The organism is Sorangiineae bacterium MSr12523 (assembly GCA_037157775.1).
GTDB lineage: Bacteria > Myxococcota_A > Polyangia > Polyangiales > Polyangiaceae > Pendulispora > Pendulispora brunnea.
The window spans coordinates 11,634,894-11,692,564 of record CP089982.1; the positions used below are offsets into that span (position 1 = coordinate 11,634,894).

General features: G+C 66.0%; 38 protein-coding genes (2 of these 38 cut by a window edge). 18 read left to right on the forward strand and 20 right to left on the reverse strand.

Features of this window, described 5'->3' with window-relative positions; genetic code table 11:
• The 3 genes from LZC95_46085 to LZC95_46095 all read right to left on the reverse strand — a co-directional run.
• On the reverse strand, positions 1 to 614 hold the beginning of the coding sequence (locus LZC95_46085) for an ABC-F family ATP-binding cassette domain-containing protein (GenBank protein ID WXA93813.1). 1,237 nt of this gene lie to the left of the window's left edge; only the first 614 of its 1,851 coding nucleotides appear in the window; the start codon lies at positions 612 to 614; its stop codon lies off the left edge, out of view.
• A 10-nt stretch (positions 615 to 624) separates the two neighbouring features.
• On the reverse strand, positions 625 to 1,767 hold the full coding sequence (locus tag LZC95_46090; GenBank protein ID WXA93814.1) for an STAS domain-containing protein: 1,143 nt from the start codon (positions 1,765 to 1,767) through the stop codon (positions 625 to 627).
• A gap of 89 nt (positions 1,768 to 1,856) precedes the next feature.
• Complete coding sequence (locus LZC95_46095) at positions 1,857 to 2,897, reverse strand: phosphotransferase (GenBank protein ID WXA93815.1); 1,041 nt, start codon at positions 2,895 to 2,897, stop codon at positions 1,857 to 1,859.
• A gap of 118 nt (positions 2,898 to 3,015) precedes the next feature.
• On the opposite strand from LZC95_46095, the gene LZC95_46100 reads away from it, so the two are divergent.
• Both LZC95_46100 and LZC95_46105 read left to right on the forward strand, forming a co-directional pair.
• Positions 3,016 to 3,630, forward strand: a complete 615-nt coding sequence (locus tag LZC95_46100; GenBank protein ID WXA93816.1) for a class I SAM-dependent methyltransferase — start codon at positions 3,016 to 3,018, stop codon at positions 3,628 to 3,630.
• 948 nt (positions 3,631 to 4,578) lie between these two features.
• The gene (locus LZC95_46105) at positions 4,579 to 6,192 is read left to right on the forward strand and encodes an ATP-dependent Clp protease ATP-binding subunit (GenBank protein ID WXB00276.1); all 1,614 of its coding nucleotides are present in this window, start codon (positions 4,579 to 4,581) and stop codon (positions 6,190 to 6,192) included.
• Positions 6,193 to 6,201: 9 nt separating this feature from the next.
• On the opposite strand, the gene LZC95_46110 is transcribed toward LZC95_46105, so the two are convergent.
• The 5 genes from LZC95_46110 to LZC95_46130 all read right to left on the reverse strand — a co-directional run bounded on the left by LZC95_46110 (position 6,202) and on the right by LZC95_46130 (position 16,246).
• On the reverse strand, positions 6,202 to 7,743 hold the full coding sequence (locus LZC95_46110) for a protein kinase (GenBank protein ID WXA93817.1): 1,542 nt from the start codon (positions 7,741 to 7,743) through the stop codon (positions 6,202 to 6,204).
• Between the two features lie 4 nt (positions 7,744 to 7,747).
• On the reverse strand, positions 7,748 to 9,346 hold the full coding sequence (locus LZC95_46115) for a serine/threonine protein kinase (GenBank protein ID WXA93818.1): 1,599 nt from the start codon (positions 9,344 to 9,346) through the stop codon (positions 7,748 to 7,750).
• A gap of 9 nt (positions 9,347 to 9,355) precedes the next feature.
• Positions 9,356 to 11,803: a J domain-containing protein gene (locus LZC95_46120; protein WXA93819.1), complete on the reverse strand. Its 2,448-nt coding sequence runs from the start codon at positions 11,801 to 11,803 to the stop codon at positions 9,356 to 9,358.
• Positions 11,804 to 11,994: 191 nt separating this feature from the next.
• On the reverse strand, positions 11,995 to 14,289 hold the full coding sequence (gene ppk1 / locus LZC95_46125) for a polyphosphate kinase 1 (protein ID WXA93820.1): 2,295 nt from the start codon (positions 14,287 to 14,289) through the stop codon (positions 11,995 to 11,997).
• 169 nt (positions 14,290 to 14,458) lie between these two features.
• Positions 14,459 to 16,246: a hypothetical protein gene (locus LZC95_46130; GenBank protein WXA93821.1), complete on the reverse strand. Its 1,788-nt coding sequence runs from the start codon at positions 16,244 to 16,246 to the stop codon at positions 14,459 to 14,461.
• 118 nt (positions 16,247 to 16,364) lie between these two features.
• On the opposite strand from LZC95_46130, the gene LZC95_46135 reads away from it, so the two are divergent.
• From LZC95_46135 to LZC95_46150, 4 genes are all read left to right on the forward strand, one after another.
• Positions 16,365 to 17,513: a DHH family phosphoesterase gene (locus tag LZC95_46135; protein WXA93822.1), complete on the forward strand. Its 1,149-nt coding sequence runs from the start codon at positions 16,365 to 16,367 to the stop codon at positions 17,511 to 17,513.
• On the forward strand, positions 17,510 to 18,427 hold the full coding sequence (locus LZC95_46140) for a hypothetical protein (protein WXA93823.1): 918 nt from the start codon (positions 17,510 to 17,512) through the stop codon (positions 18,425 to 18,427). Before LZC95_46135 ends, LZC95_46140 begins: the two co-directional genes overlap by 4 nt.
• A 74-nt stretch (positions 18,428 to 18,501) precedes the next feature.
• Positions 18,502 to 19,548 (forward strand): PilZ domain-containing protein, encoded by a 1,047-nt coding sequence (locus LZC95_46145; protein ID WXA93824.1) that lies wholly within the window; start codon positions 18,502 to 18,504, stop codon positions 19,546 to 19,548.
• An 86-nt stretch (positions 19,549 to 19,634) separates the two neighbouring features.
• On the forward strand, positions 19,635 to 22,613 hold the full coding sequence (locus LZC95_46150) for a hypothetical protein (GenBank protein ID WXA93825.1): 2,979 nt from the start codon (positions 19,635 to 19,637) through the stop codon (positions 22,611 to 22,613).
• A gap of 110 nt (positions 22,614 to 22,723) precedes the next feature.
• Here LZC95_46150 and LZC95_46155 read toward each other — a convergent pair whose 3' ends face one another.
• On the reverse strand, positions 22,724 to 22,894 hold the full coding sequence (locus tag LZC95_46155; protein ID WXA93826.1) for a hypothetical protein: 171 nt from the start codon (positions 22,892 to 22,894) through the stop codon (positions 22,724 to 22,726).
• A 287-nt stretch (positions 22,895 to 23,181) separates the two neighbouring features.
• Between LZC95_46155 and LZC95_46160 the strand changes: the two genes are divergently transcribed.
• Positions 23,182 to 23,430 carry a hypothetical protein gene (locus tag LZC95_46160; protein ID WXA93827.1) on the forward strand — a complete coding sequence of 83 codons (249 nt, stop codon included), beginning with the start codon at positions 23,182 to 23,184 and terminating at the stop codon, positions 23,428 to 23,430.
• Here LZC95_46160 and LZC95_46165 read toward each other — a convergent pair.
• Entirely contained in the window at positions 23,376 to 24,863 is a 1,488-nt protein-coding gene (locus tag LZC95_46165; GenBank protein WXA93828.1) for a penicillin-binding protein, read from the reverse strand. The genes LZC95_46160 and LZC95_46165 overlap by 55 nt on opposite strands.
• Positions 24,864 to 24,926: 63 nt before the next feature.
• Here LZC95_46165 and LZC95_46170 point away from each other — a divergent pair, with 63 nt between their 5' ends.
• Positions 24,927 to 27,287, forward strand: coding sequence for a HEAT repeat domain-containing protein (locus LZC95_46170; GenBank protein ID WXA93829.1), 2,361 nt, complete (start codon positions 24,927 to 24,929; stop codon positions 27,285 to 27,287).
• On the opposite strand, the gene LZC95_46175 is transcribed toward LZC95_46170, so the two are convergent.
• The 4 genes from LZC95_46175 to LZC95_46190 form a co-directional block, all read right to left on the reverse strand.
• Positions 27,284 to 27,676 carry a hypothetical protein gene (locus LZC95_46175; GenBank protein WXA93830.1) on the reverse strand — a complete coding sequence of 131 codons (393 nt, stop codon included), beginning with the start codon at positions 27,674 to 27,676 and terminating at the stop codon, positions 27,284 to 27,286. The two genes, LZC95_46170 and LZC95_46175, sit on opposite strands and share 4 nt — an antisense overlap.
• A gap of 65 nt (positions 27,677 to 27,741) precedes the next feature.
• Positions 27,742 to 29,916, reverse strand: coding sequence for a bifunctional alpha,alpha-trehalose-phosphate synthase (UDP-forming)/trehalose-phosphatase (locus tag LZC95_46180; protein ID WXA93831.1), 2,175 nt, complete (start codon positions 29,914 to 29,916; stop codon positions 27,742 to 27,744).
• Complete coding sequence (locus LZC95_46185) at positions 29,916 to 30,620, reverse strand: TlpA family protein disulfide reductase (GenBank protein WXA93832.1); 705 nt, start codon at positions 30,618 to 30,620, stop codon at positions 29,916 to 29,918. Before LZC95_46185 ends, LZC95_46180 begins: the two co-directional genes overlap by 1 nt.
• Before the next feature lie 507 nt (positions 30,621 to 31,127).
• Positions 31,128 to 32,648, reverse strand: coding sequence for a B12-binding domain-containing radical SAM protein (locus tag LZC95_46190; GenBank protein ID WXA93833.1), 1,521 nt, complete (start codon positions 32,646 to 32,648; stop codon positions 31,128 to 31,130).
• A 107-nt stretch (positions 32,649 to 32,755) separates the two neighbouring features.
• Between LZC95_46190 and LZC95_46195 the strand changes: the two genes are divergently transcribed.
• The 5 genes from LZC95_46195 to LZC95_46215 all read left to right on the forward strand — a co-directional run bounded on the left by LZC95_46195 (position 32,756) and on the right by LZC95_46215 (position 39,839).
• Positions 32,756 to 33,556: a hypothetical protein gene (locus tag LZC95_46195; protein WXA93834.1), complete on the forward strand. Its 801-nt coding sequence runs from the start codon at positions 32,756 to 32,758 to the stop codon at positions 33,554 to 33,556.
• A gap of 72 nt (positions 33,557 to 33,628) precedes the next feature.
• Positions 33,629 to 36,253, forward strand: a complete 2,625-nt coding sequence (locus tag LZC95_46200) for an amidohydrolase family protein (GenBank protein WXA93835.1) — start codon at positions 33,629 to 33,631, stop codon at positions 36,251 to 36,253.
• A gap of 116 nt (positions 36,254 to 36,369) precedes the next feature.
• Entirely contained in the window at positions 36,370 to 37,392 is a 1,023-nt protein-coding gene (locus LZC95_46205) for a hypothetical protein (GenBank protein WXA93836.1), read from the forward strand.
• 146 nt (positions 37,393 to 37,538) lie between these two features.
• The gene (locus LZC95_46210; protein ID WXA93837.1) at positions 37,539 to 38,594 is read left to right on the forward strand and encodes a tellurite resistance/C4-dicarboxylate transporter family protein; all 1,056 of its coding nucleotides are present in this window, start codon (positions 37,539 to 37,541) and stop codon (positions 38,592 to 38,594) included.
• Positions 38,595 to 38,681: 87 nt separating this feature from the next.
• Positions 38,682 to 39,839: a hypothetical protein gene (locus LZC95_46215; GenBank protein WXA93838.1), complete on the forward strand. Its 1,158-nt coding sequence runs from the start codon at positions 38,682 to 38,684 to the stop codon at positions 39,837 to 39,839.
• Between the two features lie 10 nt (positions 39,840 to 39,849).
• Here the strand turns inward: LZC95_46215 and LZC95_46220 are convergent, their stop codons facing one another.
• Both LZC95_46220 and LZC95_46225 read right to left on the reverse strand, forming a co-directional pair.
• Entirely contained in the window at positions 39,850 to 40,719 is an 870-nt protein-coding gene (locus LZC95_46220) for a glycoside hydrolase family 43 protein (protein WXA93839.1), read from the reverse strand.
• Positions 40,716 to 43,592: a beta-galactosidase gene (locus LZC95_46225; GenBank protein WXA93840.1), complete on the reverse strand. Its 2,877-nt coding sequence runs from the start codon at positions 43,590 to 43,592 to the stop codon at positions 40,716 to 40,718. Before LZC95_46225 ends, LZC95_46220 begins: the two co-directional genes overlap by 4 nt.
• A 310-nt stretch (positions 43,593 to 43,902) precedes the next feature.
• Between LZC95_46225 and LZC95_46230 the strand changes: the two genes are divergently transcribed.
• Positions 43,903 to 46,914, forward strand: a complete 3,012-nt coding sequence (locus LZC95_46230) for a serine/threonine-protein kinase (protein ID WXA93841.1) — start codon at positions 43,903 to 43,905, stop codon at positions 46,912 to 46,914.
• On the opposite strand, the gene LZC95_46235 is transcribed toward LZC95_46230, so the two are convergent.
• From LZC95_46235 to LZC95_46250, 4 genes are all read right to left on the reverse strand, one after another.
• On the reverse strand, positions 46,909 to 47,487 hold the full coding sequence (locus tag LZC95_46235) for a hypothetical protein (GenBank protein ID WXA93842.1): 579 nt from the start codon (positions 47,485 to 47,487) through the stop codon (positions 46,909 to 46,911). The genes LZC95_46230 and LZC95_46235 overlap by 6 nt on opposite strands.
• 21 nt (positions 47,488 to 47,508) lie before the next feature.
• Complete coding sequence (locus LZC95_46240; GenBank protein WXA93843.1) at positions 47,509 to 48,606, reverse strand: PAS domain-containing sensor histidine kinase; 1,098 nt, start codon at positions 48,604 to 48,606, stop codon at positions 47,509 to 47,511.
• Positions 48,603 to 49,907, reverse strand: coding sequence for a 6-phosphofructokinase (locus tag LZC95_46245; GenBank protein ID WXA93844.1), 1,305 nt, complete (start codon positions 49,905 to 49,907; stop codon positions 48,603 to 48,605). Before LZC95_46245 ends, LZC95_46240 begins: the two co-directional genes overlap by 4 nt.
• Before the next feature lie 93 nt (positions 49,908 to 50,000).
• Positions 50,001 to 51,926, reverse strand: a complete 1,926-nt coding sequence (locus LZC95_46250) for a serine/threonine protein kinase (protein ID WXA93845.1) — start codon at positions 51,924 to 51,926, stop codon at positions 50,001 to 50,003.
• Between the two features lie 314 nt (positions 51,927 to 52,240).
• Here LZC95_46250 and LZC95_46255 point away from each other — a divergent pair, with 314 nt between their 5' ends.
• From LZC95_46255 to LZC95_46270, 4 genes are all read left to right on the forward strand, one after another.
• Entirely contained in the window at positions 52,241 to 52,546 is a 306-nt protein-coding gene (locus LZC95_46255) for a YggT family protein (protein ID WXA93846.1), read from the forward strand.
• 134 nt (positions 52,547 to 52,680) lie between these two features.
• Entirely contained in the window at positions 52,681 to 53,340 is a 660-nt protein-coding gene (locus tag LZC95_46260; GenBank protein WXA93847.1) for a hypothetical protein, read from the forward strand.
• 13 nt (positions 53,341 to 53,353) lie between these two features.
• Positions 53,354 to 53,734, forward strand: coding sequence for a cytochrome c (locus LZC95_46265; protein ID WXA93848.1), 381 nt, complete (start codon positions 53,354 to 53,356; stop codon positions 53,732 to 53,734).
• Between the two features lie 41 nt (positions 53,735 to 53,775).
• A protein-coding gene (locus LZC95_46270) for a protein kinase (protein WXA93849.1) crosses the window boundary here: on the forward strand, positions 53,776 to 57,671 show its 5' portion. The gene runs 625 nt beyond the window's last position; the window shows 3,896 of its 4,521 coding nt (coding positions 1–3,896); its start codon is at positions 53,776 to 53,778; its stop codon lies beyond the right edge, outside the window.

A 57,671-nucleotide genomic window follows, 5' to 3' on the forward strand; every position in this document is an offset into this window, starting at 1 on the left:
CCCAGGTGATCGTCGCGCTTCGTGTACTCGGTGAGCCGCCCCGCATCGAGCTCGAAGATGCGTGTCGCCACGGCATCGAGCACGTAACGATCGTGCGTCACCATGAGCACCGCGCCGGGAAACGAGTCGCGCAGGTACCCTTCGAGCCACGCGATGGTCTCCGCATCGAGATGGTTCGTCGGCTCGTCGAGCAGCGCCAGATCGGGCCGCGCCACGAAAAGACGCGCCAGCGCCACCCGGCGCTTCTCGCCACCGCTCAACGTGGCCACGGGCCGATCGCGATCGCGCACCCCGAGGCGGTCGAGAAACTCGTCCACCTCGTGCTCGCCGCTCCACTGCCCGAGCTTCTCCGCCACGATTTCCCGCGCGTTGCGCTCGCCATCGAGCACCGGCTCCTGCGGCAGGTACAGCATGGACGCCTCGCGCCGGCGGTCGACGGTGCCTGAATCCTCGGGCTCGAGCCCCGCGAGCACGCGCAGCAAGGTCGACTTCCCGGTGCCGTTCGGACCGAGCAAAGCTGCCTTTTCACCTCGTTTTAGCGTGAAGGTCGCGTCCGTGAGGAGCGGGCGCGCGCCGTAGGCTTTGTGGAGTCCACGGGCCGAAAGAATGGGCATGGCCCGGCTTCTATACTACGCCTGGCCTGCCCTTCCGCTCTTCGGTGCGCAAGGCATAGCGAAGCGCCGCTTCCAGCGTGCTGAACGAGGTGAGCTCCGCCAAATCGAGCTCCAGCCCCACGATGGTCTGCGCCATGTGCGGCGAAATGCCCGAGACGACACACCGCGTACCGAGCAGCGCCGCCGCCCGCACGACCTTGAGCAAGTGATCCGCGGCCGCCGTATCCATCTCGTCGACGCCCGTCAGATCCAAAATGGTGAACCGCGCCTGCGTCCGCACGATGGCCTCGAGCAGGCTTTCCAGCATTTGATTCGCCCGCCGGCTGTCCACCAAACCGATGACCGGCAAGGCCAAAATGCCCTCCCACAGCTGCAGGATGGGCGTGGACATCGCGCGGATGGAGTCTTCCTGCCGGCGGATGATCTCCAGTTTGTCGAGCAGCATCTGCTCGGCCTGGATGCGATCGTGGATCTCTTGTTTGAGGCGCTCCTCGGCCTGCGTGCGCTCGTGCACCTCTTGTTTCAGCCGCTCGAGGGCGGCATCGAGGTCGGCGCGCGTGGCCTTGTCCGAAGAGATGAGCTGATCGAGCTGCCCCGCGATGGTGCGCGTGGATGGGCGCACCACGAACTCGTCCGCCTCGTCGCCCTTGGCGAGAAACTGCGTCTGCTCCGCCCAACAGTTGGTGCCGAAAAGGATGCTCGCAAAGCCGGCGAAACGCCCCGCGAGCGAGCTGGTTCCCCAGCAGACGCCCAGCGCGCGCTGGTAGAGCGCCTCCCAACTGTTGCGCACGCGGAAGCGCGCTTCCTTCTTTTCGCGATCGAGAAACGTGAGCTCCCAGTGGCCGAGGCCCACGACGTTGGCGCCCGCACCGATGCGGCGCATGCCCTCTTCGAAGCTCGGCGCCGTCTTGAAGAAGAGGTTCCACTCGTTCTCGACGACTTCCTCGCCGGCGCCGTAGAGCGCGAGTTGAAAGCGCTCGGTGCCCACCATCTTGTGAATGCCCGCCATGAAGCTGGCCATGGTGGTCTCCACCCACATGGCCACGCAGGGAATGCCCTCACATAGGAAGAGGCCGCGCTCTTGGTCCCACTCGAACCGCAAAGTCCCTACGGTACATTTCGGATTTTCGGCTTCCGGCGTACTCGTCGCCATTTCCACCTCCGATAAGCTACCCGCCCGATAGCCTCCCGCGAGAGGTCGGGCGCATCAGTCGGCAGCTTGTCATGTTTGGTGGCAGATACCTAGGGCTTCATCACACGTTCGAGGATGTCTTCGAGGGTGCGCATGTCCTCGTCGTGTGGGGCAAGGCGGGCAAGTGAAGCCCGGATGCGGGCGAACGTCGACGGGAGAAACTTCAAGAACGTGGGGTTGTCGTTGACGTGATCGATGAACACGAATCGTCCCGCATTCTTCAATTTGCGTAAGACGGTGACGCGATCGAATTGCACGTCGAGCTCGGAGCGCTCCTCGGTGGAGAGGCGACAGGCTTGGGCATATTCGTCCAGGCGCGCCTCGATGAAGGCGCGGTCGAAATCCTGGTAGCTGTCGTTGAGAAGGGTCACCAAGTCGTAGACGCGGGGGCCGCGTAGGGCGTCCTGGAAATCGATCCACACGAGATCCGGTGTGCCCGCTCCGTTCGCGCCGGTGTCCGGGGCGCGCACCATCAAGTTGCGCGACTGGTAATCGCGGTGGGTGAAGCCGCGCGGATAGCCGGCAATGCGGCGCGCGAACCGCTCGGAAATGCCTTCGAAGGCTTCGCGGTCGGCGCGACCCAGATGGTAGCCGCGTGCCTCGAGGCCCCACTCGCGAAAATGTTCGAGCTCTCCGCGGATCAGGGCTTCGTCGAAGGCGCGCGACGCCACGATGGAGCCCGCGGGTGCGTCGGCGAGACGCTCCTGCGCCGCCGCCAGATCGCGGACGGCTTTCGTGTACAGTGCATCTTTCTTCTCGGGGTGGCGCAGCAGGTAGTTGGCCAACGTGTCGTCGCCCAGGTCCTCGAGCAGGAGCCACCCGTCGTCGGTGGCATCGCCGAGCACCTCGGGCACGCGCACCCCGTGGTCGCGAAGCAGGTCGCCCACCTCGAGAAAGGGCCAGCGGCGCGGGTTCAGCGGCTGCTGGATCTCGTCGGTCTGGATGCCTTGAGGGAAAAACATGCCGACGGCCGAGCGGCCCCCAGCGAGCTGGACGCGAACGTACTGGCGGGTCGAGGCACCTGCCGCCATGGGCTGGACGCCGATCTTCACGAGGCCGAGGCGGCCCAGGAGTGCGTCGAGAGCGGCCATGGCCGTAGGGTCGGGCGCAAGCATCCTACGCCGCGTGCTATCACAGCCGGCACGCATGGGCGAATCGCGCTCCGGAAGCGGCCTCCGCACGAGGGGAGAAGGCTGGGATCTCGCCAGCATGGCCTCCCATTTCGGGCTTTCCGTCACATCCGCCACGACGGCGGACACAGGCAAGGGATCTAGCGTCGACAAGGGGCTTCGCACGTGGCTCGACCTTCTCGTCACCTGGAACGCGAAACACGATCTGACAGCGGCGCGCTCGGAGGGTGAGCTGCTCGATTTGATGCTGGCCGATGCTTTCGCGTTGTCGAAACGTCTTCCGGAGCGGGCCCGGCTGGTCGATATCGGCTCGGGTGCCGGGGCCCCGGGGTTGGCGCTGGCGCTGATTCGGCCGGATCTCGAGGTCACGTTGGTGGAACCCCTGGCGAAGCGCGTCAGTTTCCTGCGGACGGTGATTGGCGCGATCGGCCGCCTCGATGTGAAGGTTCATCACGGAAAGGCGGCGGCGCTCGGCGGCGCGACCTGGGATATTGCGCTATCGCGGGCGACGTTCGCACCGCCGGAATGGCTCGCGGTTGGGCGAACCTTGGTCGAGCCAGGCGGCTCGGTGTGGGTGCTGCTCGCGCGCGAGGAGGCGCCCGCGCTCGAGGGCATGAGCGTCGCGGAGGACTTCGCGTACGAGTGGCCGAACCAGCAGCGCGCGCGGCGCGCCGTGCGGTACGTCGCGGGCTAGCTCGCCATTTTTTTGCCCCATAGCCCTTCCGTGTGCGAACGCTCGTTCGATTCCATGACGACGACCCGCGAACGCAGCGTGAAGGGGGCGCCTCGTGAGGGCGAGCTCGTGGCACTTCGCAAGCTGGCCGAGGAGCTAGCGCGCAAACGGAAAGAGCGCGTGACGACCGGCCATTTGCTGGCCGCCATCGCCGATCGACGCAGCGTGGCCGCGGATCTTCTCCAGGAGCGGCTGCTCGACGTCGATGTGCTCTTGAAGGCCGCGCGCGTGGTGACCGACGATGCGCCCGACGCCATCGGCCGCGCCGTGCAGCGCGCCCGCGAGTTCGCCGCCCGCTCCACGTCGCCCGAGCCGAGCGGCATCCACTTGCTCTACGCCTTGTGCCAGGACCGCACCTGCGCCGCGCACCGCGCCATCGCCCAGTGCGGAACCGATGTGGCCAAGGTGCGAACCTCCGCGCTGCAACTGGCCACGGGCATCGCCATGCCCCGACGTACGATGCGCTCGTCGATCCCGATCTCCGCGCGGCCTTTGCTCGCGCCCGCGCGTCCGCCGTCGATTCCTCCTCCGGCAACGCCATCGGCTCCGCCCGCGAAACCGGTGCAGGCCAAAGCGCCCGCACCCGTGCTCAACCCGGCGCCACGCCCGGCGGCCCCAACCCCGCGCAAGCGCCACCACCACCCGCGTCCGCACGCGGCTCCGGCAGCTCCGGTAACTCCGGTGGCGACGGCGAATGCGCAAAGCTTCGCGCTCGATCCCAAGGCATTTCCCCTGCTCACGCAGATGGGCACGAACCTCACGCTCGCCGCCGCCCAAGGGCAGCTCGATCCGGCCATCGGCCGCGAGGCGGAGATCGAGCGCACCCTCGACGTGCTGGCCAAGCGCCATGCGAACAGCGCGTGCCTGGTGGGCGAACCCGGCGTGGGCAAGACCAGCATCGTGCGCGGCATGGCCCGCCGCATCGCCGCCGGCGAGCACGTCACCTCCCTCGACGACCGCATCCTCGTGGCCATCGATCCGCCGGTCCTCCTCGCGGGCACCGGCATGCGCGGCCAGCTCGCCGAGCGCATGCAGCAGCTGCTCGCCGAGGTGAAGAAGAGTGAAGGCCGCATCGTGCTCGTCTTCGAGGAGATCCACGCGCTCTTCGGCGCCGACGGCGGCGACGAAGGGATCTCCGAGCTGAAGGCCGCCCTGGCCTCGGGCCAGGTGCGCTGCATCGGCACCAGCTCGCCGAAGGAATACCGCAGGGTCATCGAGTCCGACGGCGCCTTGGCCCGCCGCTTCAGCGTCGTCGAGGTCGAGGAGCCCGGCGACGACGAGGCGCTCGCCATCATGGAGAACGTAATCCCGTTGTTCGAGGGGCACCACCACGCGCGCTACGCCAAGGAGGCGCTTGCGGCGTCGCTCCGCTGGAGCGTGCGCTACCTGCCCGGACGCGCCCTGCCGGACAAGTCGATCAGCGTGCTCGATCTCGCGGGCGCGCGAAGCCGCCGGCGCAAGCTCGCCGAGGTGGGCCCGGAGCAGGTCGCGGAAGTCGTGGCGGAGTTGGCCGGCGTTCCCGTGGAGCGGCTGCTGGAAACCGATTCCGAGCGCATGCTGCGCTTCGAGGCCCTGCTCGCCCAGCGCATCGTCGGCCACACCGACGCGCTCGCGCGCATCGCGGCCGTGTTGCGCCGCAATGCTTCCGGCTTTCGCACGCGGCGGCCCATCGGGTCGTTTCTGCTGCTCGGCCCCACCGGCGTAGGCAAAACCGAGACGGCGAAGGCCATCGCCGAGCTGCTCTTCCACTCCGAAAATGCCATGACGCGGCTCGATCTTTCGGAGTACGCCGAACCCCACGCCGTCTCGCGCTTGGTCGGTGCCCCGCCAGGCTACGTCGGGCACGAGGCGGGCGGCTTCCTCACCGAGGCCGTGCGCCGCCGGCCGTACCAAGTGGTGCTCCTCGACGAAATCGAGAAGGCGCACCGTGACGTGTTGGAAGCGTTCCTCCAAGTCTTCGACGATGGGCGCCTCACCGATGGCCGCGGGCGCACGGTGGACTTCACCAACACGGTCATCCTGCTGACGTCGAACATCGGCGCCGACGTCGCACGCCCGCGCCCCTCGACCCGCCGCATCGGCTTTTCGCCTGCCGATGCCGCCGCCCGTGACGACGCCGACCGCCGCGAGGCCACGGCGTATTCCGACGCCATCGTGGCCGCCGCACGCTCCGCGCTCCCGCCGGAGCTCTACAACCGACTCGACGAGGTGATGGCCTTCGCGCCCCTCACCCGCACCGACGTCGCCGAGGTCGCACGCCGCATGCTCGCCGCCCTCGGCGCAGAACTGGAGCGCACGCGCGGCATCCGCCTCGACGCAAGCGAAGACGCCATCGCCGCCCTGCTCGATGCGGGCGGCTTCGATCCCGAAATGGGCGCCCGCCCCATGCGCCGCACCATCGCACGCTTGGTCGAAGCCCCCATCGCCGAGATGCTCCTCCGCCAAGAAGTCCGCCGCGGCGACATCGCCACCGTCGACGTCGAAGACGGCGCCATCATCGTGGACGCGGTCACGCCCTCCTGACGCCAACCGCTACCACGTCACATGGTAGACGCAGCGCTCGGCGCCGTCCTTGCGGCAGCTGCCGGGCGCGTGCTCGACGATGGCCAAACGCTCGAAGGTTCGCGCGAATCCGAGGATGATGCCCTTCTCCATGTCGCATGGATACGGACCGCTGCATTCGATGCCGATTCGGTTTTTCACCGAACCATCGTCGATGCGGCGAAAGTGACCGACGCCGTCGAGCAACTCGCCGGTCACGGGATCGCACATGCTCTGCCCGTTCGAACGGTGAACGCGATGGTACATGGCGTCCACCTCGTCGAACAAAGCGTGAATGTTCGTGACGGTCGGCGGAATCACGTTGTTCTGGGGAACCTTTTTCCCGAATTCCATCATCTTTGCCGGGCCCACCAGCTCGTTCACCTCGCGAAGAACCGCGACCCACGCCTCCTGGGGAACCCACGTGCGCACGTCCCGAATGAAGCGCCCGTCCGCGGTGAAATAGCCAAAGCCGTGCTTGGCCAAAAGGCGCTGCCCGATCTGCGGCGACCGGAAGGTGCTCAGGAAATTCCACTGCGCCGCGCGAAGTTCGATGCCCGCGCCGCGTTCACGGGTTCGCGTTTCGGCGACCGCGGTCTCTTCGATCACCGGCGACAACTCCACGCACACGCGGCCGCGAATCCGTGATGCCGTGGATTCCAGCTCGCCCTGAAAGGCCGCGCCGAGCGCTTCCCGCATCGCAGCGGCCGATGGCCATCGATCGGCGGGCGCGAAGGCCAGGGCCTTGTCCACGACGTGCGCGATCGAGGGCGATAGGTCCGGCACGAGCTCGGCGAGCGACCGAGCATGGCGCGTCGCCGCCAGAACGAGCTGCGCATTGGCGTTTTCCGCCTCGTGCACGCACTCGCTCGAAAGCCATGTGAAGAGGGTCGCCCCCACGGCCCAAATGTCGCTATGCGGCCCGATGGCATCGCGTTGGCCCATGGCCTGCTCGGGAGGCATGAAGGCCGGCGTTCCAATCAGGCGGCTGGTCAGGCTACCTGCGGGGCCGCCGTCCACGTAACGCGCGATTCCGAAGTCGAGCACGTGGACGTGCCCTTGCGAGGTGAGGAACAAATTGTCCGGCTTGATGTCGCGATGCACGATGCCATTCGCGTGGGCGCGCTCCAGCACGTCGAGTACGTCGGAGGCGAACAAGCACGCCTCGTCGACCGGAAGCCGCTTGCCCGCGCGCTCCCAGCGGGCGCGCAACGTTTCGCCCTCGAGCAGCGGCATGACCAGAAACGCGCACCCGTTTTCGTCCCTATCGTCGTCGAGCACCGGGACGGCGCCGGGATGGTCCACGCGGTTGGCCACGTACGCTTCGCGCTGGAACAGATGCGCCATGTCTTCGTCGTCCGCGTGGCGCTCGAGCAAGAACTTGAGCGCCACGCGGTGCCCGTTGCGATGTGTGGCCGCGTAGACCGCCGCCATGCCGCCCGTGCCGATCAACCGCACGATGCGGTACTTGCCGACCACCGTACCCACTCGCGCGAGCGCGCGCTGATTCAGCGAGGTGCGCGAGATGGACATGAACTCACCACGTTACATGGTAGACGCATTGCTCGGCGCCGTCCTTGCGGCAGCCGCCGGGGGCGTGCTCGACAATGGCCAACGGCTCGAAACGGCGGCACATCGCCATGCCGACACCGAGGTCGATCTCGCAGGGGTACGGGGTGCTGCATTCGATGGCGATGCAGTTCGGAGCGATCTCACCTCCGTATCGAAGATTGCCTACACCCTCGAGCATTTGGCCCGTGGCGACGTCGAACGCCAGTTTGCCGTGCACGCGAATGTCGAGATGGTAGGCCACGTCGACCATTTTCAACGCCGACCGGATGTCGAGAGGAAAGGCAGGCGCGGAACCGTCGGCCGCGAGCCGCGGCGGAGCGCAGTGAAGCTTCGCCTTGAGCTGACCGATTTCCACCATTTTCGCTGGCCCCACGGCCTCGCCGATCTCGCGCAGCGCCGCGACGAATGCTTCGCGGGGCCACCAGGCGCGGGCGTCTGGAATGAAGCGCCCCATCTGGGAAAACCGGCCGAGACCGTGCTTGGCCAAGATGCGGTGCGCGATCGCCGGGACGAGCCGGAAGGCACGGAAGAGCGGCGTCGCGCGAATTTCGATGCCCGAATCGACCTTCGGCGCGAGTCGCCGAATCGCCGCCTGCTTGGTCACGCGGGTCTCGCCGAGATCCGTCGCCAGCTCGGCGACGAGTTTGGCTCGGACGGACGCCGCCAGGCTCGGGACAGGCTCTCCTGCGGCCTGCTCGAGCGCCGCCATCAGCGCATCGCGCATCGCCTCGGCGGAAGGCCATCGCTCGGCGCGATCGAGCGAGAGCGCCTTGTCGATGCATCGCACGATGACCTCAGGCACGGCCGGCGCAACCTCGGCCAGCGATCGGGCAGGTCGCGTGGCGATGGCGACGAGCTGCGCCCCCAGGTTGTCGGCCGCGTGCACCAGCTCTCCCGAGAGCAGCGCGAACATGGTGGCCCCTACGGCCCAAATGTCGGTGCACGGACCGACGGCCTCGCGATCGCCGAGGGCCTGCTCCGGGGCCATGAACGCGGGGGTTCCCAAAAGAGGCCCCGTCAACGTCACAAAGCCGTCGGGGTCGACCCGCCGGGCGATTCCGAAGTCGAGAACGCGCGCATGGCCATCGGCCGTGACGAAAATGTTGTCGGGCTTGATGTCGCGGTGCACGACACCTTGCGCATGGGCGCTGGCAAGCACGTCGAGCACCTCGGACATGAGCAGCGCGACCTCGGCCACGGGAAGACGCTTTCCGGCGCGCTCCCATCGTGCGCGCAAGGTCTCGCCCTCGAGCAGCGGCATGACCAAGAAAGGGCACCCGCGCTCGTCCACATCGTCATCGAGAACGGGAACGGCGCCGGGGTGGTCGATGCGATTGGCCAGGTACGCCTCGCGCGCAAACAGCTTCAACACGGTGGAATCTTCCGCGAGGCCCTCGAGCAGGAACTTCAAGGCCACGCGGTTCCCATTCCGATGCGTCGCCGCGTACACCGCGGCCATGCCTCCAATGCCGAGAAGGCGCGCGATGCGGTATTTCCCGACGGTGCTGCCGACACGTGTCAGCGCATGGGCATTCACGGTGGAGCGAGACGAAGGCGCGGGCATCACACCGCGTTAATTATCAGGAAATCCGTCGATGGCCCGGCGGTAGCGTTCGCGGCGGGCGGAGTCGCGGAGGATTTCGTAAGCCTCCTCGAGCACTTCGACGATCTTTCTCACGTCCGGAGCGAGGTCGAGCAGACGCGGGGTGAGCAGGCGCGCGGGCTCGAAGGCGCGGCGTAACTCGAGGAAGGCGCGGCGGACTTCGTAGCCGGTGGCGTTGCGCGGCACGCCGAGGATGGCGAAATAGTCGCCCTCGTCGACCAGTTGCATGCGCGTGCGGACGCGGGCGCGCACGGCGTCGACGTCGAGGGCATCGATTTCCGCGGGCGAGACGTCGTCGAGCCCTGCGCGAACGCCCTTGAGGGCTCGGGCCACCTGGATCACGCCGAGCAGCGACAGGGCGTAGAGCACGGAGCCCATGTCGGTATCAGCGTGCGTCGCGAGCGCCGCCTCGATGGAGTGGCCGCGGCCTTGCTCCAAAATGGCCAGCTCCGCGGGGCCGAGGGCGCACTCGGTGAGCAGCTGCGGCTTGGGCCCTTCGGCGATGCGCGAATGGACGCCGCCCATGCGCAGGATCGCATCCTCGGGGGCGACCACGCGGCGCAGAACCTCGACGAAGACCTCCGCGCCGGTGGAGCCGCCAAATACGCTGGGCTCGCCGCGCAGCCGGCCCGGGGGCTCGGGCTCGATGAGGGAGGTGCCATCTTTGATCAGAAGGGCGCGCCCCAGGATCCACTCGGCGTGCCCGCGAAGCACGGGCCAGAGTTGGTCCTGCCGCAAATAGCCCTGCGCCACCAGCGCCGCGCCGGCGTGCCGCCCGAAGGTGGCGAAGCGGCCCGCGAGCTGGCTCACCTTTTCGCGCGGAAGATCGCCGCGCGCGACCAGGTACGCGATGAGGCTCTCGTCGTCGACGCCCGAGGCGCACGTCACGAGATCGCCCTCGCGAAGGACCGCGCGCCGAACGCCGTCCTTCGACTCGAAGCAAAGGGTTCCCGTTACCCGCGACGCAATCGCACGTGCGAGCACCAACGGGGCGTCGTTCTCACCGAGCACGCTCGGCACCGGGGGCGGCGGCGCGTTCACCAGCCGCGGAATGGGCGTGGGCGGCGGCGGCGGAATGGCCACGGGCGGGATCGCCGGGGGCGCGGCAGGTGCGAGCGTTTGCGCGCCCGTGGTCGGCTGCGGGGGCGGCGGCGCCGTGCGCGCGTCTTGCGGGGGGGGCGTGGTGGGCGCCTGGTGCGCCGGAGACGACGCGAGCGCATCGACGATGGCATCGCTCGAAAGCGCGCGCCCGAACATGGGCGGCGTGCGCGATGGTCCCTCCGGCGGCGCGGGCTGGGTGGGAAGCTCGGCCGGCCGCACCGAGGGAGCCGGCGGCGGCACCGCCGGGTACGTGCGATCGCGCCCCTCCGCACCCGTCGTCTGCTTGGCACCGCCCCCCGAGGTCGTGGCGCGCGCCGGCGGGCCTTCGTTGCTCTCGCCGAGATCGCGCTCACCCTCCGAGTCGACGAGCGGCTCGTCCAGTGCGGCGAGGATCTCCTCGGGCAGCACGGCCTCGATTTCCTCGTCGGGCGAGGGCGGGCTCGACTCGTGCGCGTTCGCCTGCCCCACCCGCTCTTCGGCCTCGGCCAAAAGCTGCGCGAGCTCGTTGCTGAGCGGACCTTGCAAGCTGGCCAGGCGCTGCGCCAACTGCGCATTGCGCGCGGCCAATCCGCCGAGCGGCGCATTCGATGGCATCGATGTCATCGACGCCAAAGAGGACAGCGACGAGAGGGACGATAGCGAGCCCATCGATGGTGGAGGCTGACTCGGTCGCTCCGCCCGCATGCTCGGGGGCGGCAACATCGCCAGGCTGCCCCGATTCGACGGCGGAGGGCTGCTCCGCTTCGACGACGGCGGCGGGCTGTCGCGCAGGTCGCGCAAGTCGCGTAGGTCGCGCAAGTCGCGCGACTCCCGTGACACCGGAGAGACCTCCGCCACCGCGGACAACTCCGACGCCGCCGGCGCGACCTGGTGCCGCCCCGAGGGCGCATGCGCACTGAGCTCCGCGGACATCTCCAGCGCCCGCTGATGCAGCGATTCCACCTTTTTCACCAGCGCCGGGACATCCACGGGCCGCGCCACGAAGCTTTGCGCGTGCGACGGCGAATCGTACGCAACGTCCAGCGGCGCGCGCCCGATGTAGAGCACGTCGATCGACTCACCGTCGGGCAGCTCGCGCATGCGCGCCACCGTCTCGAGCGCCCCGTCGGCGTCCGCATCGACGAGCACCACGCGCGGGCGCTGCACGGCTACCCGCGCGACCAGCATGGCCAGCGGCACGTCGACCACCACGTAGCCGTCGTTGCGAAGGGCCTGCGAGATGCGCTCGGCCTCCACCGACGGATCGCTGACGAACACGGTGGCTTTGCTCACCTTCGGTTTGTCCGCATCCTGTGGCCGCACGCTCCCCAGGCTCATGATTCTCGATCGAGCCGCTTGTCGGCGCGCTCACTCAACAGCTGGACGAGGCGTGGCAGCAGACCGGCACCGTAAACCAGCGCAAAGATGAAGAGCACCAGGGCAATCTCGCCCCTTGTCATCCCGAAGATCACGACGCTTCGAGCATATCGCGTTTGGCGGCGCGAGGCCTCCCTTCGGTCAGCCGGGCGCTACTTCTTTACCGGCGGAGCTTCCCGACGTCGACGCACCCTGGGGGCGTCAAGTTGTCGTGCCGGCATCGTCTGCAGATGGAACCGGGTCGGCCTGCCCGCCGTTTCCGCGGTTTTCACGCGATCGCGGGCCAGCTCCATGAACCGCTGCTGGGCCCGCACCGCCGGCTGGCCGGGGGCGGGCGGTGCGACCCGCATGTAGCTCCCGTCGGAGCGCAAGAACCACGACTTCACGTTGTCGGCGCACTGCAGGTGCAGCACCTCGATGAGGCGGGTGCGCGATGTCGGGTCCTCGATGGGGATGAGCACCTCCACCCGGCGGTGGAAGTTGCGCGGCATCCAGTCGGCGCTCGCGATGAAGACCTCCTCTTTGCCGCCGTTGGCAAAGTAGAGGATGCGCCCGTGCTCGAGGAACCGGTCGACGATGGCGCGCACCTCGATGGTGTCGCTCACCTTGGCCACCCCCGGGCGCAAGCAGCAGATGCCGCGCACGAGAAGCGTGATCGACACGCCGGCCTGCGAGGCGCGGTACAGCGCCTCGATGACGTCTTCGTCCACCAACGCATTCATCTTGGCGATGATGCGCGCCGGCCGGCCCGCCTTCGCATGGTCCGTCTCGCGCTGAATGAGCCCGAGAACCGCCTCGTGCAGACCGAGGGGCGCCACGATGAGCGAGTTCCACTTCGGCGGCGCGCTGTAGCCCGTGAGCAAATTGAACAACGAGGATGCATCCTCGCCGATCTGCGGCTTGCACGTGAGCAGCGACACGTCGGTGTACATTCGCGCCGTGGTCGGGTTGTAGTTGCCCGTGGCGAGGTGCACGTAGCGGCGCAACTTGCCCTTTTCGCGCCGCACGATGAGCAGGCACTTCGCGTGCGTCTTCAGGCCCAAAAGGCCGTACACGACGTTCACGCCCGCTTGCTCCAAGGTGCGCGCCCACTGGATGTTCGACTCCTCGTCGAAGCGCGCCTTGAGCTCGACGATGGCCGTCACCTGCTTGCCCGCCTCGGCCGCGCGCGTGAGCGCCTTGATGATCGGCGAGTCGCCGCCCGCACGGTACAAGGTCTGCTTGATCGCGAGCACGTCGGGATCGTCGGCCGCGCGCGTGATGAAGTCCACGATGGTGTCGTACGAGTCATACGGGTGCTGCAGCACCACGTCGTTCTCGCGCACCAGGGCGAAAAGGTCCTCCGCATCGCGCAGGGGCGGCGCCACGTAGCCAGCAAAGGGCTCGTCGCGCAGCTCGCGCCGCTCGTCGCGCGAAACCATGCGCATCAAGTCGGCCATGTTGAGCATACCGCTGGTGCGGTACACGTCGCGCTCCGGATCGAGCTTCAACGCCTTCACCAGCTTCATCAGCGAACCGGGCGTGGGCTCGCCCGCCACCTCGAGGCGCACCGCGTTGCCGCGCTCGCGCCGCCGCAGCTCCTGCTGGATCATCTGCAGCAGGTCCTCGGCCTCTTCCTCGTCGAGCTCGAGATCGAAGTTGCGGGTCACGCGGAAGGAGTACACGCCCTTGACGCGCACCCCGGGAAAGATGGTGCCCACGTGCCGCGAGATGAGCGCCTCGAGCAGCACGAACGCGTGCTTGGCCAGGCTTCCATCGGGCAGCCGCACGCCGGAGACCTCGATGAGGCGCGGCAGCATCACGGGGACCTGCACCACGCCGAAGCCCGACTCGTGCCCCTCGCCCTCGCGCGCGAACATGACGCCGATGTTGAGGCTCTTGTTGCGCAGGTGCGGGAACGGGTGCCCCGGATCTACCGCGATGGGGGTCAGAATCGGGAAAATCTCGTTGTGGAACATCTGGTCGAGCTGCGCCAGCTGGTCCTGCGACAGCCGCTCGGGCCGCACGATGAGCGTGCCTTGCTCCGCCAGGCGCGGCAGAAGGTGCGTCTCGAGCGACGCCGATTGCTGCGCGACCATCGCATGCACCCGTAGCGACACGGCCGCGAGCTGCTCGGCCGGGGTCATGCCGTCGGGCGGCAAATCGCCGACCTCGCCGGTCATCTGCTGCTTCAACCCGGCCACGCGCACCATGAAGAACTCGTCCAAGTTGGACGCGAAGATGGCGTGGAATTTGAGCCGCTCGAGCAGCGGCACCGCCTCGTTCTCGCCCTCGGCCAGGACGCGGGCGTTGAACTCGAGCCACGACAGCTCCCGGTTCAAATAGAGGTAGGGCGACCGCAGATCCGGCACCCCGTCGCTGATGAGCAGGTGGGGGGCGCTGTAGGTTGGACCATTGAGGTTTCCCGACGAGGCCGGCCCGTGGGTGCTGCTAGGGATGGGTGCCACGGGCCCCGAAAGCGGTGTCTGCGAAGTCGGGGAAAAGTCGGAGCTGGGACTGGTTTCTTCCATGAGGGAGACCACGAGCCGTCGTTTTGACGAAATTTATACTAGCCCAGATCCCCCAATGCGCCGGGCAACGATTCTCGCACTCCCACACCTCTAAGTGACAATCGCGTCACGGATGCGTTTCGATTGCGTGACGTTCTGGTGAAACGACCCCCGCGATTCCAGCCACGTCGTTTCGCATCCACACGTGATCCTCACCGAACACGGCGGTCTCGCGGTAGTGCTCGTGCACCCAAGCAGCGGTTTCGGGGCAGTGCTCCTCGAAATCCTGTGAGGCGCTTCCATTCGATGTCAACGGCGACTTGTCGAAGAACACGAACGCTGCGGGTGGTTGCTGCTTGAGGTGCGCGAGCATGTCGCGCTCGTGGTCATCGCGCATCCGCGTGATGACCGCCGCTTGTTGAGGATTGGGGCGCGGACCATCGGGCAGCCACGAGCCGCTGATGGCGGCATCCGCGTTGAGATCGTACACGTAGATGTACGGCGACGCGCTCATGCGCTCCGCCAGAAAGAGCACGTACGGATCCATGCCGTAGATCTGGACGCGATCCGTCGGCTTCGTGTGCGTGCGCAGGTAGTCGGCCGTCTGGCGCATGTCCCATGGGAAAAAGTCGCGGGTCTCGAAGTAGACCAAGTAATCGCGGCTGGCGCGCTCCTCGCTATCGCGCGCCTTGGCCAGGATCCACTCGTCCACGACGTGCGGCGACAAGGGAAGCGTGACCGCGAGCTTCGTCGCCAACGCGGCCGCCGCACCAAAGGGCACGAGACGCAGTCCAAAGGGGGCACGCCCGAGCCGCTCCCAAAGCCACACGACGAGCACGAGCCAGTCGAGGTGGATCCCCGCGCTCACCGGATGAAAGTGGTACGGGAAGCCTTTGGCCTGGGCGAGCACGCTCACGATGGCGGCGAGCGGCATCAGTGCGAAGCTGACCGTGCGGCGAGGCATCTGCCGCTCGACCACGAGCCCCAGGTGCACGAGCGCGGTGACCAGCGCCATCAAGGCCGGGGGTGCGCCCCAATTGAGGCCGAGGATCTCCGCCGTCGTGCGCGGCATCATGAAGCGGTACATCGCCGGCACGTCGACCATGTAGATCCGCAAAAAGGCGCCAATATCCGCGTAGCGCAGGAGAAACGCGATCTGCGTGGCCGCGCCAGCCGCCGCACCCAGCGCGAACACCGCGAACCTGCGCTTCTGCGACAGCGACAGCTCGTCATCGACGACGAGTGCCACGAACTGCACCACGGAGAAGAGCACGTAGGTCGGCTTGCCGAACCAGGGAATGGCCCCGAGCGCGGCGGCCGAGGCGAGCGGCCATGCTTGCCAGGTGGAATCCGCCGAGGCGCGTGACGTGGCAAGCCGCCGCTGCGCGACGAACTGCAGCGCGATGGCGCTCAGCATGAACCAGTCGAAGAAGCTCTCACGCTGGGCGAGGTCCCAGTAGATGTACATGACGAGCTGGCTGCTCAGCACGACCCACGCGGCGAACGCCCAACCGGCGCGTTCGATCCATCGCACCTTCTTCTTCGCGATGCCGGGCAGGCAGGCGCCGGCGAACGCGAAAGTCATGCCGGTGATGACCAGGTCGAGGACACGGAACCGATGTTCATCGGCGCCGCCGAACTGGAGAAAGACCAGGTGAATCAGGTGCGTGAGCGGCCCGTTCACGTCGCGCACGTCACGGTAATCGACCGCGCCGCGCTCGATGGCCCACGCCACGTACTGGAAAATCCCCTGGTCTCGACCGAGCGTGGTCAGCGAGGCGCGCTTCGTCGCCTCGACCACCCAATAAAGCGCAGGCAGCGCAATCACGAGGGGCAGGACGAGCGAACGTCGGATGGTTATCCATACCCTCCACGCAGCTCGCACCGCCCGTGTGTTCAGCGCGGTGCTCGCCATCGCCCTACCTTCCACCTTCGATTCACGGCGGGCACCTTACAAGATGTGGTAGCTAGCTCAAGCCGAAGGTTTGGGCATGCGAATTGGAAATCGGAGTAGAATTGGTATGGTTTCCGCGGTGACCTCGAAACCCAGCCCGAGTCAAAAGATGACCGATCCGGTCCGACGTTTACCCGTTCCGGCCGCTGCTGCGCCGCCTCCAGAGCGCGCGCGCGCGTTCGCGGACACGCTGGCAGAGGCCAAGGGCAAGCACGTTCTCATTGCCCTGCGCGGCCATCCCGATCCGGATGGCATCGCTTCGGCCATGGCGCAGGCCCACATCGCCCAGCGCTGTGGCGTGGGGCAGACGACCATCGGCTACTGCCATGAGCTCAGTCATCGCGAGAACCGCGCGCTGGTGAAGCTCCTCGGCGTCGAGCTTCGCAAGATCAAGAGCGTGAAGGATGTCGGCAACGTCGATTTCCTCTCCTTCGTCGATGCGTACGACGTCGATCCGGATTTGGCCGACACCGACGGCATCGAGGTGCTCACCATCGTCGACCATCACCGCGCACCGACGCCGCCGAAGGCGCGCTTCGTGGATCTGCGGCTCGACGTGGGCGCCACCGCCACGATTTTCGTCGAGTACCTGGAGCAGCTTGCCCCGCTCGACAGCGAGGTGGAGGACGATCAGCGCATCGCCACCGCGCTCATGCACGGCCTATCGACGGACACGGACGACTTCATGCTGGCCCGCGCGGGCGACTTCCGCGCCGCCGCCGAGATCATCGAGGTGTGCGATCGCGATCTGCTCGCGGACCTGAGCCGTCGCCTCATTGCGCCCAGCGCGATGGACGTGATGGCCCGTGCGCTCGCGTCGCTGGTCGTGCGCCGCAACTTCGCCATGGCCGGCATTGGCTTCGTCTCCGAGGGCGACCGCGACACCATCGCGCAAGCGGCCGATTTCCTGGTGCGCCGCGAGGACATCGACACCGTCGTCGTCTACGGCGTCGTGGGCGATCGCTTCATCGAGGGCTCGTTGCGCACGCACTCGCCGAGCGTCGATCCGTCGGCGTGGCTCGAGCAGGCCTTCGGCTACGACGACAAGGGTCGGCCCTACGGCGGCGGCCGGCGTGACAAGGGAGGCTTCCGCATCCCCATCGGCTTCCTCGGCCGCTCGACCGATCGCGCCCAGCTCTGGACCTTGGTGGAACACGCCATGCGCTCCGCGCTGCTGCGCATGGTCGGCGACGAACCCGCCACCGGCGTGCTCGTTCAAACGGTGTGACGGCGCCGCTTTCACCTCTCCGCATTCTCTTTTGCGGCCTCCCCATGGGGGCGTTGGCGCTTCGGCACGATGGGCACGACATCGTGCTTGCGGCCATCAGCCGAAGCGATGCCTCGGGCTTGCGCCGGCTCACGCGGGTGTTGGGGCCCGAGCGTGTGCTCGTGAAGCCGGATCTCTCGGCGCATGCCGAGCGGGTGAAGGCGCTCGCGCCCGATCTCGTGGTGAGCTGGTTTTGGACCAAGCGCATCCCGACGGCGATCCTCCGCGCCGCGAAGGTCGACGCCTTCAACGTGCACCCGTCGCTGTTGCCGCGCCATCGCGGGGCGGATCCCATTTTTTGGACCATCGATTCGGGCGATGCCACGACCGGCGCGACCGCGCATCGGCTCGAGGATCGCTACGACACGGGGACCATCTTCGCGCAGCGCGAGATCGCCGTGGATCCCACGTGGAACGCGTGGACGCTTGCCCTGAAGCTCGATCGCGTGACGCTCGCGCTGCTCCGCGAGACGGTGGCACGCTTCGCGCGGGGCGAAGCGCCCGAGGCGCGAGCGCAAGACGAAGCGCTGGCCACGCACGCGCCGTCGCCGAGCGAGGACGATCTCGTCATCCAGTGGAAAACCGACGACGCCGAGCGCATCGCACGCCGCATCCGCGCAGCGGCACCGTGGCCGGGCATGCTCACGGAAATTGGGGATCGCGCGCTTCTCGTTACGCGCGCCGAACCCACCGATGATGTGCCACGCGCACTGCAGACGGCCGAGGCGGCACTCGTCCACGGTTGTGTCGTCGTGCGGGCCCGCGATCGCGGTTTGCGCCTGATTTCCGCGCGCGACGCCGAGACGGACGCCGAACTTTCCCCCGGAGAGCTCGCAGGGTTGATCACATCGGTTCCGTCCGGCCCCGTCCGATGATCGTTTCACGTCATTCGCCGACCCTGTAGCATGCAGCTTTCCCCAAGTTTTTACTCTGCGCGAAGGAGATGACCGTGCCCGATCCCGCTTCAACCGCTCGCACCGCCCGTGAATCCCTGTCGCGCGGCCTTCAGGCCCTGCAGGCGGATCCCACGGTGCCACCGCAACTGCTCGATTTGGCCGCGGTGATTGCGCAGTCGATGGGAGCGTTGCACCAGATCGAGCGCTCGAACGGCACGCAGCTTCTCCCGCACGCAAGCATCGCGCTCGAGAACGTGCGCAAGGTGCTCAGCCAATTGCAGATGGTCGCGTCGTCGCATCCGGCCGTGAACGTGGCCATGGAGTCGGTGGCGTCGTCGCTGAGCCTCGTGCACTCGCTTCACCAGCTCGCGAGCTCGCCGGCTCCGATGCCCACCGCGCCCATGGCCGCGCCACCTCCGCCGCCTCCGCCCATGCCACCGGTGGGGATCGCGCCCATCGCACCGCTGGAGGGCGCGCCCATTCCGCTCACCAAGCCGCTCTCCAACCCGCACCAGCAGGCGTACGCGCCGCCTCCGGCCCCTGCCTTCCAGCCGCCCCCGGCCCCGCCGTACGTGGCCCAGCATTCAGGAGCGGCCCCGCAAGCGGGTCCTGGGGCTGCTTTTCCGCCGCCGCCCCAGCAGCCCGTGTTTCAAGCGCCGCCCCAGCCTCAGCACTTCGGTGGCGGTCCGGGGGCCTATCCGTACACGCCGCCGCCGGCACCGAACCCGGCGCCCCCTGGCCTGGCGCCCTCGCCCGGTCCCGCGGGCGATTTGCACGTGGTCACGGCCGATCTTGGCACCCACAGCGCCACGAATTTCTACAAGGGGCTCTCGGGCAACGACATCATCGACCACGGCGGGCTCTTCGTTTCGACGTACATGATCCCGAAGCTCGGCACCCAGATCCGCCTCAAAGTCTCGCTTCCCGGCGGCTACGAGTTCGAGGCCAATGGAATCGTGCGTTGGGCGCGGGAGCAGTCCGACGGGAGCGATGCCCCGCCCGGATTTGGCGCGCAATTCACCCAGATTACCCCCGAGGCGCGCCAGCTCGTTTACCGGTACGTGCGCAACCGCGAGCCGCTCTTTCACGACGATTTGTAAGCTCCGACCCGCCCCAGAAACACGACGAGTCGGTCGAGCTTTGGTGAGCGCCAAGGCCGGGCCGTGTAGACTCGCGGGCCCCTCGCTTGCGTCGTATCTTCCTTTGCGCTCTTTTCGTTTGCTTCACGCTCGGCGTGCTGTCGGCCTTCGTGCCGGGGCGCGCGCGTGCGGCCAACGATCCCAATTTGGTCTGGAAGACCATCACGACGCCGCACTTCCGCATCTCGTACTACTCGGGTGAGGAAGACATCGCCAAGCACCTGGCCGACGAGGCCGAGGCCATTCACGCGCGCCTCTCGCCCGTGCTCAATTGGTCGCCGGCCGAAAAGGTCGAGGTGGCCCTGTTCGACCAGACCGATGGCGCCAACGGCTTCACCTCCATCGTCCCGTACAACGCGATCCGGCTCTTCGTCACCGCGCCCGATGATCTGTCGCCGTTGAGCGACTACGACGGCTGGTACACGACGCTCTTCACGCACGAATACACGCACACGCTGCACATCGACCAGATCCGTGGCCTGCCCGCGCTGGGCAATGCACTCATCGGCAAGCGCTTCTCCCCGAACCAAGTGCAGCCGCGCTGGTTCATCGAAGGGCTCGCGGTCTACGAAGAATCGGTGCGCACGAGCGGCGGACGTCTGCGCTCCTCGCAGTGGCAGATGTTCATGCGCGCCGACATCCTCGAGAACAACATCGCGCCGCTCGATCAGTTCACGGGTACGCCGCGACGCTGGCCGCAGGGCAACATTTGGTACTTGTACGGCTCCTTTTTCATGAAGTGGATCCAGGAGACGTACGGTGAAGGCGTCATGCGCCAGGTCATCGACGACTTCGGCCAGCAGGTCATTCCGCTCGGGTTCAATCGCTCGCTCCGGCGCGCCATCGGAAAGACCTACGAGGAGCTGTACCCCGAGTGGATCGCCTCGATGAAGAAGGGCTTCGGCGCCCAGCGCGATGCGATCGTGGCGCGCGGGCTTCGCGAGGGCGTGCGCCTCACGTACGGCGGCAACGTGGCGCAGCACCCGGTGTGGATCCCCAAGAACGCGTGGGCCGATCACCAGGGTGGCCTCGTCTACTTCCGTGACGACGGGCACACCACACCGGGCCTCTACGCGATCGACGTGCAGCGCGATGCACGGGGTGCCGTCGTCGCGGTCGACGACAAGAAACGCGATCTGGTCATCCGCACCAACGGCGTCTCGCACGTCACCTTCGCCCCCGACGGTAGCGCCATCTTCGATTCGAGCGCGCCCTTTCGGCGGATCTTCAATTTCACCGATCTGTTCCAGCTCCCGCCGGGCGAAAAAAGCCCGACGGGCCTCGATGGAAAGCGCACCCGTCTGACCCAAGGCTTCCGCGCCAGCGATCCCGCGCTGTCACCCGACGGACGCCGCATCGTCTTCACCACGAACCACCGGGGCACGCGGTACCTGCAGATCGCCGACGTCTCCGACGAAGGCATCACCAACGTGCGCTCGCTCGTGCGGAGCAACCGCTTCGAGCAGGCCTTCGCGCCGGAGTGGTCGCCGGACAACCGGCACGTGGCCTACAGCGTGTGGACCGAGGGCGGCTTCCGCGACATCCGCTACGTCGACACGGCCGACGGCACCTATGTCGAGCTCGCGCACGACCGGGCGCAGGACGGTGGGCCGTCGTTTTCGCCCGATGGGCGCTGGATCTTCTTCCACTCGGATCGCACCGGCGTGAGCAACATCTTCGCGTGGAACGTCGAGACGGCGGAGTTGAAGCAGGTCACCAACGTCATCAACGGCGCGTACCAGCCGGAGGTTTCACCCGACGGCAAGACGCTCGCGTACCTCGGCTACACGCACGTGGGCTTCGACATTTTCGCCATGCCGCTGCGCGAGGGCGATTGGCTCGACGCCGAGCCGTACGTGAACACGCGCCCTGCCCCCTACCCGCCGGCGCCCCACGTCGAGTTTCCCTGGCAGTCGTACAACCCGCTGCATACCTTGCGGCCGCGCCGGTTCGGCGTGTCGATCACGCCCGGCAACTTCGGGCAGGCGGTCATCGTCACCGCCGATGGCACGGACATCGCGGGGCATCACGCCTTCGCCGCCTCGATGACCACCGAGGTGGAGCGGCCGTACCTGCAGTTCGGCCTCGGCTACACGTACGCGCGGCTGCCGGTCGATCTGAACTTCAACGTGTCGCGCAGCATTGCGCCTCGCGGGGGCTACCAGCTCGGGCAAAACTACAAGCCGATCTGGATCCAGGAGGCCCTGAGTTTCTCCACGGGTATCTCGTACAACTTGCCCAACTCGTCGGGGTTCGATGGGCAATCGTTCGCGTTGAACTACGGGGTCACGCGGCTCGGGGGCGAACTTCCCATGCCGGCGGACAAGCTCGATCCGTACGAGACGCCGGTCATTCCCAACGATCGCTTCATGCTGGCGACGTTGCATCTGGGCTGGGGTTACTCCAACGCACAGCGCTTTCTCTACAGCGTGGGCGCGGAGAAGGGATTCAGCCTGGGGGCGAACTTCGATTTCACCAACACGGCCATCGCCAGCGATTATTCGGGCTTCGCCGCGAACATCGACTTCACCTCGTACCACCTGATGCCCTGGCTCGCGCATCACTCGCTCGCCTTGCACATGGGCACGGGCTTGAGCGGCGGAAGCTTTCCCGGGCGCGGGCCGTTCTACGTGGGCGGCTTCGTCGACTTGCCGCTCCTGGACATCGTTCGCAACACGCTCATCCAAGGCGGCATCGCGCTACGCGGCTACCCGCCGGTCATCCTCGCCGGGCGCAACTACGCGCTGTTCAATGCGGAGTACCGCTTCCCCATCGTGAACATCGACCGGGGATTTTCCACGCTACCGCTCTTTTTCAAGCGCATCACGGGCACCGCGTTCCTCGACTATGGCAGCGCGTTCGACGATGCAGCGACCGCGCAATTCAAGACGGGGGCGGGCGGCGAACTCTGGATCGACACGCTCATGGCGTACGTCGTCGACTTCACCTTCCGCCTTGGATACGCGAAAGGTCTCGCGAGCGGTGGGCTCGACAAGTTCTACTTCGTCGCCACCGTGCCTTTTTGAGGAATTTCGCGAGGTTCCGGCCCGTTTGGGCGTTGGCACAAAAAACCAAACGCCAGGCACCGCCGTTCGTGCGGCGACCCTGGCGTCCCTGGCCGTTAAAATAAATTTCTCTATTCGGTTTTCGCTTCGGCCTTGGGCGCGGCAGCCTTCTTGGCCTTGCGGGCGGGCGCGCTCGTTGCTTGCGAACGTGCCTGAGCCTGGCGCTTGAGACGCGCCTTTTTCTTAACCTGGCCCTTGCGGCGCTTCATCTTCTGCGAATTGCGGCGATCGAACTTGCCCATCTTTTCCTCTTAGAATCTAACGATTTCAACAGCTTGCACTCGGCAAGCACGAGCCTTGGAGCGCAGTTCGCCATCAACTAGCGGGCCGCGCGAGGGGCGTCAACACTTGTCAACCAGAGGGAATTCTACAAGGTGATCGGATGTTCCGTACGGCGGATTGACCGGGCCTTGCACATGGCGGACCGATGTCGCTTGAACCAGACGCCACGTCGCGTCGAGCTGCGTCGAGCACACGGGTGCACAATTACCTCAGTAGACGTCGGAATCGAGGATGCTAGATTGAGGTCGTGGACGTGGTCCTGCGAAAGCTTGGGAAGGGCTCGCGCGCCGTTGCGGGCCGATTGGTCCGAGCACCGCGCAAAGGCTCTGTGGTCGTCATCGAATTTCCGGACGGCATGCACGAGTACGTGACGACACCCGTCAAACGCGTACTCCGCATCTGCGGCCGTGAAGTTTTTTACATCGAGACGATCAACAGCCGTTATCGCCTCGAAGTGCGCGGGCGCGAAGATGCCATCGCCGAGAGCACGGGTTGACCAGGCTTTAGCCTTTTTGCGGGCTCCGGGGATTTTCTTGTTGTGGGAGGCTCCGCCGCCCCACGCCCCCGAGAAGCGTGCTGACGCTGAGACGATAGGGCAACGCCTGGTCGTGAGACGTGCTCGACACCTTGTTGCGCGAAGTAGGTGCGGAGCATCTCGCGCGCGACGACGTTGGCCTTGATGCTCCACGCGGGATCGTTGACCACGAGGGTCGCGATGGCGACGGGCTTCACATTGGCCACGGGGCGGCTCGGCGCAAAGCCCGTGAACCACGTGTAGAGGCGGCCCGATTCCGGATCGGACAAGGTGCCCGTCTTTCCCGCGACGGCGATGCCGCGCAGAAAGGGGCGGCCTGCACCATCGCGGAAGGCGCGGTACGAGGTTCCCTCGGTGATCGTGTGCTCCATCATGGTGGCCACGGCCTGCGCGGTCTCGGGCTTCATGATGCGGCGAAGCGACGGCTTCTCGGGCTCGGCGTAGATCGGCTTGCCCTCACCGTCCATGGCCTCGCGCACGATGCGAAGGCGCACGGCCTCCCCGCCGCGGGCCAGCGTGGTGCTGATGGCGGCGGCTTGCATGGGCGAGAGCGTGGTGTGAAAGAAACCCGCCGCGGTGCGCGCATACTCGAGGGGCTCGGGCGGCAGTTCGAGGCTGCTCGGCTGCACGTCGACGTCGAACGGAACCTTCTGCCCGAAGCCGTACGCGAAGGCGGTCTCCTCGAGGGACTTCGGCTTCAAGCGGCGCAAGGCGAGGCGCGCAAAGACCGGGTTGATGCTCTTGCCCATGGCGTCCGAAAGCGTGATGCACCATCGGTCGCGGCGCGGGTTGTCTGCCAGGTCGAGCGCGGAGATGCGCTGCATGCCACCGCCCGCGTAACACTCGCGCGCATCGGGGCCGAGTCCCTCGGCGTCGACCAGGGCGGTGCCGGTGACGATCTTGAAGACGCTGGCGGCGGGCGCGCTGGCCTCGGCGCAGAGATCGCGGGCCGGGCCCGATTCGACGTGGCTCGCGTAGGCGAGGACGTGGCCGGTGGTGGGGTCGACCATCACGACGGCGGCCAGTGGCAGGTGACGGCTCGCGAGCAGGCTGTTCGCGGTGCGTTGCAGCTCGGGGTCGAGCGAGAGCCGGGCGACGCCTTGGTTGGGAAGCGGGGCGGTCGTGCCCTCGTCGTCGACGGCGATGTGCAGGAGGTCGAGACCGGCCAACGTGGAGGGCGCGCCGGAAAAACCCGCTGCGGATGCGCTCGTTTCACGGGGCGCCTTGCCATCGGGGGACGTCGGCGCGACGTGCGAAGCCGAAGACTCCTCGACCTGGTCGCTACCGCTCGCCCCAAAGAGGCCACCGGTCTGGCTGACTGGATATTTTCGTACGAGGTAAAGGAGGCCTGCGCACGCGGCCGCGGCCGACAGTCCGAGTATCCACCGTCGCATCGAGGCTCCTCGTGTGACATACGGCCGCCGCGCCGGGCAAGAAATGCGCGTATCGTCGGGGGCATGAAAGGCCCCGTTTGCGCCATCGTTTTTGCATCGCTGCCGTTTGCTTCGGTTGCGCTGGCCGAGCCGGCGCCCAAGGTGGATCTCGCATCGGCCACGGTGCAGTACGGTGCCCCGGGCGAATCGGTGACCATTGCGCTCGATCGCAGCGAGCTGCCCGACGCGAAGGCGGTGCGCGTGGAGACGCTCGCCGTCGGCGAAGGACGTAGCGTGGCACGCGTGGTGGTGCCTTCGAAGACGCGCAAAGGCGTGGCCTGGGAAGCGCTGGTTGGGGGCAAGCTGCTGCACTCCGGTGTGACCGGCTACGTGCGCGGGCAAGATGGCGACCGCACGGGTACGGCGATCGACGTGATGCCGCGCGGCGATGGGACGTCAATCGTGGCGGTGGGCGAGACGCGCGAAGACCTGCGGCTGTGCGGGCAGGAGACGACGTTGCTCTCGCCGCAGGTGGTGGACGCGAAGACGATGCAGCTTCGCGGTGCATCGCTGCAGCGCCTTTCGCGCGCGCAGCGCGACGGCGCGGAGAAGGTTGCGGCGGGGCTGCGCACGCAGGCCGAGACACCGCTCGGGCGCTTGCTCGTGGCGACGGGCGCGAGCACCGCCATCGGGAAGCCGGCGTCGCTGACCGATGGGGATCCCGCCACGGCGTGGGGAGAAGCGCGCCCGGGGACGGGGCTCGGTGAGTTCGTGGTCATGCGCGCGCCCGCGGAAGTGCCCATCACGCGCTTCGCGATCACGGTGGCCCCGCCCGGTGCGAATGCCACGGCGGGGATGGCGCCGCGGTCGTTCTTTCTGGTGACCGATGCGAAGACGTTCGCGGTGACCTTGCCGGAAGACGGGTGGCTCAAGCCGGGTGCCTCGTACGACATCGCGTTGAAGGAGCCGGTGCGCACGAGTTGCGTGGCGCTGGTGCTCGATCAAGCCTACGCGCGCGGGAATGCACGGCCCGAGGTAACGGTGGCGGAGCTCACGGCCTTCAGCGAGTTCGATACGCCGGGGGCATCGCCGGTGTCGATCGCGCGGCTTCTGTTCGGCGGCGGTCCGCGTGCGCAGGCGGCGGCCGCCGTGCTCCAGCGCGCGGGCAAGCGAGGGGTCGAGGGCGTGATGCAGGCGTGGAGCGAGCTCGATGCGCAGGGGCGCGCGCTCGGGGTCGACGTGGCGGTGCGTACGTCGTGCGAGGACGGCGGGCCGCTCTTGGTGGCATCGCTCGACGACAAGGATCGCAACGTGGAGCGCAAAGGGCGCGAGAAGCTCGAACGGTGCGGTCGCGCGGCGGCGCCGGCGCTGCTCACGGCGATGCGCGATGCGCCGGTGCCGCAGAAGGCGCGCTACGCCTCGCTGCTCGCGTTGCTCGCGCCCAGTGCGGCGGTGCCGCCCATCGCGGCGCTGCTCGGGCAGGGCTCGCCGGCGGATCGGCAGATGCTGCGCACCGCGTTCATGCGCGCGGCGCGCAGTGCCGATGCGGCGAAGCTCGCCGAGCTTTTGCGCGAGCGGCGTTCGAGCGATGCGGCTGCGCGGCTCGAGCTTTTGCGCGCCCTCGGTCCGCGCATCGTCGATGTGCGCGAGGATGCGCGGACGGATCTGGACGAGCTGCTCAAGGGCACGCCCGATCTGCCGGTACGGTACCTGGCGCTCGGCCCCGTCGCCGAGCTGGCGCGGCAAGGTCATCGCGAATCGGTGGACCGGTTCGCGGCGTTGATGGGGCACGATGCGGCATGGCCGGTGCGCGCGCGCGCCGCCGAGCTCGCGCTGCACATTCCGGGTGCGCAGCAGGAGCTCATCGAGCGGCTGCGCGATCCGGAGCCGCGCCCGCGCGAGGCCGCCCTGCGCACCATCGCCGAAGAGCGTCTCTCGGCAGCGGCGGTGGCCGTGGAGGCGTTGCTGTCACGCGATCCGTGGACCTTCGTGCGCGTGTCGGCGGCGACGGCGCTGGGGTCGATGCCGCAGTCGCCGGACATCGACGCATCGCTCGCCACGGCGCTCGAGGATCCCGTGCCCGCGGTGCGCGTGGCGACCGTGGATGCGCTGGGCGTGCACCGTGCGGCCTCGTACGCGGGCCGCGTGCGCAAGCTTCTCGACGAGGACAACTCCGCCGACGTTCGCCTCGCCGCCGTGCGTACCCTCGCGCAAATGTGCGACGCCAACGCGCTCGACACGCTCACCGAGCTCGCCGCCAAAGCCGCCTCCCCCAATGCCGAAAACGAACTGACCCTGGGCCTCGCCGCCATCGACGCCCTCGGGAAGATCCACCCGCGCGACCTCGCCAGGAGGCTCGAGCGCGTCATGTCCAAAGACGCCCGCGCCCAAGCCCGCGCCGCCGCCGCCCAAGCCATGGCCGCCCCAGGCATCTGCCGACGCTAGCGAAGGGAATCGGGAAGACGTCGCTGTTTCGATACGTCGCGTTGAAAGCGTTCGAGCAAGTCGAGAACATCGTTCGCGACCCACGCCCGATTCCGTCGTTGGCGCGTCATCTCCACGAGAATGCCCGCACCGACGAGTCGCTCGATGGCCTCGTACACGTTCTTGTCTGCAACCGCACGGCCTGTATCTTCCAGAACGATCTCTCGCGCGGCCTCGATGGTGATGACGGGTTGACGGATCAATCCGGATGCGATCTCCGGCGGAATCGCCGCGCGGTAGGCCCGAAACGTGCCGTCCTCACGCCGAGATGGACGTGAGCCGTGTTCGGCCCAGTCCCACCGGCGTTCCTCGAAGTTCAGAGGGGGCCAGGAAGCCGTAACCGTAACCATGGGACTCTATACTAACGCTTGTTCCAACAAACGTAAGCATGGCCCCAAATTTACGAATTTTTAGCTCAAATCAGCGCGCGCAATAAGCTCGCGACGGCGGCGGGGTCGGCGAGGCGGTAGGTGGCGGCGCTGCGGCCTTTGCCGACGTGGATGGCCACGCCGCTCGGGGGCAATGCGCGGAACATGTCTTCGTCGGTGCGATCGTCGCCGATGGCCAGAACGAAGGCGGGTTGCGCGCGTTCGAGAACGCGGTCGACGATGATGCCCTTGTGGATGCCTTGCTGGCGGATTTCCACGACCTTGTGACCGTGGATGACCTCCACCGGGGCGTTGGACAGAATGTCCGTCAGGTACGTGGCCAGCTCGCGCGCTTGCAGCGGGCCGAATTCGGCGTCGGCCATGCGGTAGTGCCACGCGATGGAGGCCCACTTCTCCTCGATGCGCGAGCCCGGCGTGCGATCCGTGAAGTCGTTCAAGATGGTGCGCAGCGAGTTTTTCCACTCGCTGTTCAACTCCCGCATGGGGACCCATGACTGACCGCGCTCGCGCCCCCACGCCCCGTGCTCGGCGTACATCGAGATGGGCAGATCGCCCAGCCACTCCTCGAGCGACTCGCGCGTGCGGCCGCTCACCACGTTCACGTCCGTGGGCCGGCTTCGGTGCGTGAGCGACGCCAAAAGCGCCTTCACCTCCTTGGTGGGCGCCGCCAACTCGGGCACGCGCTCGATGGGCGCGAGCGTCCCGTCGTAGTCCAGCAAGAGCGCCAGCGACGGCGCCTCGCGAATGCGCTCCACCAAATCTTCAATTTCGGCCGACGTCGAAGACTCGTCGCCCAGGGGCTCGGCACGCGGCATATGCTCCAAGGTTGCAATGAAGGAATCGGCCCAGCGATGCACGTCGTGACGCTGGATGCGTTCGCGCAAGGTTCGCATGCGCGAGCGACGCTCTTCTTCCGGCATGCGCAGCGCGTGTTTGTACGCGGCCACCATGCCGTCGAGGTCATGCGGGTTCACCGTGATCGCTTCACCCAACTCGGCGAAAGCTCCAGCGAATTCGCTCAAGACGAGAACGCCATCGCCGTCGGTTCGTGAGGCAACGAACTCCTTCGCGACAAGGTTCATGCCATCACGCAGCGGCGTGACGAGCATCACGTCCGCGGCGCGGTAGAGTGCGGTGACCTGCTTCTGCGAGAACGAGCGGTACAGGTAATGGATGGGGGTCTGCCCCACCGAGCCGTACGCGCCATTGATGCGTCCGACGGTCTCCTCGAGCTCGCGTCGAAATGAGGCGTATGCGTCGACTTTTTCGCGCGAAGGAACGGCGACTTGCACCAACCTTACGCGCCCGCGAAGACGCGGCTCGCGCTCGAGCAAACGCTCCATCGCCAGCAGACGTCGCTGGATGCCCTTCGTGTAATCGAGCCGATCCACGCCGAGGAAGATCTGCTGCCCCTTGGCCTGCTCGCGCATGCCGGTGACTTGCGCGATGACGTCCTCGTCGTTGGCGAGCTTCTCGAATGCCGCCACGTCGATGCCCATCGGGAAGACGCCGAGGCGGATGGTGCGACCCTGATAGGGCACGCGATCGATGGAGAAACTCGCATCGAGCGTGCGCACGATCGACTTGGCGAAGTGGCGCAGATACCCGTACGTGTGAAAACCGACGAGGTCGGCGCCGAGCATGCCGTCGAGGATCTCCTCGCGCCACGGCAGGATGCGGAAGATGTCCGTCGCCGGAAACGGGATGTGCAGGAAAAAGCCAATCTTTGCGCGCGGAAGCGCCTTGCGCAGGATGCCCGGTACCAACGTGAGCTGGTAGTCGTGCACCCAGATGAGATCGTCCTCGCGGTACTGCGCGATGACGGCGTCGGCGAAGCGCTGGTTCACGCGGCGGTACGAATCCCAATCGTGCACATCGATGGGAATGCGGTGCAAAAGGTAGTGGAACAGCGGCCAGAGCACGCCGTTGGAGAAGCCCTCGTAGTAGCGCGCGACCTCGCTGGCGCTGAGCTGCACCGGCACCGTTTTCAGCTCGGCGAGCTCCTGGTTCACACGGGCGAGCTGCTCGGGCTTGAGCTTCGAGACATCACCCGGCCAGCCGATCCAAAGGCCGTCCGAGCTGCGATGCGGGCCGCTAAGGCCGGTGGCGAGTCCGCCGGCGCTGGGCGTGACGGTCACGCCGCGTGGGTCGGCCTTGACCGTCACCGGAAGACGGTTCGAAACGAGCAGAAGGCGCGGCATCAGCTACCACCGACGTCTTCGCAAACCTTGGCGCCCTCCCCGTTCGGCCGCCCATCGTGCACTTCCATCGGGCAATAACCGCCCGCGCGCAGTTGATCCACGAGCTCGACCACCGCGGAGCTCGACCAGTTGCGCTTGCCGTCGAACCGCGCGCGGATGATGCCGCGCGGATCGATGACCCATGTCTCCGGAAAGAGGTTCGTGCCGTACTTGCCCGCAACGATCTCGTTGTCCGGGTCGAAGAGGATGGGAAAGGGCGGTGGGTCGTGCAGGACGGCCTTTAGCGTGTCTTCCACGTCCGCCGGGCCCTGGTCCACGGAGACGGTGAGAACGACGACGTCGTTGGAGCGCTCGCGCAGAATCTTGGTGAGGTCGGCGATGCTGGGGAGCTCTTCGAGGCAGGGACCGCACGTCTTGGTCCAGAAATTCAGCACCACGGTTTTCCCGCGGAATTGCGAGAGCGAGACGGTCTCGCCCTTCATGTCCTTCAGGGAAAAATCTGGCGCGCGGCGGTTCGTGGCCGCGTACTCGGGGTGGAGCAGGCACATGGGCGCGCAGCGGCGGCGTGTCTCGCCTTCGCGCGCAACGGAGACGAAGCTGTAAACCAGCACCCCAGCCGCAAGGACGAAGCCCACGTAGGCCGCGCTGGTGAGGCCAGCGAAGCTGCTGCGAGACGGGAGACCCCCCTTGGTCGCGTCGGGCATGCCAAGCCTTATAGTCCACTGGGAGCGGTCGTGCGACGTCGATACGCTCAGCCGTACGAGCTGCGCTTCACGCGCGTATTCGGCGACAGCGGCCTAGAGGCGACAGACATGCGCACTGGAAGGCGCAGAAAGTGTGGCGTGCTCGCGAATCCCAAGCCAAAGCGCCACGGTGGAGGCCTTGCCGGGCTCGTTTCTGCGAATGGACCGCGCGGATCTACAACGCCCGACGGCGGCATCGCTCATGCAAGGTCGCCCGTGTCAGTCGCGGAGGGGAGAGAGAGACCGCGGTTCATGCAAAGCGCATTTCCAGCTCTGGTCGGGTTCCTCGTTCTTTTAGGTGTAGCATGCTGGTTCGACGCCCACGCGAGTGAGATCGCGAACGGTGTCGGCGGCAACTCGAGCGACCAGCTCGTGCAATCCGCTGCATCGCCAACAACCAACACCGCCCCCTGACCTTCTCGGGGGGAGGGCTTCAACGGATCATCAGACGCATCCAGGTTAGAAAGGCTAAACCTGCGCGATGGCGAGGCTGCGACGCGGCTTGGCCGTCGTGGGCGCAGGAAGCGAAGCAAAGGCCCGCTTGTAGTCGGCAAACCGTCCGCCCTCACGCACGGCGTCGATAACTGCGAGGCCTTCCGCTTCGCTACCTTGCGCAAGCACGTATTCCACCCACGCCCATTTCGCGCTCGTGGAGCGAACATCGACGCGCCCTTTGAGGCCGCGACGCAGCCGCTCGAGCCGATCTTGCACCACCTTGATGCCCGCGAACGGCTTGCCGTCCAGCGGGGTATTGCGCTTTGCGCAGAAGGGCGCGATCCCCAGCGACAGCGGCACGATGCGCGAGAGCTCCGTCGAGAACGTGATGCACTCGTCGATGTCGGCGTCCGTCTCGTTGGGAAGCCCCACCATCAAGTACAACTTGAGGCGCTCCATTTTGTGCGCCTTCGCCAGCTCCGCGGCGCGGAGCAGGTTCTTGACGCGTGCGCGCCGCTCCAGCGATTCGCGCAGGCGATCGCTCGGGCCATCCATGGCGGTGGTGAGCGTCTTGTAACCGCCGCGTTTGAGCGCGGCGACGAAGTCGTCGTTCAATCGATCGGGGCGCAGCGAGGAGAGGCCCACCTCCGCGCCGCGATCGGCGAGCGCGTTGACGATTTGCGTGATGCGCGGGTGATCGCTCACCGCCGCGCCGACCAAGCCAACGCGCCGCGCATCCTCGGGAATGGTCTCGAGGATCCGATCCATCGACACGAGGCGCATGCCTCCGTTGGTCGAGCGCCGCATCACGCAATAGGTGCACGTGCGCGAGCACCCGCGCTCCGTCTCGATGAGGAACATGTTCGAGAGCACGGAGTGCGGCGTGCGGATGGGCGACCACGCAGGCAAGAGCGCGTTGTCGACTTTGGCGACGACCGGCAAATTCACGCCGTGATGCGCGGGCACGAAGACGTGGGGAATGGCCGCGAGGCGCTCGAGCGTGCGCGCGCGGGATGACGAGGAGGGCGCGCCCTCGGTCGCCTCGCTGCGCAGGACATCGAGCACGGGCTCGATGAGTTCCTCGCTCTCGCCGACGATGATGGCGTCGACGATGCCCGCGAGTGGCAGCGGGTTGGAGAACGTGAGCGGCCCGCCGGCGAGGATGAACGGGTGCCGCTCGTCGCGCTGGGTGCGGTGCGCGGGGATGTTTGCCGCGTCCAGCATGCGCACGAGACCGGCGATCTCGAGCTCGTAGGCGACGCTCACCGCCACGATGGGAAATTCTTCCAGTGGCCGAAGGCTCTCGTAGGTGCGCGGGCGCGCCTGGACCGAGAGGTCCTGCTCGGCTTCGTCGTCGAGGAAGACGCGCTCGCAGGCAAAGCCCGGCATGTCGTTGATCGCGCGGTAAATACGCTGGAAGCCGAGCGAGCTCATCCCTGCGCCGTACGGCGAGGGGTACAGCATCGCGACGGTGGTGGGGGCTTCCTTGGGGCACCGCCCGACCTCGTCGGCGAGCCGACGGCGGACGAGTGCTTCGAAGGATGCGGCCGACATTGTGGGACTCTTCGTGAGCGATCTTCCGCCACAAAGCAAGGCGATGGTGCATTGCTCGCTTCGATTCGCGAGACTTGGGGAGACGACGTAAGAGGAGAAACACCGACGTGACGACCGACCCCAACACTTCCCTCGCCCGATTTTGCCTGACCCTCGAAGAATTTCGCCGGACGCCCGACGGACGCGTCCGCGGCGAACGCGAGTTCGTGGCCCACTTTTTCGCGCACGACGCGAAAGAGGCGACCGATCTCGTCTTTCGTCACCTGCCGCGCGAGGTGCGCGGGCCGATTCTTTCGAACTGGAAGATCCGCGGGCAGAAGACGGCCCTGCGCGACGACGACGCGAAGGTGAAAGAGGCCGTGCACGATGCGTTGGTCTCGGGTGACATCGATCCGCAGACCTTCGAGATCGGCATCAACGCCGAGACGTTGGTGCGCTGGGTGCCGCTCTCGGATTGGTGGTCCTTCTGGCGCGGGGGCAATCTGTCGGAGCGCGCGATTCTGAAGGCGCTGTCGACGGCCTACGAGCTCGGGCTCTTCGATGCGGCGTGGTTCCTCTCCGCGCTCGAAGCGCCGGCCGCGGTGCAAGATCCCGGGCGCGCGACGCCGCTCAACGGCATCGAGGTGCTGTCGGAGGGGTTGTCCAAGGCCGATCTCACGGAGTGGGTGCGCGCGATCCATCAAAGCGCCGACGGCTCACCGCGTGGGTTGGTGGCGACGCTGGGATGGGAGAAGATCGTGCACTTCACCAAGGCGCCCATCTTGATTGCGGTGCTCGACGCGCTCGCGACGAAGACGGAGCTGACGAAGACGTCCCTGCTCTCGGGTGCGGCGTCGGTGGAGCCGGTAGCGCCGGCGTCGGACCAAGACGGTCCGCGGGACGAGATCGATGCCGTGTTTCTGAATTAATCCTCGGTTGTCCTTTTCACACGGCCGTTGCTGCAATGTCGGGTGCGCCAAGGTAAGGTGCATGCCGGCTGTATGCGCTCTTCCAAGTATTTCCTGGGCCTTGCTCTTTTCTCTCTCGCAACGGTGGGGCTCGCGGTGGCGCCCCTGGTGTCGGGCTGCACGGACCAAACCGTGGACCGGCCCGCGCGCCTCGTGCGCGATGCCGGGGGCGATCGGCCGGAGCCAAGCGGCGATTCGGATCTGAAGCCGAATGAAGCGGTGAAGGTGACGGAGTGTTCGCGGCCGGCGCTGGTGGCGCCGGCGTCGGGCACGTGCCAGGTGACCAAGCCCGGAACGGGGGCGCGCGTGTTCCAAGGCACCGTGCTCTTGCCCGACGAGACGCTGCACCGGGGCGAGGTGGTGATCGGCGAGGACGGGAACATCGTTTGCGGTGCGTGCGATTGCTCGGGGACGCCCGGCTACGCGGCCGCGAGCATCGTGCAGTGTGCCGACGGGGTGATTTCGCCAGGGCTCATCAATCCGCACGATCACATCACGTACGCGAACAACGAGCCGGTGGGGCACGGGACGGAGCGCTACGCGCATCGGCACGAGTGGCGGATCGGGCAGAATGGGCACACCAAGCTGACGTACAAGTCGAACGCGTCGCAGAACGTGGTGCGTTTCGCGGAGTTGCGTTTCGTGATGGGCGGCGTGACGAGCATCGCGGGCGCGGGCGGGCAACCGGGGTTGGTGCGCAATCTGGACAGCTCCGATCCGGTGCAGCTCGAAGGGCTGCCGGTGCTGCCGGCCGATTCGGACACGTTTCCGCTGGGCGACAGCAACGGGACGACGCGCACCTCGGATTGCACCTACGGCACGAGCCGGACGAAGACGTCGGCCGTGCAGGCGCTCGATGGGTACCTGCCGCACATCTCCGAGGGCATCAACGTCGAGGCGCACAACGAGCTGGCGTGCAGCAGCGTCGACGATGCGACGCAGAACAAGTACGACTTGCTGGGCCGGCAGACGGCGGTGATCCACGGCATCGCGGTGACCGAGGCGGATGCGGTGGTGTTTCGCAAGAACCAGACGTCGCTCGTGTGGTCGCCGCGCTCGAACATCGATTTGTATGGGAACACGGCGCCGGTGACGTTGCTCGACGCGGCGGGGGTGCGCATCTCGCTGGGGACGGATTGGGTGCCCAGCGGCTCGATGAACATGCTGCGCGAGCTGAAGTGCGCCGATGATTTGAATACGAAGTACTTTGGAAAGCACTTCTCCGATTCGGATTTGTGGCGAATGGCCACGGAGAACGGAGCCTTCGCCGCGGGGGCGCAAGGGCTGATTGGCGCGATCAAGCCGGGGTACGTGGCGGACATCGCGATTTTCAGCGGGAAGGAAAAGAAGGACCATCGCGCCGTGATCGAGGCGGGCGTCGAGGACGTGGCCCTCGTGTTGCGCGGCGGGAAGGTGCTCTACGGCGATGCGGCCCTGCTCGACGATCCGGTCATCGGGGGCGCGGCGTGCGAGGCGATCAACGCGGGCCAGGGCGACGTGTGCGGCGTGGCCAAGAAGGCGTGTGTCGCGCAAGACATCGGCGGTGACGTGACCTTGGACGGCCCCAAGGGCATCAAGCCGGCGGGCGAAGCGTTTTATCCGCTGTTCTTCTGCAAGGGGACGGCGCCGAAGAACGAGCCCTCCTGCACACCGTACCGCGAGGAATACAAGGACGGGCCGAAGGACGGCGACCAAGATGGCGACGGCGTGGCCGACGCCGCGGACAACTGCCCGTCGATTTTCAACCCGCCGCGCGGCGTGGACGGGGACGAACAGGCCGATGGCGATGGCGATGGCCGCGGGGATGCGTGCGATCGCTGCCCCGGCGACGCGGCGAACACGTGCCCCGTGCGCGGGGGCGCGGCGCAGAACCAAGACGGAAAACCGCCGATCGACGCGAACGATACGGACGGCGACGGGGTGGCGAACGGCAAGGACAACTGCCCCGAGCAGGCCAATACGGACCAAGCCGACGGCGACGGCGATGGCTGGGGCGATGCCTGCGACAAGTGCAAAACCGCGAATGCGGGGGCAACGCCGTGCGCCGTGACGGTGGCGCAAATCCGCAATGCGGAGACCCCGGAGCACCCGAAGCAACACGGCATCGTGCGCATCGCAGATGCGTACGTGACGGCGCTCACGCCGTACGACGACAAATCGCCGCTGGGGTTCTACGTGCAAACCGGCACGGAGGCCTACAACGGCATTTACGTGCTGACGGGCTCGAACCGGTATGGCGTAGCCCTCGGAAGCAAGGTCAAAGTCGAGGGCTTCTACCTGGAGAACTTCGGCGTGAGTCAGATCAACGCCTCGCGCGTGATCATCGATGGAACCGAGACGAAGATCTTCGACCCCATCGAGGTCGCCGTTTCCGACATCATCACCGGCGGCAACAAAGCCGAGACGTACGAGTCGATGCTCTTGAAGATCAATGCTCCGCTCACGGTGACGGACAACGATCCCGACAAGGGCGTCAAATCGAACGAGTTCGTGGTCACCGGCGGCCTGCGCATCGATGACTTGATTTTCACCAAGTTCAAAGACGGCGTCCCGGCGATTGGGACGGCGTACAGCAGCATGCAGGGCATCCTGTATTACTCGTTCAGCAACACGAAGCTTGCGCCGCGCAACGCCGCCGATATGCCGAAGGCGCCGTAGGCTCCAGCTCGACGGCGCCCCTCGCCACACATTTCGAGCAACTGTTTCCACCCGAGGACGAATCTTCTCTCGTGGAACGTCGCTCGCGGGCGGCGTCGCGAGGAGGGCTTCGGGACATGCGAGTGGCCAAGGGCGGTATCAATGAGACATCCGGCGGCATGGGACGGCGCATCGTGCGCAAGGTGGCACCGGCACTCGCGATTCTGATCTTAGGCGCCTCGGCCTGCGCCTCGTCGACGCAAACGGCTCATCCCGACGACGGCGTCAAAGGCGCGAGGCCCGGCGAGCCGGAGATCGCGTACCGAGCGCGCATCGTGATCGGCGGCCGCTCCGAGCAAATCGACAAATGGACCGATATCGTGGTTCTCGGTGGGGGCGAACCGCAAAGGCAAGGGTGCGAGGCGCTCCTGAAGGACGAGTCGAAACGGCTCGCGAAGACCGGGGCGCGAATCTCCACGGAGCGGGTTTGCGCGTTGATGGCGCTTCCGAACGTGCCCGCGGTGTACACCGGCCCGTCCTTCGTCGAGCGCATGCTCCTTCGCAACGAGAATCGCGACCACGAAAACTGGTTGATCGACCGACGGGCCATGACCGACATGGACCTGGCCATGGCCGCGGCCAGCGCCGGAGACAATGCCGCACCACCCGAGGACTCGTTTTCGACGGACACGGTCGCGGAGGTCATCACCTACACACGCTTTGCCTCCGGCTCTGCCTGCAGCGACGCCCTGCATCGGTTGCTCCAGAAGAAACGCGAAAAGGAGCAGGAGGAGGGTTTGGCGATCCAGGACTTCTTCCAAAGCAAAGTCGACGAGTTCGTGGCCGAGCAAGATAGAGCCAATCGAGAACAAGTCGCGCTCCGCAACAAATGCTCGCAATTGCGCATGGATTCGCGGTGGGATTGTCGAAACACGGTGGTGCAGCCCGTCCAGCGAGACGCGCGCGGTTTGGTCGTACGCACATATGACTGCCCGAACCCGCAGCAACGTGCATCGGAGCTCGAATCGTGTGAGCGAGCACTGCAAGCCGCTGAAGCCAAATCGCAGGGCGCCCAGCGGTCGGCGGCGTTCTTTCGAGATCGAGCAAACCGGCGGCACCCTCGGGCAGAGTCGATCGAGCCGATCTGCCAAGAGCAATGATGGGCGGTCACCGGTCACGCAGGTGTCATCCTCACACGGCGTGATCGGTTGACGCTGGCGAGCCGCGCGGTAATTGGCAAAAAGCGCGAACGCGTCATCGAAAATAGAAAGGGCGGCGCGGACCGTTACGTTACCTTCGCACCGAAATGAACCCGACGCGTGGGAACGAGGCTTCCGTCCTCGCGCAGATGCATCCGGCGTATTTCGCGTTGGTCATGGCCACCGGCATCGTGTCCATTGCCGCGCAGCTGCTCGACTTGCATCGGTTCGCCGTGGCCCTGCTGCCGCTGAACGCGTTGTTTTACGTGGGCTTGTGGGCGCTGACGCTTTCGCGCATCGTCTGGCATCGCAAACACGTGCTCGCCGATCTGCTGCACCATGGCCGTTCGGTGGGATTCTTCACCACCGTTGCGGCCACGTGCGTCTTCGGGTCGCAGTGCTTCGTCATTGCGGGTGCGTGGACCGTGGCGGCGATACTTTGGTTTCTGGGAATCGGTCTGTGGGCGATCCTCACGTACGCCATCATCGCGGTGATTACGGTGAAATCCGAAAAGCCGACGCTGGCCGAGGGAATCAGTGGGGCCTGGTTGCTCACCGTGGTGTCCTCCCATTCCATTGCCGTATTGGGAGCCCAACTCGCACCGCGCTTTACCCACTACGCGGCGCACGCGTTGCTGCTTTCGCTGGCGACGTGGCTCGGTGGTTCGATGTTGTACTTTTGGATCATCTCGCTCATCTTTTATCGATATACCTTCTATTCTTTGAGCCCCGGCGATCTCGCGCCACCCTATTGGATCAACATGGGCGCAGCAGCCATTGCGACGCTCGCGGGCTCCATGCTCGTCGCAGCGTCCGCGCATTCGCCGGTGCTGTTGCAGATTTTACCCTTCGTGCGAGGCTTCACGTTGTTTTGGTGGGCCACCGCCACATGGTGGATTCCCATGCTGGCCATCCTCGGCATTTGGCGACACGTTTGCCGAAGGTTTCCATTGCGGTACGATCCGCTCTATTGGGGCGCGGTATTTCCGATGGGAATGTATACGGTGTGCACCGTCCGGCTTTCCCAGGCCATCGATGCGCCTTACCTGATGGCCATCCCGCGCGTGTTCGTCTTCGTCGCCCTGGGCACGTGGTGCGTCACGCTCTACGGCATGGTCTCGCGTTTCGCGCGCCAACTGCGCGGGAGCAATTCGGCCGCGTAACGCGCCATCTTCCAGCCCAGGGCGCCATCGATACGGCACCGACGCGGCCGTCGAAAGGCCGCGCCGCGCGGTGCGTATGGACTGGGCATGCGCACACGATGGTTGGAGAAACCGAATCGGATGCCTTGGACACTGGTGAGCGTGGTGCTCGTCGCCATGGTTTCGGCGCTCGTCGCTTGCGGGATATCGAGTGACACGTCCCAGGACGTTTCGCAGCCGTCCCAGTATACCGTCGCCGCGGCGCCCCACACGTATGCCGGCCTCGATGCGCACGACGGGACGATGCTGCTCTACCAGGGCACCTATTACTTGTACGGTACGCGATATGGCTGCGGCTACCAATGGCGCGTGCCAAATACACCCTTCTGCGGATTCGGCGTTTGGACCAGTACGGATTTGACCAATTGGGCATACCGCGGTTTGCTGTTTCAGCCCTCGGACCGCAATTACTGGAACAACGACGAACCCTGGAATACGACGTGCGGGGCCGGCGGCGAGGGATGCTTCAATCCGCGCATGGTTCAACGCCCTGACGGCGTATGGATCCTCTGGTTCAACGCGCCGCGCGACTTCGCGACGAAGGGCAACAATGCCTATTATGCCATGGGCTGCAACGGCCCACTCGGTCCGTGCGGTGACAATGCGGGGCCGCCCCATGGCACGACCCACAAACCGGCGCCCATGAATCATTGCCATGGCAATGGCGACTTCTCCATCGTCACCGGCGGGTCGACCGCCTATATTTATTGCACGCTTTCGGACCAGACGCTGTCCGTCGAGCAATTGGATGAGTGGTGGTCCAACGGCTCGAACACCGGCGCGAGCAAACTCGCAGGTCTCACCAATGTGGAGTCGCCCGGGGTCTTTCAGGCACCGGATGGAACCTGGATCATGACGTACAGTGATCCGAATTGCGGATACTGCTCCGGCGACGGCACCGGCTACGCCACGGCGCCCTCTCCGCTGGGGCCGTGGTCCGCCCCCGCCAATACGGGATTTGCCGCACCCGGTACGGGGCGGCGGGCTATCTCGGCCAATTCGTGTGGGGGGCAACCGCGCACCGTGTTCACACTCGAAGGGCAGCCCTTCGAGTGGATCGACCTGTGGGGTAGTTGGTCGGGCGATGCTCGCAACCAGACGCGCGCGAGCATTCACCTCGAGCCCATCATCGCGGCGCCCCCCTACGACAAGCCCTCGGATGGAACCCTCTTTGCCGGAGGAATTCAGCCGTTTGCCTGCCGCTGAGCGGATCGTTTTACTCCTTCAGCACGGTGAGATGCCGTACGAATCCGGTGAGGGCCGGAAGTTCCTTGGGCGCCGACCAGCTGGCGAATCCGTCGCGGCTGTCGCTGTACCAGTATTTCCCGGCCGAGTAGCCGTCGTAGTAGATGCGCCAGGCGCCGTTGTCGAGCCGAACGAGCGCCGGCCCCTCGACGTACGAGCCGAAGCCCGCCCAGTCCCCCGTTTTTCGAAACGTGTACGGGCCGGTGAGGCTCGAGGCGGTGGCGTACTCGATGTACTTCGTGGTCTCGTTCTTGGTGAAGGCGTGGTACGTGGAGCCAATCTTCACGAGGAATGTGTCGATGTAATTTGGCCCGATGCCGGAGAGGAGCGCCGGCGTGGACCAAGCCGTGAGCGAGGCATTGGTCGCCGTGAGCTTGTACGGTTTGAAGGTCCACTCGCCCTCGGCTGCGGTGGATGCCGACACGATGACATGGACGCTGCCGTTCGTATCGACGAACCACTCCGGCGCCCACGCTCTCTGGAGCCCGTCGATTGGAACGGTGTAATCGTAGAGGAATGTCCAATTGACGCGATCGGTGGAGCGCGCAAAGCCAATGGTGGTGGACAGCGCCGACCAAGTGCGGGTGGTGTACGTCAAATAGTAATAGCCATCCGTATGCCGAAAGATGCTCGGATCGCGGATCGATCCCGAGGGCGGGGTGTACGCCGGCCCTTTGAGCAGCGAGAAGTTCGTGCCGTCCGGCGACTCGTACACGTACATGTTCGACTCGCTGCTATTGGTGAAGGCGCTCATCGTATAGCGCGTGGCATGTGCGGTGGCCGGCGTAGCCGCGCAAAGAAGCGCGGCCAGGACGAGAAAGCTTCGGCGCGACGTGCTCATGGCGCCCCTGCGGACGACACCAGGTCGACGAGCGAAACGTGACCGAGGCCGCCCGTGCCATCGTCATCGCCCCACGAGGCCACGGCAAGGGTGTTGCTCCCCCGGGTGCGCAGAATGCCAGTGGGAATGACGAACACGCGCTGCGGGCCAACGTCGTTGATGTAGCGCCCGATGTTCCAGCCATTGACGAAAATTTGGAGTCGATACCGGCGTTTGGGATCGTCGGTGATGCGCAGGCCAATCGATGTCTCGGGGCCCTGGGGCACGTTCAGGGAAAACTCGGTGCGGTACCAGCTGATGCCCGGCGTGGGTTCGGTGGCCGGCAATGTCGTTTTCGGCCAATCGCGATCCGGATAGCCGGGAAGCGACCAGCCGGCGCGCTCGCCGAACAGGCCTCCATTGTTGAAGGGACCACGCACGGGATCCGCCAGGTCCTCGCCACCGAGATTGCCTTGTATCTTCCAGGCAAGGGCTGGCGCCGCGCCCCCCACGAGCGAGGCGGAGGTCAAGCCGCGGGGCTCCTTGTGCGAGTCATTGTGGTTCCAATCCTGATTATGGCCCATGTTTTCGACGAGCACCGCGACCACGTTGTCGGCGCTGGGCCGCAATGCCCCTGCGGGAATCGAGAACGCGTGCGCACCGTTTCCGCTCGCGCCGAGGTAAACCCCATTCAACCATGCCGCGTATTTGCCTTGGGTGCCGGTGGTCGCCGAAAGCGATACGCCCGTCTCCGCGCCGGTCGCGCGAAAGTGCCCGCGGTACCAGACGTCGCCGTGGTGAAATCCGTATTCGTCGGCATAGAGCACGGGCTGGCCCGCGGGTGGCTTGGTCGGATTGTTGGTCGTCGTGCGATTGGCGGCGACCCAGGAAGCGTCATCGAAGTCGGGCGCGCGCTCCGGCGTCTCATAGCGATGCCGCCATTGGGTCAGCTCGGGCAAGCTCACGGGCGCGGGCCCGTCGAGGTGACCGAGCAGCGTACCCGATGGGGTCCTCGTCGTGCGAACGGGGCGGCCATTCCACAGAACGGTGGCTGTGGAGGGCGGCGCCCATATTTCCAATTCGCCCGCTTCGCGCGTCTCGCCGGACAGCGCCAAGGTCGATCCGAACACGCGAGCGTCGCGAACCAAATACGGACCGCGCTCCAACACCGGCCCGGCGGCCGTGTCCTGCCGCCAAGAGGCCGCCGACGAAGCCGTGTCGGCAATGAGCAATTCGAGCGGCCTCGCCCCACCCTCGATCCGCACCCGCGCGAGCCCGGAATGACGGTAATTCAGGCGCAGATCCTTTCGATCGGCATCCCACGTTGCCGTGACATCACCCGATTCGACGGTCACCTTGGGGGCTGCGGCATAGCGCAATACGGTCTCACCCTCCTGCCCCGTCGTTCCATGAATCAGCGCCACATCGCGGGCACCGATTCGGGCGTGGGTCATGATCTCCGACGTCGAGTACACCCAACGCTGCGCCCCGAGATCGTAACCGGCGACCAACATCTTGGCCTCACGGCCAGCGATCTCGAGAGTGCCCGACTGGGGCACCGTGGCGTACGTTCCATCGGGGCCAGACAACGGGAATGTCAGCTGATCTCGAGCCGTCGACGTCGTGTCGGCGTGGGCCACGAGAAGGAATTGCGTCTTCGTATCGGGATTGACGTTCGTGCGAATACGAATCTTCGCGTTGGACGCCGTGAGATCGGGCCCGTAATCCGTTTTCGAGAGAGGCTCCACCGCATGAACGAAGTAGCCCATGCGCTTGAGTTGATCGTATTTCGCGGTCAGCTGGCGGGACTCGCGAATGGCCGAGCCGTAATCGTACGACGTGTAGACGACGCCGGGATCGGGTAGCCATCCCCAGCTGGTGCCCCCGAAGGTCATGTAGAAATTCTGCAGGGTGGCGCCGGAAGCGATGTTGCCCTTGTAGAAAATACTCTCGAAGTCCGGTCCCGTGAGCTTTTGGCACTTGTCGAAGCCCGGCCCTCCCCAAGGATCGAACGCTCCCCCCTGGAACTCGGCGATGAACATGGGCGTGTTCGGCGATAGTCCGCGCGTCCATCGAAAATCGGGCGCGGGCTTCCAGGTCTCCGGATTGGAACAGTCGAAGCCCTGCGGATAGCCGTCGAACGCATACATGTTCGGCCCGCCCAAGGTCCCCGGCTTCCAGTTGCCCGCGGGCCATACGTCGTTGTGGAAGAGTGGGACCTTGATGCCGTCCGCACGCGCTTGGTCGATGAGTGCCTGCATGTACTGCGCGTCGAGCGCGCCATTGCTGTACTCGTTCTCGATTTGATAAAGAATGATGGGCCCGTGGCCGTCGGTGAATTGATGACGTGCGAGGATGGCATCGACGTGCCGGAGCCATTCCTTGGATGCCTCCAAGTAGTCGGGCGCGGTGGTTCGAGCCTTGCCGGCTTGGGTCACGAGCCATCCCGGGAAGCCGCCGGCGTCGGTTTCTGCATTGATGTACGGCCCCGGGCGGGCGATCACGTAAATACCGACTTCTCGCGCGATTTCGAGAACGGCATCGATGTCGCGGATGCCGTTGAAATCGTAGACACCTTGCTTCGGCGAGTGGAATCCCCAGTCGAAGTAAATGGATACGGCGTTGAAGCCCGCCGCCTTCATCTTTTGGAGCACATCGCGCCACGAATCCGGGCTTGGCAATCGCCAATAATGAAACTCTCCCGACCACACGTACAGCCGCTTACCGTCGATCTTCAGCGAATACCCATCGTAGTCGATGGTGTGGCCTCCCGCCGTCGAGAGGGCGGCCTGCTCGTGCGTCGAGGCGTCCTCCGTGGTGCTGCACGCTGTCAACGCGATCGCTGCGACGGATGCTGCGGAAACCGATAAGCCGAGCGCCTTCCGGACGTTCATCTTAGCTCTTCCTTCCTAGCCACGTTTGCCGCGGTCTGGTCCAATCATTGGATGATTCGAACGGGTCGCTACTTCACGGCATCGGTTCGAGCCGGTCAAGGAGAAGTTTCCTCCGAGCGCTCTTGCGGACGGTCATCATCAAAAAGTCCTTGCGCGTGAATGGCAATCGAACGAATTCGAAATCGGCATTGGGCCCGACCTCTTTTGGAATCGATTCGAGTCGATTCGATGGGCGCCGCTGAGCTTGTATCAGCACACGTCGCGACTGCCTTGATTTTCCTCGACACTCAGCGCAGCGTCACCATCGATCATGCCCTGCCCTTCGCACGAAGAACTCCTCGCGCTGGCCGAGGGAGCCCTGGACGAAGCCTCACAAGTATCCATCCAGGCGCACGTGGCGGAATGCGCGAGCTGCAAGCGCGCGCGGGAAAGGCTGGCTTCGCAAAGCGCTCCGAGCCAGACACTGACATCGCACGCGCGCTCACCGGCCGATCGCCCAGGACGGCACCGTCGTGCGGACTCTGCCACGATTCAGCCGGGAACGTATGTCGGGCGCTACCTGGTGATCGACTTGATCGGGACCGGCGGAATGGGCAGCGTGTACCGTGCCTACGACCCAAAGCTCAATCGCAATGTTGCGGTGAAGCTGATTCGGGTCCGCTCCAGCGATGCCGAAGACGCTCCGCGACCGCGCCTTTTACGGGAGGCGCAGGCGCTGGCCAAAGTGGTTCACCCCCACGTCGTCAGCATCTTCGACGTCGGTGAGTTTTCCGAGCAAGTGTTCTTCGCCATGGAGCTGATCGAGGGCAGCACCTTGCGCGACGTGATGCGCCGTCCCGAGCAGGACAAGCGGAGACTGTTGAAGCTGCTCGATCAAGCGGGCCGCGGGCTCGCGGCGGCGCACGCTGCCGGGCTGGTGCATCGGGACTTCAAGCCCGAAAATGTGCTCATCGATCGCGAACAACGCGTCAAGGTGGCCGACTTCGGGCTTGCGCGAGCCATCGATGCGCAGAAATCCGAAGATCTCGTGTCGGTGCCGCCCGGAGAGTGGGCGTCGGTGCTGGATCGCCGCATCACGGAAACCGGCGCATTCATCGGGACGCCCGCATACATGTCGCCGGAGCAATATCTGGGATTGCGCACCGATGCCCGGAGCGATCAATTCAGCTTTTGCTGCGTGACCTACGAAGCATTGTTCGGCCGGCATCCATTCCTCGGCAAAAATGGAAAGATTTCACCGGTGGCCCTCTGCGCGGGCCAAATCGAAGTACCGGGCCGGCGCTCCGACCCGGGCTATTTGCCCGTGCTGCGCCGAGGCCTTTCACGCGACCCGTCGAATCGATATCCCTCGATCGAGCACCTGCTCGATGCATTGGCCGGCGTTCCACGACGGCGGCAACGGCGTATCGTCGGGATTGCCGCCGCGGTGTGCGCGGCGGTTGGGTTCATCGGTGTGCCAATCATTCAAAAGCATCGCGCGCAGCGCTGCGAAGCGGCCGCGACGCAGGCGCTCGCCGATATCTGGGACACGCCACGACGGGTAAAAGTCGAGAATGTATTCGGCGGCGATGGCAAAGCCTTCGGCCGCGATATTTGGCAAAGGGTCGCGAACACGCTCGACGCGTATGCCAATCAATGGACGCAGACGAGCGCGGAGCTTTGCCGGAACACGGAGTGGTGGCGCAACGAGGACAATGCGATGCACAAGCGATCATCGTCGTGCCTCGATGAGCGGCGCCGCGAATTGCGCGCCGTGACCGACGTGCTCTCCGGTGGCGACCGAGACGTGCGCCTTCGTGCGCCCGACATGCTCATCCAACTCGGCTCGCTTTCGGCGTGCACGAACGCGGCAGCGCTCGCGGCCACGCCGCTGGCCGCGTACGACAAAGCGACCGCGGCCAGCGTGGAGCGCATTCGTGATCTTCTTGCACAGAGCCGGGCACACAACGATGCACGTCAAGTCGCCCCAGGTGAGGAGGCTGCACGGCAAGCACTCGAGTTGGCGCGCACACATCACCAGCAGGCGCTCGTCGCCGAATCGCTCTATCGACTGAGCCAAGCGCAGAGCACGGGCAACAATTTCGAGGCGTCGGAGTCGAACATCGTTCAAGCGCTCGCCGAGGCCGAGGCAAGTGGGCATGAACGGCTGTTGCCGCTCATCTGGAACCAATTGATCATCATCGTCGGTTTCGAGACGGATCGTCCCAACGAGGTCGAACGTCTGCTTCCATGGGTCGAGTCGATGGTGAAGCGCATCGATCCCGAAGGGCCAGCACATATCGAATTTTCGTTCGTGCGTGGTCTCCTCGAAAAGGAGCTCGGGCATTACGAGCGCTCGATCGAGCTGTTCAATGCGGCTCTGGAAATGTCGCGGCACGCATTCGGCGAAAACGACATACGCCGTATCATGATTTACCAGCAGCTCGCCATTTCCGAGCGAACCATCGGGCAACTCGAGGCAGGGGCGGCGCATGCGCGCGCGGCCCTGGCCGAGGCGGAGGCGATGTTCGGCCCCGAGCATCCGCAGAATATGAAAACCCTATCGCTCTTGGCCCGTATCCTGAGTGAACAGGGCGACAGTGCCGGCACTCGCGCGGTCGCGGAGCGGACCTTGCGCATCGTCGAGCAAGTGTCCTCGGCCGAGAACCTCGATCCCGATGTGCCGGTTTCCCTTTCTGAAACCGCCAATGCGCTTTTGGCCGATGGCCAGCCGGCCGACGCATTGCCTCTCTTTCGTCGCTCGTATGACCTATTTCCGGTGAAGACCACCGATGCGACGGTCTCGCTGGCGGGCATCGCCCGGTCCGAGGAGGCGCTCGGGCATCTGGAGGCCGCGCGCACGACGTTCGAGCAGGTGCTCGCCGTCAATCGACGGTTGCTCGGTCCTGGACATCCGGGCACGCTGACATCCGGCGCGCGGTTCGGGCGGGTCTTGCGCAGTCTGCATCGCGAGGGCGATGCGCTGCAGCTCTGCACGCAGCTGCTCGCGGACGGCGAGCGCAAGGCCGGGCCCCAAGGGGTGGCCATCGCCATGGCCCTCTCGTGTGTCGGTGAAAGCTACGAGCAACTCGGCCAACTTCCCAATGCGCTCACGGCACTGGAGCGAGCCAAGAAGCTTCTCGACGGCGAGAAAACACCGCGACGGGAGAATCGCGCCGTCATCGATTTCGCGTTGGCACGCGTTCTATGGCAAACGGGCGCCGATCGCGAGCGCGCCCGGCGCCTGGCCACCGAAGCCGCCGACGACTACCAACACGCGGGCCGCGCCAACGCGCAGAATGCCGTCGCCGTGCAATCGTGGTTGGCGAAGGCCGCGTTATAGCGATTCCATCGACCTGAGCTCTTTTTCTTTCGCGTCCAGGAAGGCCAGAAGTGCGGCTTCACCCGGAAGGGCGTCGCGAATGGCGTGCAAGATGTCGATGCCTTGCACCCTCCCGATCTCGGACAATCGCTTGACGATGATTGCGCGAAGGCGGAGAAGCGTCTCGACGGAATTGCCCAATTCCCAGAGAGATACGAAATCATCACGCGCAAGGGTCACGTCCAGGGCATCGACCGCAGCGCGATAACGTCCGAGACGGACACGGGTCGTATCGCGCAGCAATCCCTTTTCGAGGATGAGATTGTATTGCGCAATCGCGGGCCCAGGCCGACGCATTCTTTCATACGCTAGGGCAAGGGCGAGCCGTGCTTCTCCCCACTCGGGTCGCTGCGAAAGCAGCTCGAGCAAGAATACACGTATTTCGGATTCTTCGGCGACCGACAGATTCGCAAACGAATAACGGCTGCTCTCCCCTTGCGCCAGCGCGTTCCGGTAAGCGTCACGCGCAAGCGCGAACCGATTCTCGTCCAGGTACCTCTCGGCCAATTCCAGAAGAGACTCTTTGGAGGCCATCTGCAGCTCCCCAACGGCTCCTCATACGCCCGGTTCGGTCCGCGGAAGGCGCGCTGTGAACGTCGTGGTCTCTTCGCCCGATTGCACGTTGACCGTGCCGCCGTGGGCGCGGACGATTTGTTCGACGATGTAGAGCGCGAGGCCCAATCCGCGCAGAGGGCGCGCGGCGTTTTGACCGTCGTTGGCGCGCAGGAACGGATCCCAGATGTACGGCAGGATCTCGGCCGCAATGGCGGGGCCCGTGTGGGTAACGTCGATGACGACGTCATCGCCATCGGCACGCACCGCGAGTTGCACCGGGGTGCCCGGGGTGGCGTGTTGCATGGCGTTGAGCACCAGGTTCACGGTCACCTGGGACATGCGGTCGGCGTCCCAATGGCCCTTGGCGTCGCCCTCGAGCGACAACTCGATGGTCCTATCGGGATAGACGGCGCCCAATTCGTCGGCCGATTGGGTCGCAACGTCGTGCAGATTCACCAGGGCGCGCGTAATCGGTATTCCGCCGCCCAAACGACCTTGGGCAAAATCGAGAATCTCGGCGATCATCCGAGCCATGCGCTCGGCGCTATTCAAAATACGGCGCGCGATCTTCGTCTGCTGCGGGGTCAGCGACTCTTGCTTGAGCATCATGTGCGCCGACACCGTGATGGTCGACAAGGGATTACGCAGATCGTGCCCCACGATGCCCAGCAAGCGCTCGCGCAACGTCTCCGTGCGCTTTTCCGCATTCAGCGCGGCGCCCAAGTCCCAGCGCGCCAGCACTTGGTCGGTGACCTCGATGCCCACCGTCAAAAGCCCCTCCGTCACGCCCGCGTCGTTCCGGAGAGGCTCGATGGAAAACTTGAAGATCGCTTCTTTCTTTTTACCGCCACGCACCAACGGCAGGGAAAACTCGTCGGCCGAAAACGGCTCGCCGGTGCGGTAAACGTGATCGAAAGCATCGAGAATCGGTGTACCCACGAGCTCGGGGTACACCTCTCGAAACGACTTACCGATCACGTTCGACCGGCCCATCACCTCGTCGTGCAGCCGATTGGCGAACTCATAGACGTGGTCCGGTCCCTTGAACATGGCGACCGGAACCGGCATCTGCTTGAGAATCGCGTCCGGCTGTTTCACCCCGCGCTCGCCTTTGGAATCCTCGATTCCGAACGCATGTTGAACGAATGCGGCCCGTCGTGCTGCACCAGCGGGAGGAACTCCTCGCGGAATTGATCCGGCGACAGATTGGCCGCGGCCGCAAGCCTCTTCAGCTCGACGTCGTCCTGGAAATCCTCCTGCTTCAATCGAAGCATGTAGCTACGGGCAATCTTGTAGCGGTCCGATTCGACGTCCACCATGCGCACGCGCATGCGGCCCGTTTCCGGATTCATGATTTGCGAGAACGGAATCGGACGGAAGCGCCCGTCCTGAATGGATACGAGCGCGGAGTGGCCGCCCTCGGTGATGTAGCGCGCGGCGCAGTAGCCGAGGTCGCGCGTGTACTCCATATCGAACGGAATCGGGTCGGCGCAGCGCACTTCGTAGCCAATGTCCTTGGCCTGCACGGTGAGCTTGATGCCCAATTGGCCGAGGCGCTCTTGCACGGCGCGCTTCACGATGTCGCCGAAGTTCACCTCCGCGATGCGGATGTGACCGTGGGCATCGCGCTCGACGCCGGAAAGGCCCTTCAGGTCTTCCTCGGAGAGCATCTCCACCAAGCCCTCCGCGAGCACGGCGACGCCGTCCTGGCGGCCGTACGCGAGGCGCTTCACGATGGCGCCGACGAGCGTATCGACGACGGTCTTCAAGCGCAGCCCGGGCGCGAATTCCTCGGGGATGAGCGTCAACGTGGCGCCCGCGGCCTTGCCGATGCCCAGCGCGAGGTGACCGGCCTTGCGACCCATGGCCACGATGAAGTACCAGCGCGACGTCGTCTTGGCGTCGACCATCAGGTTCTTCACGATGTCCACGCCGATGTGACGCGCGGTCTGGTAGCCGAACGTCACAATGTCGGCCGGAAGATCCAGATCGTTGTCGATGGTCTTGGGCACGTGCACGACGGACAAGCTGCCATTGGAAGCTTCAGCCAACTTGTGGGCGCTGAAGGCCGTATCGTCACCGCCGATGGTGATCAACTTGCTGATGCGATGATGGCGCAGGCTCTCGAGCGCTTTTGCGAGGTGCTTGGGATCCTTCGTGGGGTTCGCGCGGGCAATGCCAATATGGGAGCCGCCACGGAAGTGAATGCGGCTAGTCTCCGTAATGGTGAGGGGATGCACATGCGACGTGTTGCCCTCGATGAGCCACTTGAAGCCATCGTAAATACCGAGGACTTCGTAACCGGAGAGGCATGCGCGAATCGTCGCTGCACCGATGACGCTGTTGATACCGGGGGCGGGTCCGCCGCCAACCAAAATGCCGAGCCTTCGTTCAAGCATGGGCGGGATGCTACTCCATTGCATGAGTCAATTTGGTTTCGCGGAAACACAATTCGACCCCGCCGTAAATTGCTCGAGATCGCTACAATCGACCTACAGCTGATTGGAGTCGGGATCGACGAACGGGGGGATGGGTGTGGGCGTGGGGCCTTCGGCCGGCCCTGAGTTGGACGGATTGGACGGATTGGGCGGCGGGGCGCTGCCGCCCGCTTCACCCGCCGGAAGACGCGGTTTGGACGGCGCGCGGGGACGCGGCTTGGGGCGCACGGGCGTAGCCACAGCCGCGGCGGTTGCCGATGCTGCCGTGGTCTCTGTGGGCGCGCTGACCGCGGCGTCGGGCACTGCGGCCAATGCGGCGGCGTCCACTTGCTCGGCAGGGGCCGCGGCCGCCGCCGCTGCGCCGGCATCGGCGACCGCCTCTTGGACTACACCGGCATCCATGACGGCCGCCGCGGGCTCGGGAGGAGACGGTGCCGCCTGCGTGGCCCGGGCACCGAGCCAACCCGATCGATAGGCAAAGAACCCGACCCCGGCCAATGCGACAACCAACAGCGCCGATACGAAGAAACCACTGCGCCGCGGTGCGATCTCGGGCTCGCTCGCGAGCATGGATCGCGCCCCCGTCATCAACGGCGTCTCCGTGGTGAGCAGACGCGTTTCGCCGGTCGGCGTCGGGTTGGAGCCACCCGGCAAAGCTTGCTGCGCGCGTGGACGGCGCTCGCCCAGGGCGTCATAGCGGGACAGCGAGAGCTGGCCACCGTAGTTGAGCGAGGGAGGCCCTTCGAGCTGCGACACCACCGAATCTTCGGTTCGACTCGTGCGGCTCGGCCCTGCCACCGCCGGTACCGCCAGCGGCGAGGGAGGTCCCACCAAGGTTGCAAACGGCCGCACCGCGGTCGTCGACATGGGCGGTTCGGGCGGCGGCGCAGGCTGCGAAGTGGACGGAGACGCCGATGCGGCCGTCGCGACCACGTCCCCCGCCGGCGGCACCGACGCCGCCTTCGCGATCGCCGGAGGCGCTTCGACCGGCACGATGTAGCCGCCGAGGCCTGCGATCGTCCCGCCGGAGGACACGGCGGCGGCCTCTCCGCCTGCAGGCAACGACGGCGTGCGCGGCTTCTCGAGGACCGGTTCTCCCTTGTGCGCTTGCTCGAGCAGCAACGCCAGGCGAAGCGCCTGCTGCATCGTGCGCGCATTCGGCCAGCGCGCGCTCATGTCGAACGCCACCGCGCGATCGACGAGCTTGCACGCCTCGAGCGACACGTGCGGTGCGACCGATCCAATCGGCGGCAGCGGCTCGGTCATCGCCAACAAAAGCTCTTCGTTCGCCGTCTCTGCGCGGCGCGGGCGCTGGCCCGAGAGCAACGCCCAGAGCGTCGCGCCCACGGCCCAAAGATCCGTGCGCACGTCGACCTCGCCCCAGCGGCCGCGCGCTTGCTCCGGCGGCATGAAGGCGGGTGTTCCCAGCGGCATGCCCATTTGCGTGGACCCGCTCAAGTGGTGCGCTTCGCCGAGGCGCGCGATGCCGAAGTCGAGGACTTTGACCTCGCCCTTCTTCGTCACGAAAATGTTCGCGGGCTTCAAATCGCGATGGATGATGCCCTTGTCGTGGGCCGCGCTCACGATGTCGAGCAGGTCCTCCACGATCTTCAACGCGTCGTAGACGGGAAACGCGGATTGCTTTCGCAGCCGCCGCTCGAGCGTGTAGCCCTCGAGCAGCTCCATCACCAAAAACGCCGTCCCGTCCTCGGTGTGATCGTCGTCCAAAATGGAGACCGCACCGGGGTGCTCGATCTTGTTCGCGACGTACCCTTCACGCAGAAAGCGGGTCACGAAGTCCGTCTGAACCGAGAGTTCAGGATGAAGCAGCTTGATCGCGCCGCGCTTACCGTTGCGATGCGTTGCAGCATACACAGCCGCGCTTCCGCCCACGCCGAGCAAGGAATCCAACCGCCATTTGTCGCGCAGCACGCTGCCAACGCGTGCCTTTGAGCGCTCTACGAGCTCGGGTGCAGCCATCCTAATCTCGCATCTGTACCACGAAATGCCCCAGATTTCCTAGGTTTAGGATGAGGCCGCTTGGTGTTCTTGTCATGGTGGAAGGATCAGGCGCAGGACTTGGCGTGAAAGTCCAAAACGCTGCAGCGCAGCACGACACGCTAGAGCTGAGTTCCGCGCGCATGTGGTTTGGGCCCCAAGCGGGACCGTTGGGAATGGAAAAGAGGGAGCAAAAGGCTTGTTCCGCTCGCAACCTGCCGTTAGGGCGTGGCATCTTTCGAAAGATGCGGGGCGATACCGGTTTCGTAATCCACCGGGGGGTTATCGCGCGATCGATGATTTGGGTGAGGCTGATCCAACTCGTCAATTTCGCTTTCTATTGTGTCTACGCGTTGCTCTTCGCGAGGTTCGTCGTCGAGTACGTGAGGGCCAACGAGCAAATACGCTTCGTGCAATACGTGCACCGTTACACGGAGCCTCTGTACCGTCCTTTCCGCGGGCTGTTGCCGGTGCTGCCGGATCCCGGGGGACATCCGTTGGTCCTCTCCATCCTCGCGGCGATGGCGGCGTTCTTCGTCGTCCATATCGTCGTGCGCGGGTTGTTGCGCGCGAGCTCGCGGCCTGCGCTCAGCGAAGAGTAAGGCTCGACGGAGCGCGACCGAGGCGAGGACCGAACGGCGTCCGCTGAACGGCGGTGTGTCCTGCGGCAAATCAACGCAGGCGCGCGATGCATTTTGAAGTTGCCGCGTACAGATTTGCCTGTACGAGATGAAGCGTGGCCAACACTTCGTTTCGAGCGTTCGGCATCGCGTCGTCGCTCTCTTGCCTCGCGCTTTTGATCTCCACCTCTTGCTCGGATTCGGATGACAACAAGTCACCGAGCCCCCTCACCTGTGCGAATCCCGGCGGCGCCGTCAGCGGTGCGGCGGATTCGCATTGCGGTAGCAGCGCCACCACCATCGAGTCTGCAGCGTGCACGGGCTCGGGCACCACGGCGTTCTCGCCTGGTCTTCATATTGCGCACCACGATGCCGGCCACGAAGAAGATGGCGGCGCCGGCGAATACGGGCCCACGCTGTCGAACACGGAGGGCGACGACGACGAGTGCAAGTACCACGTGAAGTGGGCGCCGGCGTCGGACACGCAGGTCTGCGCCAACGGCGATGTGTACTTCGACGTGACCGTCACCACGAAGGTCGACGGCACCCCCGCGCGCAACGTTCCCGTTCGACCCGACTCGTTCTTGAACGACACGCATCCTTCGGTTCCCCGCAACACCGGCTACAAGGAGACGTCGCCCGGCGTCTACCGCGTGGGCCCGGTGCGGTTCGACGCGTCCGGCAATTGGACCGTGCGCTTCCACTTCCACGAGGAGTGCGTCGACGGCGAACACTCGCCGCACGGGCACGCCGCCTTCTACGTATCGGTTCCTTAGGCTCGTGAGATCGGTGAAATCCTTTTTTGCTTTGGCGACGAGCCTCCTCGCCGCCGCCTTTCTCGCTTGCGGAAGTGATTCGTCGTCGGACCCCAACCCCGGTCCGAGCTGCCCGGAACTGCCCCAGCAGTGCGCGGGAACCCCACCGAGTTACTCGACCGAAATCAAGTCCCTCGTCGAGCAGCACTGCTTCCCATGCCACGCACCTGGCGGCACCGGCGTCGGCGCAGCGGGGCGCGATTTCTCGAAATACGAGATTCTCCAGCGCGACAAGGCCAAGGCCCTGCTGCGCGTCTACGGCTGCACGATGCCGCCGAAAGAAGCACCGCAGCCCAGCGCCGACGATCGCGCCACTTTGGTGAAGTGGCTCGTCTGCGGCGCCCCCAACAACTAGATCCACGCTTCTTCGGCGTCCGGCGCTAGACTGAAGGGCTCATGGCAGCACGCGCCGCTCCCCACCAACTTGCGCACTTCGAAGTGGTGCGCCGATTGGGGGCGGGTGGGATGGCCGAGGTGTTTCTCGCCAAAAAGCGGGGCGCCGAGGGCACGTTCAAGCTGCTCGTGGTCAAACGTATTCTGCCCACGCACGGTACGTCGCGCCGGTTTCGCGCGATGTTCGTCGAGGAGGCCCAGCTCGCCACACGCCTGAATCATCCCAACGTCGTCCAGGTCTTCGAGTTTTACGACGGCGGTGACGAAGGGCAGCTCCTCGCCATGGAGTACGTCGAGGGGCCCGACTTGGGCATGCTCATGGCGAACGCCAAGGCGAAGGGCACGCGCATTCCGCCGTGGGTGGGCGCGTGGATCATCGCGGAAGCGGCCAAGGGCCTACACTACGCGCACGAGAAGAAGGACGAGGGCGGCGCGCCGCTCGAAATCGTCCACCGCGATGTATCGCCGCAGAACGTGCTGCTCTCCTTCGAGGGCGCGGTCAAGATCGCGGACTTCGGCATCGCCAGCGCGCGGCTGTTCGTCGAGGAGGCGGGGGTCATCAAGGGCAAGTTCGGCTACATGTCGCCCGAGCAAGCGCGCGGCGAAAATGTGGACCGGCGCAGCGATCTCTATGCGCTCGGGGTGATCTTCTGGGAGATCCTCGCCGGGCGACCGATCCACGGAGGCCTGGGTGGCGAGGCGCTGCTCGACATCGTGCGCTCGGGGTACGTGGAGCCGCCGAGCACCTACGTGCGCGATCTGCCGACCGAGCTCGAGTCGATTGCCATGAGGGCGCTGGAAGCGCGCCCGGAGGATCGCTTTGCCACCGGGCGCGAGCTCTCGGGCGCGATTGCGCGGGCGCTGCTCGCGAAACAGGTGCTCGTCGATGCATCGACGTTGGAGACGACGATTGCCCATTTGGTGGCGCCGCGGCTCCTCGGCAGCGAGACGGCACCGGATCCCGAAGACGTCGACGCCGGAGTGAGCGAGGCGCCGCTCGAAAGCGCCCCGGCACCCGCGCCCTCCTCCGAGGCGGCACCGGCCCCTTCGCAGGTGCCCTCGGAGCCGCTTTCGGTCTCGCTGGAGCAGCGCACACAGGCCGCGGTGCCGCTCGCGAAGAGCAGCGTGGAGATCGCGCTGGGGCTCTCGCATTTGAGCGCGGCGCGCGCGGAGAGGCCGCCCATCTCGGTGCCCACGCCGTCGGATCGGCCGAACGCGGGACCGCGCGAGGTGCGGCACGTGGCGGTGGTCACCTTGCGGCTTCACGGCGTCGAGGAGCTGCTCGCGCGCGATCGGGCCCTCGGGGAGCGCACGCTCGACCGACTGCGGCAGATGCTCGGCGACATCGCCTACAAGCGCGGCATGCGCTGCTGGATCTGGTCCAGCGATTCGGAGGCGCGCGCGGTCGCCGGGCTCACGCGCAACCCGGGCAGGGCCGCGTCGGAGGCGGCCTGGCTGGCGCTCGACACGCACGAAGCCGTCGGCGGCATGAGCGAGGATCTGCCCATTGCGCTGGGTGCGTCGCTGGGCATCGTGCGCGGCATCGCCTCGGGCACGCGCGATCCGCACGGGAACCTGGTGCGCTACCGGCTGCACGATCCGGCGTCGTACCTCGCCGACGTGCTCAGCCAAGCGACACCACGCGGCGTGACCTGGGTGGCCGGCGGCGTGTACCGCCTGGTGCGGCGCGATTTCCGCTGGGGCGATGCGCCAACGTTGCAGCTCGATCCGCTGACCCGAGTGGAAAATGTGCCGCCCACGATGCGGATTTACGCGCTCGAGCGAAGCCTCTCGCGCGAGGAGCGGCTGCTCGAGCTGTCGGCCGCGCCGAACGATCTCGTGGGGCGCGACGCCGAAAAAGCCGATCTCCACGCAGCCTACCACCGCGCCGTCTCGGGCGGCGGGAGCGGCAAGCTGACCTCGCGCGCCGTCGTCGGCGAGATGGGCATCGGCAAAACCGCGCTGGTGACGACGTTCCTCGCGGAGCTTCCGCCGAATGCGCGCATCGTGCGGGTCGAGTGCTCGCCGGTGAAGATGGAGGTGCCCTTCAGCGCCGCCGGCGACATCGTGCGCGATGCCATCGGCACGACGGGCGAAGAGCCTTTCGAGGACGTGGTTGATCTGGTGGCGCGCGCCGGCGGCGGGGCGGCGCACGGCGATGCGTCGCATCCGATGGTCGCGCGCTTGGCGGAGCTGGCCACGAACCGGCCACTGGGCGGCGGCGACGACGAGAACGCGCACTACCGGCGCAAGCTGGTCAGCCAGGGCCTGCGCAGTTTGCTCGCGGCCATTGCGCTGCAGCAGCCGCTGGTGCTCGTGGTGGAGGGTCTGCAGTGGGCGGACAAGCAGAGTCACGATCTGCTGGGGGAGATCATCCACTCGCACGATCCGCTGCCGGTGCTCATTCTGCTGGTGTCGCGGCAGGATGAACGCAGTGCCGCGCTGCTCGATGGCGTGGTGCGCATCGAGCTCATGGCGCTCTCCGGGGACGAGCAAGTGCGCTTGGTCGAAGCGCGCCTCGGCGTCCGCAAGGGCGTGCGCAACGTCTGCGCGGATCTCTTGCCGCGCGTGGGCGGGAACCCCTTTTTCCTGCTGGAAATGGTCGATGCGCTGCTCGAGCGCGGGGCCTTGGAGATCCGCGAGGAGCAGACCGACGACGGGCGGGTCGAGCATGCGCTGGTGCGCACCGAGCGCATCGAGGGCGGCCTCTCGGCGCTTCCCTCGACCTTGGAGCAGCTGCTGGGCGATCGCTTGCGCGAGCTCCCCAACGAAGAGCACGCGGTGGTCGATTGGCTGGCCATCGCCGGCGGCCCGCTGGTCATGGCGGATCTCGCGAAGCTCACGGGCGCGGGCGGCGACGATGCCGTCGTGCGCTTGTGCGCGCGCGGGCTGTGCGATCGCAAGGGCGACGTCGTCGACTTTCGCCATCCGCTGACGCGCGACGTCGCGTACCTCGCGCTGGCGGCGCACGATCGCGTGGTGATGCATCGCGCCTTGGGCGAGCACCTCGGTCGAACGAACCTGGGGCGCGGGCTCTCCGCGGCCATCGTGGCCAAGCACCTCGCGAAGGGCGAGGCGGGCGACCAAGCGGCGAATTTCTACCTGGAAGCTGCCCTCGCCGCGAAGAACGGCAACCAGATGCAGCTCGCGATGCGGTACTACAACCGCGCGCTGTCGTTCTTGCCGCCCGACGATGGGCGCCGCATCGGCGCGCACGAGGCGCTGGAGTCGATTTTTCGCGTGCTCGGTCGCCGCCGCGAGCGCATTCGGCACCTCGATGCGTTGCGCAAGCTGGCACGCACCTTGGGAACACCGCGCGTGACCTGCCTCGCGCTGCTTCGTTCGGCGCGCTTCGATCTGGACGACGGGCGCCTCGCGCACGGGCTGCCGCTGGCGCGGCGCGCGGCGGAGGTGGCGCACACGCATCAGATTTCCAACTACGAAATCGATGCCGAGGCCATGGTGAGCGATTTCCTGCGCGAGCTCGGCAATGTGCAGGGCGCGCTGGCGGCGTGCGATCGTGCCTTGGCCGCGTGCAACCCCAACGTGAACGCGACGGCTCCACCCCGCGCACGGGCCGACGTGCTGCGCTCGCGCGGCATCTTGCTGCGGCGCGTGGGGCGCGTGCGCGAGGCGGTGGATGCGTACGTGGATGCCATCGCGGTGTTTCGCAAGGTGGGCGCGCGGCGGCAGGAGGCGCGGGTCAAGCATGCGCTCTCGTTCGCGCTGTTTTGCCAGGCGCGCTACGAAGATGCCATCGCGCTGGGGCTCGAATCGATCCAGATCGATCTGGCCATCGGCGGGCGCTTCCAGCTGGCCAACACGCTGACGAACATCGGGCATGCGTACGGCAAGGTCGGCGATGTGCCGCGAGCGCTCGCGTATTTGAAGCGCGCCCG

Bases quoted from the DNA above. Each gene is read 5' to 3' on its own strand.
- LZC95_46090 (WXA93814.1), bottom strand. From the start codon at position 1,767: ATGGCGACGAGTACGCCGGAAGCCGAAAATCCGAAATGTACCGTAGGG.
- LZC95_46095 (WXA93815.1), bottom strand. From the start codon at position 2,897: ATGGCCGCTCTCGACGCACTCCTGGGCCGCCTCGGCCTCGTGAAGATC.
- LZC95_46100 (WXA93816.1), top strand. From the start codon at position 3,016: ATGGCCTCCCATTTCGGGCTTTCCGTCACATCCGCCACGACGGCGGAC.
- LZC95_46105 (WXB00276.1), top strand. From the start codon at position 4,579: ATGGCCCGCCGCATCGCCGCCGGCGAGCACGTCACCTCCCTCGACGAC.
- LZC95_46110 (WXA93817.1), bottom strand. From the start codon at position 7,743: ATGTCCATCTCGCGCACCTCGCTGAATCAGCGCGCGCTCGCGCGAGTG.
- LZC95_46115 (WXA93818.1), bottom strand. From the start codon at position 9,346: ATGCCCGCGCCTTCGTCTCGCTCCACCGTGAATGCCCATGCGCTGACA.
- LZC95_46120 (WXA93819.1), bottom strand. From the start codon at position 11,803: ATGAGCCTGGGGAGCGTGCGGCCACAGGATGCGGACAAACCGAAGGTG.
- LZC95_46130 (WXA93821.1), bottom strand. From the start codon at position 16,246: ATGGCGAGCACCGCGCTGAACACACGGGCGGTGCGAGCTGCGTGGAGG.
- LZC95_46155 (WXA93826.1), bottom strand. From the start codon at position 22,894: ATGGGCAAGTTCGATCGCCGCAATTCGCAGAAGATGAAGCGCCGCAAG.
- LZC95_46165 (WXA93828.1), bottom strand. From the start codon at position 24,863: ATGCGACGGTGGATACTCGGACTGTCGGCCGCGGCCGCGTGCGCAGGC.
- LZC95_46170 (WXA93829.1), top strand. From the start codon at position 24,927: ATGAAAGGCCCCGTTTGCGCCATCGTTTTTGCATCGCTGCCGTTTGCT.
- LZC95_46175 (WXA93830.1), bottom strand. From the start codon at position 27,676: ATGGTTACGGTTACGGCTTCCTGGCCCCCTCTGAACTTCGAGGAACGC.
- LZC95_46180 (WXA93831.1), bottom strand. From the start codon at position 29,916: ATGCCGCGCCTTCTGCTCGTTTCGAACCGTCTTCCGGTGACGGTCAAG.
- LZC95_46185 (WXA93832.1), bottom strand. From the start codon at position 30,620: ATGCCCGACGCGACCAAGGGGGGTCTCCCGTCTCGCAGCAGCTTCGCT.
- LZC95_46190 (WXA93833.1), bottom strand. From the start codon at position 32,648: ATGTCGGCCGCATCCTTCGAAGCACTCGTCCGCCGTCGGCTCGCCGAC.
- LZC95_46200 (WXA93835.1), top strand. From the start codon at position 33,629: ATGCGCTCTTCCAAGTATTTCCTGGGCCTTGCTCTTTTCTCTCTCGCA.
- LZC95_46205 (WXA93836.1), top strand. From the start codon at position 36,370: ATGCGAGTGGCCAAGGGCGGTATCAATGAGACATCCGGCGGCATGGGA.
- LZC95_46210 (WXA93837.1), top strand. From the start codon at position 37,539: ATGAACCCGACGCGTGGGAACGAGGCTTCCGTCCTCGCGCAGATGCAT.
- LZC95_46215 (WXA93838.1), top strand. From the start codon at position 38,682: ATGCGCACACGATGGTTGGAGAAACCGAATCGGATGCCTTGGACACTG.
- LZC95_46220 (WXA93839.1), bottom strand. From the start codon at position 40,719: ATGAGCACGTCGCGCCGAAGCTTTCTCGTCCTGGCCGCGCTTCTTTGC.
- LZC95_46225 (WXA93840.1), bottom strand. From the start codon at position 43,592: ATGAACGTCCGGAAGGCGCTCGGCTTATCGGTTTCCGCAGCATCCGTC.
- LZC95_46230 (WXA93841.1), top strand. From the start codon at position 43,903: ATGCCCTGCCCTTCGCACGAAGAACTCCTCGCGCTGGCCGAGGGAGCC.
- LZC95_46235 (WXA93842.1), bottom strand. From the start codon at position 47,487: ATGGCCTCCAAAGAGTCTCTTCTGGAATTGGCCGAGAGGTACCTGGAC.
- LZC95_46245 (WXA93844.1), bottom strand. From the start codon at position 49,907: ATGCTTGAACGAAGGCTCGGCATTTTGGTTGGCGGCGGACCCGCCCCC.
- LZC95_46250 (WXA93845.1), bottom strand. From the start codon at position 51,926: ATGGCTGCACCCGAGCTCGTAGAGCGCTCAAAGGCACGCGTTGGCAGC.
- LZC95_46255 (WXA93846.1), top strand. From the start codon at position 52,241: ATGATTTGGGTGAGGCTGATCCAACTCGTCAATTTCGCTTTCTATTGT.